Origin of the sequence: Nonomuraea rhodomycinica (genome assembly GCF_013363995.1) — a bacterium.
Classification (GTDB): domain Bacteria; phylum Actinomycetota; class Actinomycetes; order Streptosporangiales; family Streptosporangiaceae; genus Nonomuraea; species Nonomuraea rhodomycinica.
Genome location: NZ_JABWGO010000001.1, coordinates 1,755,563 through 1,811,183, shown reverse-complemented (window position 1 = coordinate 1,811,183; position 55,621 = coordinate 1,755,563). Strand labels below are relative to the sequence as shown.

At 74.2% G+C, this 55,621-nt stretch carries 54 protein-coding genes (2 of these 54 cut by a window edge); 25 read left to right on the top strand and 29 right to left on the bottom strand.

What is annotated here, in order from left to right; all coding sequences use genetic code 11:
• The 3 genes in view from HT134_RS08350 to HT134_RS08340 are tightly spaced (at most 40 nt apart) and all read right to left on the bottom strand, a layout consistent with a single transcriptional unit that may run on beyond the window.
• Nucleotides 1–331 carry the 5' portion of a DinB family protein gene (locus tag HT134_RS08350; RefSeq protein WP_175599570.1) on the bottom strand. It extends 167 nt beyond the left edge of the window, so only the first 331 of its 498 coding nucleotides appear in the window; it begins with the start codon at nucleotides 329–331; the stop codon falls past the left edge of the window.
• 9 nt (nucleotides 332–340) lie between these two features.
• Entirely contained in the window at nucleotides 341–1,780 is a 1,440-nt protein-coding gene (locus tag HT134_RS08345; protein ID WP_175599569.1) for a phytoene desaturase family protein, read from the bottom strand.
• 40 nt (nucleotides 1,781–1,820) lie between these two features.
• Nucleotides 1,821–2,516: a DUF305 domain-containing protein gene (locus HT134_RS08340; protein WP_175599568.1), complete on the bottom strand. Its 696-nt coding sequence runs from the start codon at nucleotides 2,514–2,516 to the stop codon at nucleotides 1,821–1,823.
• Between the two features lie 134 nt (nucleotides 2,517–2,650).
• Between HT134_RS08340 and HT134_RS08335 the strand changes: the two genes are divergently transcribed.
• Nucleotides 2,651–3,361 carry a thioredoxin-like domain-containing protein gene (locus HT134_RS08335; RefSeq protein WP_175599567.1) on the top strand — a complete coding sequence of 237 codons (711 nt, stop codon included), beginning with the start codon at nucleotides 2,651–2,653 and terminating at the stop codon, nucleotides 3,359–3,361.
• Between the two features lie 3 nt (nucleotides 3,362–3,364).
• On the opposite strand, the gene HT134_RS08330 is transcribed toward HT134_RS08335, so the two are convergent.
• Nucleotides 3,365–4,096: an aspartate/glutamate racemase family protein gene (locus HT134_RS08330; RefSeq protein ID WP_175599566.1), complete on the bottom strand. Its 732-nt coding sequence runs from the start codon at nucleotides 4,094–4,096 to the stop codon at nucleotides 3,365–3,367.
• Between the two features lie 105 nt (nucleotides 4,097–4,201).
• Between HT134_RS08330 and HT134_RS08325 the strand changes: the two genes are divergently transcribed.
• Nucleotides 4,202–4,771 carry a helix-turn-helix domain-containing protein gene (locus HT134_RS08325; RefSeq protein WP_246363584.1) on the top strand — a complete coding sequence of 190 codons (570 nt, stop codon included), beginning with the start codon at nucleotides 4,202–4,204 and terminating at the stop codon, nucleotides 4,769–4,771.
• A 94-nt stretch (nucleotides 4,772–4,865) separates the two neighbouring features.
• On the opposite strand, the gene ald is transcribed toward HT134_RS08325, so the two are convergent.
• A complete protein-coding gene (gene ald, locus HT134_RS08320; protein WP_175599564.1) occupies nucleotides 4,866–5,990 on the bottom strand; it encodes an alanine dehydrogenase in 1,125 nt (374 codons plus the stop codon).
• A 171-nt stretch (nucleotides 5,991–6,161) separates the two neighbouring features.
• On the opposite strand from ald, the gene HT134_RS08315 reads away from it, so the two are divergent.
• On the top strand, nucleotides 6,162–7,136 hold the full coding sequence (locus tag HT134_RS08315; protein ID WP_175599563.1) for an excalibur calcium-binding domain-containing protein: 975 nt from the start codon (nucleotides 6,162–6,164) through the stop codon (nucleotides 7,134–7,136).
• Here the strand turns inward: HT134_RS08315 and HT134_RS08310 are convergent.
• The 3 genes from HT134_RS08310 to HT134_RS08300 form a co-directional block, all read right to left on the bottom strand.
• Entirely contained in the window at nucleotides 7,133–8,518 is a 1,386-nt protein-coding gene (locus HT134_RS08310) for an NCS2 family permease (RefSeq protein WP_175599562.1), read from the bottom strand. The genes HT134_RS08315 and HT134_RS08310 overlap by 4 nt on opposite strands.
• Before the next feature lie 87 nt (nucleotides 8,519–8,605).
• Complete coding sequence (locus tag HT134_RS08305) at nucleotides 8,606–8,839, bottom strand: EF-hand domain-containing protein (protein WP_175588969.1); 234 nt, start codon at nucleotides 8,837–8,839, stop codon at nucleotides 8,606–8,608.
• Between the two features lie 63 nt (nucleotides 8,840–8,902).
• Nucleotides 8,903–11,098 (bottom strand): xanthine dehydrogenase family protein molybdopterin-binding subunit, encoded by a 2,196-nt coding sequence (locus tag HT134_RS08300; protein ID WP_175599561.1) that lies wholly within the window; start codon nucleotides 11,096–11,098, stop codon nucleotides 8,903–8,905.
• A 93-nt stretch (nucleotides 11,099–11,191) separates the two neighbouring features.
• On the opposite strand from HT134_RS08300, the gene HT134_RS08295 reads away from it, so the two are divergent.
• From HT134_RS08295 to HT134_RS08275, 5 genes are all read left to right on the top strand, one after another.
• Nucleotides 11,192–12,865, top strand: coding sequence for a helix-turn-helix domain-containing protein (locus tag HT134_RS08295; protein ID WP_175599560.1), 1,674 nt, complete (start codon nucleotides 11,192–11,194; stop codon nucleotides 12,863–12,865).
• Nucleotides 12,866–13,149: 284 nt separating this feature from the next.
• Nucleotides 13,150–14,433 carry a helix-turn-helix domain-containing protein gene (locus HT134_RS08290; protein ID WP_175599559.1) on the top strand — a complete coding sequence of 428 codons (1,284 nt, stop codon included), beginning with the start codon at nucleotides 13,150–13,152 and terminating at the stop codon, nucleotides 14,431–14,433.
• 44 nt (nucleotides 14,434–14,477) lie between these two features.
• Complete coding sequence (locus tag HT134_RS08285; RefSeq protein WP_175599558.1) at nucleotides 14,478–15,095, top strand: copper resistance CopC family protein; 618 nt, start codon at nucleotides 14,478–14,480, stop codon at nucleotides 15,093–15,095.
• Complete coding sequence (locus HT134_RS08280) at nucleotides 15,092–17,077, top strand: bifunctional copper resistance protein CopD/cytochrome c oxidase assembly protein (protein WP_175599557.1); 1,986 nt, start codon at nucleotides 15,092–15,094, stop codon at nucleotides 17,075–17,077. Before HT134_RS08285 ends, HT134_RS08280 begins: the two co-directional genes overlap by 4 nt.
• A gap of 227 nt (nucleotides 17,078–17,304) precedes the next feature.
• Nucleotides 17,305–17,694 carry a sensor histidine kinase gene (locus HT134_RS08275; RefSeq protein ID WP_175599556.1) on the top strand — a complete coding sequence of 130 codons (390 nt, stop codon included), beginning with the start codon at nucleotides 17,305–17,307 and terminating at the stop codon, nucleotides 17,692–17,694.
• A 27-nt stretch (nucleotides 17,695–17,721) separates the two neighbouring features.
• On the opposite strand, the gene map is transcribed toward HT134_RS08275, so the two are convergent.
• On the bottom strand, nucleotides 17,722–18,570 hold the full coding sequence (gene map, locus HT134_RS08270) for a type I methionyl aminopeptidase (RefSeq protein WP_175599555.1): 849 nt from the start codon (nucleotides 18,568–18,570) through the stop codon (nucleotides 17,722–17,724).
• A gap of 32 nt (nucleotides 18,571–18,602) precedes the next feature.
• Between map and HT134_RS08265 the strand changes: the two genes are divergently transcribed.
• Complete coding sequence (locus HT134_RS08265) at nucleotides 18,603–18,779, top strand: hypothetical protein (RefSeq protein WP_175599554.1); 177 nt, start codon at nucleotides 18,603–18,605, stop codon at nucleotides 18,777–18,779.
• A 52-nt stretch (nucleotides 18,780–18,831) separates the two neighbouring features.
• Here HT134_RS08265 and HT134_RS08260 read toward each other — a convergent pair whose 3' ends face one another.
• Nucleotides 18,832–19,482: a cyclase family protein gene (locus HT134_RS08260; RefSeq protein WP_175599553.1), complete on the bottom strand. Its 651-nt coding sequence runs from the start codon at nucleotides 19,480–19,482 to the stop codon at nucleotides 18,832–18,834.
• The gene (locus HT134_RS08255; protein ID WP_175599552.1) at nucleotides 19,479–19,730 is read right to left on the bottom strand and encodes a CBU_0592 family membrane protein; all 252 of its coding nucleotides are present in this window, start codon (nucleotides 19,728–19,730) and stop codon (nucleotides 19,479–19,481) included. The genes HT134_RS08260 and HT134_RS08255 overlap by 4 nt, the downstream gene beginning before the upstream one ends.
• A gap of 73 nt (nucleotides 19,731–19,803) precedes the next feature.
• Here HT134_RS08255 and HT134_RS08250 point away from each other — a divergent pair, with 73 nt between their 5' ends.
• Entirely contained in the window at nucleotides 19,804–20,745 is a 942-nt protein-coding gene (locus tag HT134_RS08250; RefSeq protein WP_175588958.1) for a LysR family transcriptional regulator, read from the top strand.
• A 110-nt stretch (nucleotides 20,746–20,855) separates the two neighbouring features.
• On the opposite strand, the gene HT134_RS08245 is transcribed toward HT134_RS08250, so the two are convergent.
• Nucleotides 20,856–21,434, bottom strand: coding sequence for a hypothetical protein (locus HT134_RS08245; RefSeq protein WP_175599551.1), 579 nt, complete (start codon nucleotides 21,432–21,434; stop codon nucleotides 20,856–20,858).
• 173 nt (nucleotides 21,435–21,607) lie between these two features.
• Between HT134_RS08245 and HT134_RS08240 the strand changes: the two genes are divergently transcribed.
• Both HT134_RS08240 and npdG read left to right on the top strand, forming a co-directional pair.
• Nucleotides 21,608–22,780: a lipase family protein gene (locus tag HT134_RS08240; protein WP_175599550.1), complete on the top strand. Its 1,173-nt coding sequence runs from the start codon at nucleotides 21,608–21,610 to the stop codon at nucleotides 22,778–22,780.
• A gap of 290 nt (nucleotides 22,781–23,070) precedes the next feature.
• Nucleotides 23,071–23,730: an NADPH-dependent F420 reductase gene (npdG, locus tag HT134_RS08235; RefSeq protein WP_175599549.1), complete on the top strand. Its 660-nt coding sequence runs from the start codon at nucleotides 23,071–23,073 to the stop codon at nucleotides 23,728–23,730.
• A 109-nt stretch (nucleotides 23,731–23,839) separates the two neighbouring features.
• Here npdG and HT134_RS08230 read toward each other — a convergent pair whose 3' ends face one another.
• The 6 genes from HT134_RS08230 to HT134_RS08205 form a co-directional block, all read right to left on the bottom strand.
• Nucleotides 23,840–24,445, bottom strand: a complete 606-nt coding sequence (locus HT134_RS08230) for a response regulator transcription factor (RefSeq protein ID WP_175599548.1) — start codon at nucleotides 24,443–24,445, stop codon at nucleotides 23,840–23,842.
• 68 nt (nucleotides 24,446–24,513) lie between these two features.
• Nucleotides 24,514–25,722: a sensor histidine kinase gene (locus HT134_RS08225; RefSeq protein ID WP_175599547.1), complete on the bottom strand. Its 1,209-nt coding sequence runs from the start codon at nucleotides 25,720–25,722 to the stop codon at nucleotides 24,514–24,516.
• A gap of 20 nt (nucleotides 25,723–25,742) precedes the next feature.
• Nucleotides 25,743–26,468 (bottom strand): ABC transporter permease, encoded by a 726-nt coding sequence (locus HT134_RS08220; protein ID WP_175599546.1) that lies wholly within the window; start codon nucleotides 26,466–26,468, stop codon nucleotides 25,743–25,745.
• 13 nt (nucleotides 26,469–26,481) lie between these two features.
• Complete coding sequence (locus HT134_RS08215) at nucleotides 26,482–27,315, bottom strand: ABC transporter ATP-binding protein (protein WP_312888038.1); 834 nt, start codon at nucleotides 27,313–27,315, stop codon at nucleotides 26,482–26,484.
• A 99-nt stretch (nucleotides 27,316–27,414) separates the two neighbouring features.
• Entirely contained in the window at nucleotides 27,415–28,101 is a 687-nt protein-coding gene (locus HT134_RS08210) for an alpha/beta hydrolase (RefSeq protein WP_175599544.1), read from the bottom strand.
• Between the two features lie 94 nt (nucleotides 28,102–28,195).
• Entirely contained in the window at nucleotides 28,196–29,752 is a 1,557-nt protein-coding gene (locus tag HT134_RS08205) for an aminotransferase-like domain-containing protein (protein ID WP_175599543.1), read from the bottom strand.
• Between the two features lie 60 nt (nucleotides 29,753–29,812).
• Here HT134_RS08205 and HT134_RS08200 point away from each other — a divergent pair, with 60 nt between their 5' ends.
• Entirely contained in the window at nucleotides 29,813–30,988 is a 1,176-nt protein-coding gene (locus tag HT134_RS08200; RefSeq protein WP_175599542.1) for a trans-sulfuration enzyme family protein, read from the top strand.
• Nucleotides 30,989–31,028: 40 nt separating this feature from the next.
• Complete coding sequence (locus tag HT134_RS08195; protein ID WP_175599541.1) at nucleotides 31,029–32,045, top strand: pyridoxal-phosphate dependent enzyme; 1,017 nt, start codon at nucleotides 31,029–31,031, stop codon at nucleotides 32,043–32,045.
• Between the two features lie 225 nt (nucleotides 32,046–32,270).
• Here HT134_RS08195 and panB read toward each other — a convergent pair whose 3' ends face one another.
• Nucleotides 32,271–33,122: a 3-methyl-2-oxobutanoate hydroxymethyltransferase gene (gene panB, locus HT134_RS08190; protein ID WP_175599540.1), complete on the bottom strand. Its 852-nt coding sequence runs from the start codon at nucleotides 33,120–33,122 to the stop codon at nucleotides 32,271–32,273.
• A gap of 132 nt (nucleotides 33,123–33,254) precedes the next feature.
• Here panB and HT134_RS08185 point away from each other — a divergent pair, with 132 nt between their 5' ends.
• From HT134_RS08185 to HT134_RS08155, 7 genes are all read left to right on the top strand, one after another.
• Nucleotides 33,255–34,472 (top strand): MFS transporter, encoded by a 1,218-nt coding sequence (locus HT134_RS08185; RefSeq protein ID WP_175599539.1) that lies wholly within the window; start codon nucleotides 33,255–33,257, stop codon nucleotides 34,470–34,472.
• 596 nt (nucleotides 34,473–35,068) lie between these two features.
• Nucleotides 35,069–36,619, top strand: coding sequence for an MFS transporter (locus HT134_RS08180; RefSeq protein WP_175599538.1), 1,551 nt, complete (start codon nucleotides 35,069–35,071; stop codon nucleotides 36,617–36,619).
• 7 nt (nucleotides 36,620–36,626) lie between these two features.
• The gene (locus tag HT134_RS08175; RefSeq protein WP_246363582.1) at nucleotides 36,627–37,259 is read left to right on the top strand and encodes a TetR/AcrR family transcriptional regulator; all 633 of its coding nucleotides are present in this window, start codon (nucleotides 36,627–36,629) and stop codon (nucleotides 37,257–37,259) included.
• 183 nt (nucleotides 37,260–37,442) lie between these two features.
• A complete protein-coding gene (locus HT134_RS08170) occupies nucleotides 37,443–39,545 on the top strand; it encodes a right-handed parallel beta-helix repeat-containing protein (RefSeq protein WP_312888037.1) in 2,103 nt (700 codons plus the stop codon).
• Complete coding sequence (locus tag HT134_RS08165) at nucleotides 39,542–39,940, top strand: cupredoxin domain-containing protein (RefSeq protein ID WP_175599536.1); 399 nt, start codon at nucleotides 39,542–39,544, stop codon at nucleotides 39,938–39,940. Before HT134_RS08170 ends, HT134_RS08165 begins: the two co-directional genes overlap by 4 nt.
• Entirely contained in the window at nucleotides 39,937–41,223 is a 1,287-nt protein-coding gene (locus HT134_RS08160) for a hypothetical protein (RefSeq protein WP_312888036.1), read from the top strand. Before HT134_RS08165 ends, HT134_RS08160 begins: the two co-directional genes overlap by 4 nt.
• A 123-nt stretch (nucleotides 41,224–41,346) precedes the next feature.
• Nucleotides 41,347–41,949 carry a superoxide dismutase gene (locus HT134_RS08155; RefSeq protein WP_175599535.1) on the top strand — a complete coding sequence of 201 codons (603 nt, stop codon included), beginning with the start codon at nucleotides 41,347–41,349 and terminating at the stop codon, nucleotides 41,947–41,949.
• A 109-nt stretch (nucleotides 41,950–42,058) separates the two neighbouring features.
• Here the strand turns inward: HT134_RS08155 and HT134_RS08150 are convergent, their stop codons facing one another.
• The 3 genes from HT134_RS08150 to HT134_RS08140 all read right to left on the bottom strand — a co-directional run bounded on the left by HT134_RS08150 (nucleotide 42,059) and on the right by HT134_RS08140 (nucleotide 43,702).
• Nucleotides 42,059–42,640: a helix-turn-helix domain-containing protein gene (locus HT134_RS08150; protein ID WP_217707239.1), complete on the bottom strand. Its 582-nt coding sequence runs from the start codon at nucleotides 42,638–42,640 to the stop codon at nucleotides 42,059–42,061.
• Entirely contained in the window at nucleotides 42,637–43,374 is a 738-nt protein-coding gene (locus HT134_RS08145; protein ID WP_175599534.1) for an alanyl-tRNA editing protein, read from the bottom strand. Before HT134_RS08145 ends, HT134_RS08150 begins: the two co-directional genes overlap by 4 nt.
• Nucleotides 43,375–43,549: 175 nt before the next feature.
• Entirely contained in the window at nucleotides 43,550–43,702 is a 153-nt protein-coding gene (locus HT134_RS08140) for a hypothetical protein (RefSeq protein ID WP_175599533.1), read from the bottom strand.
• 109 nt (nucleotides 43,703–43,811) lie between these two features.
• On the opposite strand from HT134_RS08140, the gene HT134_RS08135 reads away from it, so the two are divergent.
• Genes HT134_RS08135 through HT134_RS08125 form a run of 3 tightly spaced genes read left to right on the top strand, consistent with a single transcriptional unit; the run spans nucleotide 43,812 to nucleotide 45,859 of the window.
• Entirely contained in the window at nucleotides 43,812–44,207 is a 396-nt protein-coding gene (locus tag HT134_RS08135) for a hypothetical protein (RefSeq protein WP_175599532.1), read from the top strand.
• Nucleotides 44,158–44,826 carry a GntR family transcriptional regulator gene (locus HT134_RS08130; protein WP_175599531.1) on the top strand — a complete coding sequence of 223 codons (669 nt, stop codon included), beginning with the start codon at nucleotides 44,158–44,160 and terminating at the stop codon, nucleotides 44,824–44,826. The genes HT134_RS08135 and HT134_RS08130 overlap by 50 nt, the downstream gene beginning before the upstream one ends.
• Before the next feature lie 25 nt (nucleotides 44,827–44,851).
• A complete protein-coding gene (locus tag HT134_RS08125; RefSeq protein WP_175599530.1) occupies nucleotides 44,852–45,859 on the top strand; it encodes a 1-aminocyclopropane-1-carboxylate deaminase in 1,008 nt (335 codons plus the stop codon).
• Between the two features lie 171 nt (nucleotides 45,860–46,030).
• Here the strand turns inward: HT134_RS08125 and HT134_RS08120 are convergent, their stop codons facing one another.
• The 6 genes from HT134_RS08120 to HT134_RS08095 form a co-directional block, all read right to left on the bottom strand.
• A complete protein-coding gene (locus HT134_RS08120) occupies nucleotides 46,031–47,224 on the bottom strand; it encodes a TolB-like translocation protein (RefSeq protein WP_175599529.1) in 1,194 nt (397 codons plus the stop codon).
• Nucleotides 47,221–47,721 carry a SigE family RNA polymerase sigma factor gene (locus HT134_RS08115; protein ID WP_175599528.1) on the bottom strand — a complete coding sequence of 167 codons (501 nt, stop codon included), beginning with the start codon at nucleotides 47,719–47,721 and terminating at the stop codon, nucleotides 47,221–47,223. Before HT134_RS08115 ends, HT134_RS08120 begins: the two co-directional genes overlap by 4 nt.
• 135 nt (nucleotides 47,722–47,856) lie before the next feature.
• Nucleotides 47,857–49,626: an NAD+ synthase gene (locus HT134_RS08110; protein ID WP_175599527.1), complete on the bottom strand. Its 1,770-nt coding sequence runs from the start codon at nucleotides 49,624–49,626 to the stop codon at nucleotides 47,857–47,859.
• 52 nt (nucleotides 49,627–49,678) lie between these two features.
• The gene (locus HT134_RS47570; RefSeq protein ID WP_175599526.1) at nucleotides 49,679–51,148 is read right to left on the bottom strand and encodes a BTAD domain-containing putative transcriptional regulator; all 1,470 of its coding nucleotides are present in this window, start codon (nucleotides 51,146–51,148) and stop codon (nucleotides 49,679–49,681) included.
• 104 nt (nucleotides 51,149–51,252) lie between these two features.
• Entirely contained in the window at nucleotides 51,253–53,145 is a 1,893-nt protein-coding gene (locus HT134_RS08100; protein ID WP_175599525.1) for a sensor histidine kinase, read from the bottom strand.
• Between the two features lie 240 nt (nucleotides 53,146–53,385).
• Nucleotides 53,386–54,579: an MDR family MFS transporter gene (locus HT134_RS08095; RefSeq protein ID WP_175599524.1), complete on the bottom strand. Its 1,194-nt coding sequence runs from the start codon at nucleotides 54,577–54,579 to the stop codon at nucleotides 53,386–53,388.
• A 60-nt stretch (nucleotides 54,580–54,639) separates the two neighbouring features.
• On the opposite strand from HT134_RS08095, the gene HT134_RS08090 reads away from it, so the two are divergent.
• Entirely contained in the window at nucleotides 54,640–55,608 is a 969-nt protein-coding gene (locus HT134_RS08090; RefSeq protein ID WP_175599523.1) for a DUF5937 family protein, read from the top strand.
• 9 nt (nucleotides 55,609–55,617) lie between these two features.
• Here HT134_RS08090 and HT134_RS08085 read toward each other — a convergent pair whose 3' ends face one another.
• On the bottom strand, nucleotides 55,618–55,621 hold the final stretch of the coding sequence (locus tag HT134_RS08085; RefSeq protein WP_312888035.1) for a terpene synthase family protein. Its footprint extends 1,004 nt past the window's final position; the window shows 4 of its 1,008 coding nt (coding positions 1,005–1,008); its start codon lies off the right edge, out of view — the gene reads right to left on this strand; it ends in the stop codon at nucleotides 55,618–55,620.

The following is a 55,621-nucleotide window of genomic DNA, read 5'->3' as shown; positions in this document are numbered from 1 at the left end:
TGACCTCGTCCGAGGACGCGCGGGCGCGGGCGTAGAAGGCGAGGACGTCGGCCGTGGTCTCGCCGGGGTCGACGCGCAGGTCGGCGTCCTCGTCGTCGTCGTCGAACGGGAGCTCCTCGTGCTCCTGCCCGAACGTGTCGGCGAACCACCAGTACTCGACGGCCGCCAGATGTTTGACCAGGCCCAGGAGGTTCGTCCCGGACGGGGTCATGGGGCGTCGCAGCGCCTCGTCGTCCAGGCCCTCGACCTTCCACAGCACCGCGTCGCGATGCCGGTCCAGGCCGGCCTGGAGGCTTTCCTTCTCACCGCCGGTGAACGGGACTCTTCTCATGCCCGGAACCTAACAGCCGCCCCACCACTCGGGGCGCTGGCGAGCGCGCAAGGCGAGGCGGGCGGCCTGCCAGCCGCCCATGCCGTGGGTGCCGGCCCCGGGAGGCGTCGCCGCCGAGCACAGGAACACCCCCGGCAGCGGCGTGCGCCACGGCGCGGGCGACCAGACCGGCCGCCGCGCGAACTGCACCAGGCTCGCCAGCCCGCCGCCGATGTCGCCGCCCACCAGGTTGGCGTCGAACGCCTCCAGCGCCGCCGGCCCCATCGCGTGCCGGGCCAGCACCCGGTCGCGGAAGCCGGGGGCGTACCGCTCGATCTGCGCCTCGATCGCGGCCGTCATGTCCACCGGCGACCCGTGGGGCACGTGGCAGTAGGCCCACAGCGTGTGCCCGCCGCGCGTGGGGTCGGCCGCGTACGGCTGGACGAGCAGCACGTACGGGCGCGGCGAGTGACGTCCGCGCGCCATCTCCGCCTCGCTGAGCGCGATCTCCTCCAGCGTGCCGCCCAGGTGGACGGTGCCGGCCGCGGCGACGGCCGGGTCGCGCCACGGCACCGGCCCGTCGAGCGCCCAGTCCATCTTGAACACCGCCGGCCCGTAGCGGTAGCGCCGCAGCCGCCGCCGGTAGGCCGGGGGGAGGTCGGCCATCGCCAGGAACTGCCGGGGCGTCACGTCCAGCACGACGACCCCGGCGCCGAACTCCGCGAGCTCTCCCAGGCGGCGCACCCGGTGCCCGGTGACCGCCTCCCCGCCCAGCTCGCGCAGCCGCCCCACCAGCGCGTCGGCCAGCACCTGGGACCCGCCCCTGACCAGCGGCCAGCCCACCAGGTGCGCCAGCGTGCCGAGCATGAGGCCGTACGCGCCGCTGAGCGGGGCGCGCAGGTCCAGCATCGAGTGCGCGGCGAGCCCCGCGAACGCCGCCCGCGCCTCGGGGGTGCGGAACACCCGCCGGGCGAACGTCGTGGCCGGCGCCAGGCCCGCCAGCCCGAACGCCGCCGCGGACGCGAACGCCCGGGGGCTCCCGCTCCACGGCCCGAGCGGTTTCAGCAGCAGGTCGGTGAGGGGCAGCCCGGCGCGGGCCGCCGCCCCCACGCATGCCCGCCACGCCGCGCCGTCGGCGCCCAGCCCCTCGGCGGTGCGGCGGGCGTCGCGGTGGATCAGCACCGCCGGCCGGTCGTCCAGGGGGTGGGCGGCGGCCACGGGCGGGTGCGCGAACTCCACCAGGCGCTCCACGCCCAGCTCCCGGAACGCGGGCGAGGCCAGGGCCAGCGCCATGACCGTCGCCCCCACGTCGTGGACGCGGCCCGGCAGCGTCAGCTCCTCCGAGCGCAGCCCGCCGCCGAACCGCTCGGCGGCCTCCAGCAGCACCACCTCGCGGCCGGCCGCGGCCAGCGCGACGGCCGCGACGAGCCCGTTCGGGCCCGACCCGACGACCACCGCCCGGCCGCTCACCGCGAGCCGCTCACCGGGGGACGCGCGCCGGCCCGCGACGTCATTTGAGGATCGTGGGCAGGGGCTGCGCGCCGCGCGCCTTGAGCAGGTCGGTCATGAGCTTGATCTCGCCCGACTGACCCTTGACGATCTTGTCGGCCATGTCGGCGACCTCCTCGCGGTCGGACAGCCGCAGCAGCCCCTCGGCCATCTGCACGCCGCCCTCGTGGTGGCGGATCATGAGCTGGAGGAACAGCACCTCGGCCTGCTCGCCCTTGAGCGTCTTGAGCCTGGCCAGCTCCTCGGGGGTCGCCATGCCCGGCATCACGCCCGGCTTCGCGGCGGTGCCGCCGCCGTGGCCGTGACCGTTCATCCAGGCCATGGGCCGCAGGTCGGTGGCCTGGCTCAGCCCCCACTGCTGGAGCCAGCCGATGAACATGCCGCGCTGGTTGGACTGGGTGGTGATGATGTCGTAGGCCAGGTTGCGGATCTCCCGCGACTGGCTCTCGTCCCTGATGGTGAAGGCCATGTCGACGGCCTGCGCGTGGTGGGCGGCCATGTCGCGGGCGAACCCGGCCTCGGGGGAGGCGTCGGCGGGCGTGCCGCCCCGGCCGAGGAGGAGGAAGAGCGCCGCCGCGGCGACGATCAGGACGGCGAGGCCGGCGAGCAGCGTGCCGCGCGCGGACCTGGCGGGCCTCGCCGGGGACGCGGGCGCCTCCGGGAGCTCGGGCCCTGCTGGGGTTTCGGGGTTGTCCATGGCGTGTCCAGCGTACCCACCCGGGGCACCGGAACCTCGCCTTCGCCGGTGCTGGACGGCATGGAGAGCCCTTATTCTCCCCATACGATTTCAGGGCATAGGGTGACCCGAGTTGGCACGCCGATGGAGGACGGATGAAGGAGAAGGCGCAGGCGCGGCGCGAGCATCTGCAGAAGATGCGCGCCGAGCAGAAGCGCAAGGAGCGGCGCGCGGCGTTCCTCATGTGGGGCGCGGGTGGCCTCGTCGTCGTGCTGCTGGTCGGCGTGGTGGGTTTCTACCTGGTCAAGCAGACCCGCGAGACCTCGCTCGACGCGGTCTCCAACTACTCCTACGAGGCGGGCCAGCACGTGTGGACCGCGGTGTCGTACAAGGAGACCCCGCCCGTCGGCGGCCAGCACAACAACTACTGGCAGGCGTGCGACGTCTACTCCAAGCCCATCCACAACGAGCACGCCGTCCACTCGATGGAGCACGGCGCCGTGTGGATCACCTACCGGCCGGACCTGCCCAAGCAGCAGGTGGACGCGCTGCGCAACGTGGCCACCAGCACCGGCCAGCAGGACTTCATGCTGATGAGCCCGTACCCCAACCTGCCCTCGCCGATCGTGGTCTCCTCCTGGGGGCACCAGCTCAAGCTCGACAAGCCGGACGATCCGAAGCTGACGGCCTTCATCAAGAAGTTCCAGAACGGCAAGGACACCCCCGAGCCGGGCGCCATCTGCGGCGGCCCTGACGCGATCACCACGACCGCCGACCAGGCGCCGCTGCCGCCGGAGCCGAAGGGCGACCAGCAGCAGCCGATGGAGACCCTGGCCCCGACGGCCAGCCCCGCCCAGAGCAAGTAGCGCTCACGTCGCCGTGAGCGGGCCGCCGCGCCATGTCGGCAGCGGCCGCTCGCCCACGGCGACCTCGTAGGCGGCCCGCGCCAGCAGCCGGGTCGAGTCCAGCGTCGGCAGCGGCGCGACGTCCGGGGTCACGAGCAGCGGGATCTCCGTGCACACCAGCGCCACGGCGTCGCAGCCGCGCGCGGCCAGCCGCTCGATGACGCGGACGTACTCCCGCCGGGAGGCGTCCGTGAAGACGCCGTTGACCAGTTCCTCGAAGATGACCCGGTTCACCGTCTCCCGGTCGGCGGGCTCGGGGACCTCGGCGGCGATGCCCCGCGCGGCCAGCGCCCGCGGGTAGACGGGCCCGTCCATGGTGTAGCGCGTGCCGAGCACGCCGACGCGCCGCCGTCCCTCGGCCGCCGCCCGGTCCGCGACCACCTCGGCGATGTGCAGGCCGGGCAGCGCCAGGTCGGCGCCCGGGTGTTCGAGGGCGAGGTGCGCGGTGTTGTCCGGGCAGGCGAAGAAGGCGGCTCCCGCCCGCTCCAGCCGGTCCACGCTCACGGCCAGGGTGCGCCGCACGGCCGCGTGGTCGCCGGAGTCCCAGGCCGGCATGCTGCGGCCCAGGGCGATGTAGTCGAGCGTCACGTCGGGGTGCTCATTGCGGCCGGTGCGGCGGAAGCCCTCCTGGCAGTAGTCCAGGAAGCAGAGCGCCGCGCCCTCCGTGCTGTGCGCGAGGATGCCGAGGTGGGGCATGGGATTTCCCTTCCGGTGTTCGGTGTACCGAACGGCTGTATCGTCAGGGTGGACCAGCACAGCAGTGTTCGTCAAACCGAACGACTGTCCAGGATGGTGAACGCCTTGGGAACCAGCCCCGCCGGCGAGCCCGGTCTCATCGCGGTGATCGCCGCCTCCCTGCGCCGCGAGCGCGAGCGCGCCGGCATGTCCCTGAGCGAGCTGGCCAAGCGGGCCGGCGTCGCCAAGTCCACCCTGTCGCAGATCGAGTCGGGCGCGGGCAACCCCGGCGTCGAGACGCTCTGGGCGCTGGCCACCGCGCTCGGCGTGCCGTTCAGCCGGCTCGTCGACCCGCCGCGGCCCGCCACGCGCGTCCTGCGGGCGGGGGAGGGGCCGGCCGCCCACTCGGAGGTCGCCGGCTACACGGCCGCCCTGCTGGCCTCGTGCCCGCCGAACGCCCGCCGCGACCTGTACCGGGTCACGGCCCGGCCCGGCGAGCCCCGCCTGTCCGCGCCGCACGCGCCGGGCACGGTCGAGCACGTCGTCCTCGCCTCCGGCCGGGCACTGGCCGGCCCGGCGGAGGAGCCGGTCGAGCTGCGGCCGGGCGACTACGTGAGCTATCCCGGCGACGTGCCGCACATCTTCGACGCCCTCGCCCCCGGCACCAGCGCGGTCTTCGTCATGGAGCACGTCTGACGGCCGCGCCTCCGCCCGGACGCCAGGCCGCGCCTCCGCCCGGACGCCAGGCCGCGCCTTCGCCCGGACGCGAGGCCGCACCCCTGCCTGGTCGCTAGGCCGCGCGGCCCAGGACGTCCTCGGGAGCCGTCCACTCCAGGCCGTGCGCCTCGGCCACCGGGCGGCTCACCAGGTGCCCCTCGTGGGTGCTCAGGCCGCGCCCCAGCACCGGGTCCAGGTGCATGGCGCGCCGCCAGCCCAGATCGGCGATCGCCAGCGCGTACGGCAGCGTGACGTTCGTCAGCGCGTACGTCGAGGTGTGCGGCACGGCCCCGGGCATGTTGGCCACGCAGTAGAACACCGAGTCGTGGACCTGGTAGGTCGGCTCGGCGTGCGTGGTCGGCCGGGAGTCCTCGAAGCAGCCGCCCTGGTCGATGGAGACGTCCACCAGCACCGAGCCGGGCTTCATGCGGCTGACCAGGTCGTTGGTCACCAGCTTGGGCGCCCGCGCGCCCGGCACCAGCACGGCGCCGATGACCAGGTCCGCCTCCAGGACCGCGCGCTCGATCTCCAGCGTGTTGGAGGCGATCGTCTGGCAGTGGCCCTGGTAGATGAGGTCCGCCTGGCGCAGCTTGTCGATGTTGCGGTCGAGCAGCACGACCTCGGCCTGCATGCCGAGGGCGATGGCCGCCGCGTTCATGCCGGACACCCCCGCGCCGATGACCACGACGTTCGCCGCGCGCACGCCGGAGACACCGCCCATGAGCACGCCGCGCCCGCCGCCGGAGCGCATCAGGTGATAGGCGCCCACCTGCGGCGCGAGCCGGCCCGCCACCTCCGACATGGGCGCGAGCAGCGGCAGCGCGCCGTTGTCGGCCTGCACGGTCTCGTACGCGACCCCGGTGACCCCGGAGTCGAGCATCGCCGTGGTGCAGGGGCGGGAGGCCGCCAGGTGCAGGTACGTGAACAGGACCTGCCCCTTGCGCATCCGGTGATACTCCTCGGCCACCGGCTCCTTCACCTTCAGCACCAGGTCGCCCTCGGCCCACACCTCGTCCGCCGTGTCCAGGATCACGGCCCCCGCCGACTCGAAGTAGACGTCCGGGATGGACGAGCCGACGCCCGCATCCTTCTCGACGAAGACCTGGTGCCCGTTGCGCACCAGTTCGTGGACGCCCGCCGGAGTGAGCGCGACGCGGTACTCGTTGTCCTTGACCTCGCGGGGAACGCCGACCTTCATGACTCGCCCTCGTTTCGTCAGCCGGACGGAATCGCCGCCATCTCCTCCTTATTCCTCGAAAACCCGTCTTATCCCAGGACAAGTCACGGAATCTCCGTCTGATTACCTGGGTGCCGCTCCTCCTCGCTAAGCTCACCGGCAGCCCGTACGCCAGGGATGGGGTCGCCAAGGATGGACAAGCCGGAGGAACCGCCACCAGCGGTCCCGGAGGAGCCGCAGGCCAGCCGGCTCACCACCATCGTGTTGATCGTCTCGCTCGTCCTCGTCGTGGTGATCGCGGGCGTGCTCGGCACCGTGGCCGTCCTCATGACGCGCAGTCCCGACGCGCCGCTGCTCGGCGGCGCGCCGCCCCAGCGGCTGCCCACGCCCATCCACTTCGCCCCCATCCGCGAGCAGAAGCCCGCGCCGTGCCCCGGCGCCGAGGCCGCCCTCGACGACCGGCAGACCACCTGCTACCTGCTGGAGGACGGCGTCACGGTCGAGGCCGTCCAGCGGATCGAGCCCGTGCGCGAGAAGGACGGCACCTACTCCGTGCGCGTGGCGATCGCGCCGAAGTACAAGGACAAGGTCGTCGAGCTCATCGACGAGATGGCCGCCACCGAGCGGCAGATCGCCGTCGTGCTGGTGCCCCGCACCGTGATCGCCGCGCCCGTCGTCACGCAGACCATGAACGGCGACAGCCTGAGCATCGCGGGCTACACGCGGCAGGAGGCCGAGGCCCTGGTCGCCCGCCTGCTCGGCAGCCCGCCCGCGACCGGCCAGCCCGGCACCGGCCAGCCCGGCACGGATCAGCCGGGAGCGGGCCAGCCGTCGCCCGGCGCCACGAACCCGGGCGCCACGAACCCCGGCGCCACCGACCCGGGAGCCACCGACCCCGGCGCCACGAACCCGGGCACCCAGAGCACTCCGGGGACCGGCGTCACCGACCCGTCCGCGACGAGCCCGGCCACCGGCCCCGCCGTCACCCCCGGCGGCACGAACACCACGACCGGCGGCCGGCGCACCCCCGACCGCAAGTTCGCCAGCTGCAAGGAGGCCGTGGCCGCCGGCTTCGGCCCCTACACAAGGGGCCTGCACGAGGAGTACGCCTGGTACACCGACGTGGACGGCAACGGCGTGGCCTGCAACAGCGCCGACCTCCGCTAGGTGGCCCACCCCTCCAGGGCGTCGATCGCGTAGTACGCCAGGAAGATCACCGACACCACCCACAGCAGCCACGGGATCTGCGCGAACTTCCCCCGCGCCGCCTTGATGAGCGTGTACGAGACCACGCCCGCGCCCACCCCGTTCGTGATCGAGTACGTGAACGGCATCATCGCGATCGTCAGGAACGCCGGGATGGCCAGCTCCAGGTCCTCCCACGGCACGTTCCGGCTCTGCGTCATCATCAGCGCACCGACCAGCACCAGCGCCGGGGCCGCCGCCGCGGCGGGCACCACTCCCGCGAGCGGCGTGAACAGCAGCGTGAGCCCCATCAGGCCACCGGTCACGACGGCGGCCAGACCGGTCCGCGCGCCGTCGCCCACGCCGGCCGCCGACTCGACGAACACCGTGTTGGCCGACGAACTGGTAGCACCGCCGATCACGCCGGCGACCCCGTCGACCGTGAGGATCCGCCCCAGCCTCGGCACGCGGCCCTGCTCGTCCACCAGCCCCGCCTCGTCGGCGACCCCGATGATCGTGCCCATCGCGTCGAAGAACCCGGACAGCACCAGCGTGAACAGGACCACGGAGGCCGTCAGCACCCCCGCCCGGGCGAACCCGCCGAACACGTCGACCCGGCCCACCAGCCCGAAGTCGGGCGGCGCGATCAGCCGCTCGGGCACCCGCGGCTGCACCACGCCCCACGAGCGGGGGTCCACGCGGGCCGTCGCGTCCACGATGACCGCAAGGACCGCGGTGACGACGATGCTGATGAGGATCGCCCCGGGCAGCCGCCGGACGTACAGGACGATCATCAGCAGCAGACCCAGGGAGAACAGCGTGACCGGCCAGCCCGTCAGGTGGCCGGTCGCCCCGAGCTGCACCGGCGTCCCCGACCCGCGGGTCACGAACCCCGCGTCGACCAGCCCGATCAGCGCGATGAACATGCCGATCCCCACGCTGATCGCGTGCTTGAGCGCGAGCGGGATGGCGTTCATGATGACCGTGCGCAGGCCCGTGACGGCCAGCACGATGATGACCACGCCTTCGAGCACGACCAGCCCCATGGCCTGCGCCCACGTCATGGACGGGGCGGCCTGGTAGGCCACGACCGCGTTCAGCCCGAGACCGGCCGCCAGCCCGAACGGCGCGTTGCCCACGAACGCCATGAGCAGGGTGCTCACCGCCGCCGCCAGCGCGGTGGCGGTGGTGAGCTGGGCGATCGTGAGCCGCGCGCCGGTCACGTCATGGGCGCCGGCCAGGATGATGGGGTTGAGCAGGACGATGTAGGCCATCGCCATGAAGGTCGTGATCCCGCCGCGCACCTCGCGCGCGACGGTCGTCTGCCGCGCCTTCAGCTCGAAGACCCTGTCGAGCACGGACATCCCCCCTCGCGGTCAGGGGGACTGCCGATGCCCTACCCGGCGAGAGAGGCGATCATGCCTGCTCCCGGTGGCCGCCGCCCGCGGCGATCACGCCTTCTCGTGACGGCCGCCGCCCACCAGGGCGACGAACTCCTCCAGCCCGATCCGGCCGTCGCCGTCGCTGTCGGCCGCCGCGATGAACGCCTCGACCTCCTCGTCCGTGACGCCCTGGCCGCCCAGCGCCTGGTTGACCTGCCGGATCTCGGCCGCCGTCAGCAGGCCGTCGCCGTCGGCGTCGAACCGCTCGAACTCCGCCTTGGCCGCTTCGCGCGCGTCAGCCATCGGTATACCTCCCCGTCGCGGGCCCGGACGGCACCGCGAGTGACCGCCGCTGGTCCGGGCCCTTCAGCGGACCGCGTCATCGGACCGGTCCCAGAACAAGGCGATATCTTCGGGTCTGATGGGAACACGCGTCAACTCGCGTCCCGTCGCCGCCCGCACCGCCGCCGCGACGGCGGGCGTGGACGACAGCGTCGGCGGCTCGCCCGCGCCACGCAGCCCGTACGGCGCCGCCGGGTCCGGGTTCTCCAGGATCCGCAGCCGCATGGGCGGCATGTCGAGGATCGTGGGGATCAGGTAGTCGGTGAACGACGGGTTCAGCACCCGGCCGTCACGCACCTGGATCTCCTCCATCAGCGCCAGCCCCAGGCCCTGCGCCGAGCCGCCGTGGATCTGCCCCTCCAGCGCCGCGGGGTTGAGGATCCGGCCGACGTCCTGCACGGCCGCCAGCTCCACCACCTTGACCAGGCCCAGCTCCACGTCCACGTCCACCACGGCCCGGTGGACGCACAGCGCGAGCTGCGTGTGCGAGTCGCCCTGCCCGGTCTCCGGGTGCATCGGGTACGTCGGGCGGTGCCGGTACTCGCGCGTCTCCTCGATCGGCCCGAACTTCTCCAGCGCCTCCCGCGCCGGGAGTCCCTCGAAGCGGGCCCGGACGGCCTCGCAGGCGGCCTTGACCGCGCCGCCGGTCACGTACGACTGCCGCGAGGCCGACGACGACCCGGCCGAGCCCACGGTGGTGTCGGCCGTCGCCACGGTCACCTGCTCGACGCCCAGCTCGGTGCGCGCGATCTGCGCCTGGATCGTTACCAGGCCCTGGCCGACCTCGGCCGCCGCGGTGTGCACGGTCACGTGCGGCTCGCCGCCGACCAGCTCGGCCCGCACCCGGGCCGTCGAGTAGTCGTCGAAGCCCTCGGAGAAGCAGATGTTCTTGATGCCGACGCCGTAGCCGACGCCCCGCCGTACCGACTCGCCGTGGGTGGTCTGGGACACTCCGCCCGGCAGCGCCCGCAGGTCGGCGCCGGAACGCTCCACGGGCATCGGCATCGCTTCGAGCTCGCGCAGCATCGCGGCCAGCGGGGCCGGCGAGTCGATCACCTGCCCGGTGATGAGCGACGACCCCTGGGAGACCGCGTTGCGCACGCGGATCTCCACCGGCGACAGCCCGCACGCCTCGGCCAGCCGGTCCATCTGCGACTCGTACGCGTAGCACGCCTGCACGGCGCCGAACCCGCGCATCGCCCCGCACGGCGGGTTGTTGGTGTAGACGCCGGTCGCGTCCACCCGCACGTTGGGCACCTCGTACGGCCCGACCCCCAGCGAGGCGGCGTTGCCCACGACGGCGGGGGAGGAGGAGCAGTAGGCGCCGCCGTCGAGCAGGATGTCGGCCTTGACGTAGACGAGCCGGCCGTCGCGGGTGGCGCCGTGCTCGTAGCGCATGCGGGCCGGGTGCCGGTGGACGTGGCCGAAGAACGACTCCTCCCGCCCGTACACGATCTTGACGGGCCGGTCCAGCCGCAGCGCCAGCATGCAGGCGTGGACCTGCATGGACAGGTCCTCGCGGGCCCCGAACGCGCCGCCCACGCCCGACAGCGTCAGCCGCACCTTCTCCGGCGGCAGCCCGAGGCAGGGCGCGAGCTGGTCGCGGTCCACGTGCAGCCACTGCGTGGCGACGTACAGGTCGACGCCGCCGTCCTCGGCCGGCACCGCCAGCCCCGACTCCGGGCCGAGGAACGCCTGGTCCTGCATGCCCACCTCGTACTCGCCGGTGACGACGACCTCCGCCTCGAAGGTGTCGCCCACCCGCACCGGCTGGTGGCGCACCACGTCCCGCGACTCGCGCGGGTCCGTCACCGCCGGCCGCACCTCGTAGTCCACGACGATCGCCGCCGCGGCCCGCCGCGCCGTCTCCGGGTGGTCGGCGGCCACCAGCGCCACCGGCTCGCCCTGGTAGCGCACCTGGTCGACGGCCAGCACCGGCTGGTCCTTGACGTCGAGGCCGTAGAACTTCTCGCCGGGCACGTCCTCGTGGGTGAGCACGGCGAGCACCCCCGGCATCGCCAGGGCGGGACCGAGGTCGATCGAGCGGATCCACGCCGACGGGTGCGGGCTGCGCAGCGTCACGCCCCACACCATGCCGTCGAGCCACAGGTCGGAGGCGTAGGCGAACTCGCCCGTCACCTTGAGCGTCGCGTCGGGGCGCGGGGCGCTCGCGCCGACCCCCCACACCGGGGCGCGGGTGCCGGTCCTGGTCTCGGTCATCCTTCGAGTAGAGCACCGCCGCCGCGCCCCTCCAATGCGCGGCGAGTGAAATCCGGGTCCGCACTCGACCTGCGGACTTGTATATTCCTCCAAGTGCGCATCAGTGAGCTGCTGGCGGTGGGGAGGCTGCGGCTCGGGCTGCTCACGGGCGACCCGGACACCGAGTTCCGCGGCGTCCACATCACCGACCTGCCCGACCCCGGGCGCTACCTGTCGGGCGGCGAGCTGGTGCTGACCGGGCTCATGTGGCGGCACGGGCCCGCCGACTCGGCGCCCTTCGTCGCGGCGCTCGCGCGGGCCGGGGTGGCGGCGCTCGGCGCCGGCCTGGCCCGGCTCGGCCACGTCCCCGGCGACCTGGTGGAGGCCTGCGCGCAGGCGGGCCTGCCGCTGCTGGAGGTGCCCACGGAGGTGTCGTTCGGCGCGCTCGCCGAGCTGGCGGCGCCCGGCCCGGCCGGCGAGGCCCGCGACGCGCTCGGCCGCCACCGCAGGCTGGTGGCCGCCGTCGCCGAGGGCGCCGGGCTGACCGAGCTGTTCGCGCTCACCGCCGCCGAGCTGGGCGTCACCGGCGCCGTCGTCTCCGCCTGCGGCCAGGTGGTCGCCGGGCACGCGGACGACCCGGTCGGGATCGCCCGCGCCTACCTCACCGCGCCGGCCCTGCCCTGCCGCTCCGGCGCCCACACGCTGTTCGCTGTGGGCCCGGGCGGCACCGGGCACGGCCGGCGGGCGGCGGGCTGGGTCCTGGCCTGCGACGGCGACTTGATGGACCGCACCGACCTGGGCCACGAGCTGGCCGCCTGCGTCACGCTCGAACGCAACCGGATGGAGGAGGGCCGCCGGGTCGAGCGGCGGCTGGCCGAGCAGCTCGTCACGGCCGCCCTCACCGAGCCGGACCCGGCCGTGGTCGCGGCCCGGCTGCGCACCTGCGGCATCGGCGACGGCGAGCCGTACGCGGTGGTGAGCGCCACCCTGCCCCGGCGGACCCCGGACGGGAACGCCCCGGAGCGCGGCCCCGGCCCCGCGACGCTCGGCGGGCGGGCGCTGGAGGAGCTGCTCGGCCGCGAGGTCGTCGCCGCGGTGGGCGCCGGCCCCGCGCCCGAGGCGACGCGCCCGCACCGCGCGGCGGCGATGACGGGGCCCGAGCACGCGGCAGGGATGACGAGGCCGGAGCACGCGGCGGGGGTGACGAGGCCGGAGCGCGCGTCAGGGGTGGCGGGGCCGGAGCGCGCGTCAGGGGTGGCGGGGCTGGACGGCGCGGTCGCGGTGGTGCCGCTGGGCGGCGCGAGCGCCGGCGAGCTGGCAGAGCGGCTGCGGCGCGGGGCGGAGGTGCTGGCCGCGCTGCCCGACGGGCGGCTGCGCGCCGGGCTCAGCGGCGAGCTGACCGGGGCAGCGGCGCTGCAGGGCGGCATCGAGGAGGCCGGTCACGCCAGGCGGCTGGCGGAGGCCCGCTCGGGCGGCGTCGTGACCAGCGACGAGATCTACACGCATGCGCTGCTGCTGGCCACGGTCCCCGGGGACGTGCGGCGCTCGTTCGCCGCCCGGCTGCTGGGGCCGCTCGTCGACTACGACCGCCGGCACCAGTCGGAGCTGGTGCGGACGCTGGCCACGTTCCTCGACTGCGCCGGCTCGTGGAACGCCTGCGGGGAGCGGCTGCACGTGCACGTCAACACCGTGCGCTACCGCATCGGGCGGGTGGAGGAGCTCACCGGCCGCGACCTGTCGTCGATGGCCGACCGGGTCGACCTCTTCCTGGCTCTGCGTGCGGGCTGAGCCAGGAAGGCCGGTGAGCGAGCCCTGTGTCCGGCGGGACGCCGGACACAGGATCAACAGCCGGAGCCGCCGAGGGTCAGCAGCAGATGGGGGTCCCGAAGTTCGCCGAGACCGCGCTCGAATCCGATGGAGACGAAACGGCCGCATCGGCCGTAGCATTGCCTCCGACCACTACAAAAGCCGTGACCAAAGCGGAAAGTACGGACAGGGCAATGCGCGCGCGCATGGGGGTTCTCCCTCGCCTCTAGGTTGTTCGGACGTCATCATCTCAGGGAGCGATAGCAGTGACCACATCTGACCTGGTCGGACTTCGCATCAAGACGGTGAGGCGGCAGCGTGGCCTGTCTCAGGCGCAGCTGGCCCATCCGGAGTTGTCGGATAGCTACGTCTCCTTGATCGAGAGTGGCAAGCGTACCCCGACCCCGGCCGTGCTCGAACTGCTGGCCCAGAAGCTGGACTGCTCGCTCTCCTATCTGCTCAACGGCGTGACCGCCGAGCAGATGGAGGACATCGAACTCTCCCTCGGCTACGCGCGGCTCGCTCTCGAGAACGGCGAAGTGATCGAGGCCCGCACCAGGTTCGCCGAGCTCATGGCGAACCACAACCTGGCCGGCCTGACGTCGCTGCGTCTGGACGCCGAGTACGGGCTGGCGCTGGCCCTGGAGGCGTGCGGGGAGCTGGCCGAGGCGATCGCCGTGCTGCGCCGCCTGCAGACCGAGGAGCTCGACGCCGAGCGGCGGATCAGCATAGCCATCGCCCTGTGCCGCTGCTACCGGCTGAGCGACCGCCTCAGCGAGGCGATCAAGGTGGGCGAGGCGATCCTCGGCGTCTCGCCGCGTCCCACCTGGACCGACGGGCTGGTCGAGCTGGGCGCGACCCTGCTCGGCGCCTACCTCTACAGCGGCGACCTGCTGCGCGCCCGCCAGTTCTCCGCGGAGCTGCTCAACGCCGCCGACATGCTGGGCTCGCCCAGGGCGATCGTCGCGGCGTGCTGGAACGCCGCCGTCGTGGCACAGAACACCGGCCACGGCGAGGAGGGCCTGGCCTTCCTCGAACGGGCCCTGGCGATCCAGTCGGAGAACGGACAGCCGCGCAACCTCGCCCGGGCCCGAGTGGCCTACGCCGTCGAGAAGCTGCGCCTCCACCCCGAAGCCGTCGACGAGGTGCGCGCCATGCTGGCACGGGCCGAGGAGGAGCTGACGCAGACCTCGGCGAGCACGCTCGACCGCGCCAACGCCCAGACCGAGCTGGCCCGCACCGAGATCGTGGCGGGCAACTTCGAGCTGGCCGTCCAGCACGGCCGCGCCGGGGTCGAGCTGATGCCGAAGACCGCCCGGGCGCAGGAGGCGGAGACCCACCTGCTGCTCAGCCGCGCGTACGGCGGCCTGGGCCTGCTGCCCGAGGCGCAGGAGGAGCTGCGCGCCGTCAGCGACTGGCTCCTGCCGCTTCCCGACTCGCGCCAGGTCGCCGGCATGTGGTACGCCGCCGCCGAGAGCATGGAGCAGCTCGGCGACACCGAGGGAAGCGTCGCGGCCTACCACCGCGCCCTCGCCTGCGCGGGTCTGTGACCGAAGTAGGGACCGGGCGGCGGCGTCGGTAGCCTGGGGTTGCCATGAAAAGAACCCCGATCGCGGCAATCACCGCGTTCCTCGCCGCCCTGTTCCTGATCGGCGCAGCCGCCGGGCCCGCGCTGGCGCACGACTCGCTCAAGAGCAGCGATCCGGCCAAGGGCTCCACGGTCAAGACCGTCGAGAAGGTGAAGCTGGAGTTCACCGCCAGGGTGCGCATGCCGTTCGTGATCGTCCGGGGGACCGACGGCGTCCAGCACCAGGCCGGCTCCGCCGAGACCGACGGGCCGGTGGTGCGCCAGGCGCTCAAGGAGACCCTGCCCGACGGCGAGTACACGATCGCCTACCGCGTCGTCTCCTCCGACGGCCACCCGATCGAGGGCGAGATCCCCTTCACCGTCAAGGGCGCCCCCAAGCCCGAGACGCGGAGCCCCGCCACCGAGACGCCCGCCGCGCAGACCTCCGAGACGGCCGCCGCCCAGCCGGCCGCCACGCAGTCGCAGGCGCCCGCCGCCCCGGCCTCCTCCGCCCCCGCGGCGGCCGCCACCCAGCAGGCCGGCGCCTCCTCGGCCGGCTTCCCCGTCTGGCTGGTGGTCGTCGTCGGCGCGCTGGTGGGCATCGGCGTCGGCTTCCTCATCAGCATGCGCAAGAAGCGGCCGTGACCAGGGCCGCGCGTCTCGCGCTCGCGGCGGCGGCAGCGGCGGTCGCCGCCCTGGTGATCGCCATGATCGCCGGAGGCGCGGCCTTCCCGCGGATCATCGCCGGCCTTCCCGACGCCGGGGCGGTCACCCGCTGGGGGCTGCCGCTGGCCAAGCTGGCGATGGACGTCGCCGGCGTGCTCACCGTGGGCCTGCTCCTCGCGGGCGCCGCGCTGCTGCCCAACGACAAGGGCCTGCTCGGCGCGAGCGCCACCGGCTACGTCCGGGCCGCCTCCTGGGCCGCCCTCGCATGGGCCGGCAGCGCGTTCCTCCGCCTCGTCTTCGAGGTGTCCGACACGTGGGGGCAGCCCGTCCTGCAGGCCGTCACCAGCGGCAACTACCTCAGCTCCTACGCCACCCAGACCAGCCAGGGCATCGCGCTGACCCTGGTCATCCTGTTCTCGATGGCGATAGCGCTGTTCTCCCGCGGGGCCGTCACGGCCGGCGCGGCGGCGGGACTGCTGGTCTTCGCGCTGGTCACCATGTTGCCGCCGGCGCTCACCGGGCACGCCTCCTCCTCGCCCAACCACGACCTGGCCACCTCCGCCCTGTCGCTGCACCTGCTGGCGCTGGCCCTGTGGGTGGGCGGCCTCGTCGTGCTGGCCGTCCACGCCGTCCGCAGCCGGCCGCGGCTCGACGTCGCCGCCGCCCGCTTCTCGCGGATGGCGCTGTGGTGCTACGTCGGCGTCGGCGTGTCCGGGGTGTTCAGCGTCGTGGCCCGGCTCTCCGCCGTGTCCGACCTGTGGACGTCGTCGTACGGCGTGCTCGTGGTGGCCAAGGTGGTCGCGTTCGTGCTGCTGGGCTACGTCGGCTGGTGGCACCGGCAGCGCACGCTCGACGCGCTCGCCGCGGACCGCCCGCGCGCCTTCACCCGGCTCGCGGCCGGCGAGGCGCTGCTCATGGCCGCCACCGTCGGCCTGGCCGTCGGCCTGTCGCGCACCCGCCCGCCCGAGGTCAGCCTGCCCGCCGACCGGGCCTTCGAGCTGCTCGGCTACCCGGTGCCGCCGCCGATCTCGATGGCCAACCTGGCGACGCTGTGGTGGCTGGACCTGTTCTTCGCCCTCGTGGCCGCGCTCCTGGCCGGCCTGTACGCCGCCGGCGTCGTCAGGCTGCTGCGGCGGGGCGACGCCTGGCCGTGGGGCCGCACCGCCGCCTGGTTCCTGGGCGTGGCGATCCTCGTCATCGCCACGCAGAGCGGCCTGGCCCGCTACGCCAAGGTCATGTTCGACGTGCACATGATCGAGCACATGACCCTGTCCATGATCGTGCCGATCTTCCTGGTGCTCGGCGCGCCGGTCACGCTCGCCCTGCGCGCGCTCAAGCCGGCCGTCCGGCGCGGCGACCGGGGGCCGCGCGAGTGGCTGACCACGATCCTGCACAGCCGCTTCGTGCGGGTCGTCAGCCACCCGGGCATCGCCACCGCCCTGTTCATCGCCTCGACCTACGCGCTGTACTTCACGCCGCTGTTCGCCTCGGCCATGGAGGAGCACCTCGGGCACATCTGGATGACCCTGCACTTCCTGATCACCGGGTCGCTGTTCTTCTGGGTCATCATCGGCGTCGACCCGGCCCCGCACCGGCTGCCGTACGTGGGCCGGCTGCTGATGCTGTTCGTCACGATGCCGTTCCACGCGTTCTTCGGCGTCGCGATGATGATGACCGGCGCGGTCATCGCGTCCGACTGGTACGAGCAGCTCGGCCGCACCTGGGGCGGGCCGCTCATCGACGAGCAGCGCGACGGCGGCGCGATCGCGTGGGGCTTCGGCGAGATCCCGACGCTCATCGTGCTGCTGGCCATCGCCATGCAGTGGTACCGGGACGAGGACCGCAAGGGGCGCCGCGCCGACCGGCGGGCCGACCGCGGCGGCGGCGACCCCGAGCTCGACGCCTACAACGCCTACCTGGCACGGCTCAACAAGACGGGCAAGGCCGACCAGGCCGACTGACCTCGGGCGGGTGCGCGTAGCCGGACCGGCAGGGCAATCTATCCTCAAGCCGTACGTCTCCCACCCGCCAGGTAGCCTTGCCCTACGGGGAGGTGGGCATCACCTTCCCGCAGGGGTGCGCGGGGCCTTGAGGGGGGCCGCGGTCACCCGGTGCGCGACGCCGGTGTGGGGTCCGGCCAGGAGTCCGGGATGCCCCGGGAAGGCGAGCAGAGGTGGAAGATACGCGCATGCGTGGGGGGCGGAGCCTCGCCGAGACGCTTGAGAGCCGGCTGGCGCAGTGGTCCGAGCGCACCGGTGTCCGCGTGGAGGTCTGGGCCCTTCCCGCCACCGACGTGCCCGCCCCGGTCGGCCAGGCGGTCCTGGAGGCGATGGACGAGGCGCTGGCCAACGTCGAGCGGCACAGCGGCGCCCAGGTCGTCTCGGTGGCCGTCACCGCGGGCCGCGACGGGCTGCGCATGACGGTCAGCGACCACGGCCGCGGCTTCCCGCCGGAGAAGGCGGGGCGCGGCATCGCCCGGATGCGGGCCGCCGTCGCCGAGGTCGGCGGCACCCTGTCGGTCAGCAGCGTGAAGGGCGAGGGCACCACCGTCACCGCGGCGGTGCCCAGGCGCCGCTGACCCCGGACGCCGCTGACCGGCCGGCGGCTACGGGGCGGTGAGGATCTCGCTGCCCGTCTCGGTCACCACGATCGTGTGCTCGAACTGGGCCGTGCGCTTGCGGTCCTTGGTCACCGCGGTCCAGCCGTCGGGCCAGATGTCGTACTCGATCGTGCCCAGCGTCAGCATCGGCTCGATGGTGAACGTCATGCCGGGCACCAGCTCCACGCGCAGCGACGGGTCGTCGTAGTGGGGCACCATCAGCCCGGAGTGGAACGTCGTGCCGATGCCGTGACCGGTGAAGTCGCGGACCACGCCGTAGCCGAACCGCTTGGCGTACGCCTCGATGACCCGGCCCACCACGTTGAGCTGCCGGCCGGGAGCGACCGCCTTGATGGCGCGCATCATCGCCTCGCGGGTGCGCTCCACCAGCAGCCGCGACTCCTCGTCCACCTCGCCCACCAGGTAGGTGGCGTCGGTGTCGCCGTGGACGCCGCCGATGTAGGCGGTGATGTCGACGTTGACGATGTCGCCCTCGCGCAGGACGGTGTCGTCGGGGATGCCGTGGCAGATGACCTCGTTGATCGAGGTGCACAGCGACTTGGGGTAGCCCTTGTAGCCGAGCGTGCTCGGGTAGGCGCCGTGGTCGAGCAGGAACTCGTGGCCGATCCGGTCGAGCTCGTCGGTGGTGACGCCCGGCCGGACGTTCCTGCCGACCTCTTCGAGCGCCTGCGCGGCGATCCGGCCCGCCACCCGCATCCGCTCGATGGTCTCCGGGGTCTTGACGTCGGCCTCGCCGGTCTTCGGGCGCTTCTTTCCGACGTACTCCGGCCGCTCGATGTGCGCGGGGACCTTTCGCATGGGCGAAACTCGCCCGGGCTGGAGCAGTGTCGTCATGAAAGACGAGTCTACGGGGCAGAATAGGCCCCGTGAGCGATGGCCAGTGGTGGTTCTGTCTCAAGCACATGCGGGTCGAGCCCGAGCAGGGCTGCCCCAACAAGGACCGGTTGGGTCCGTACGCGACCGAGCAGGAGGCCGCCGGCGCCCTGCAGCGCGCGGCGGAGCGCAACAAGGCGTGGGACGAGGCCGACGCCGACGAGGACTGATCGGCGGACGAGCCCGTGCGGCGGTCGTCCTCTGGTCGGCCGGTGAGACCGATCAGAGGACGACGGCGTAGGCCCGTACGGGGAAGGTGCCCAAGCCCGCCACCATCGGCGGCGCGGCGTGGAACCGGAAGCCCTCGTCGGGCAGCGCCTCCAGCCCCGTGAGGTGCTCGACCAGCGGGATCCCGGCCGCCAGCAGCACCGTGTGCGCCGGGCGCTCGCCGCGCGGCGGGGTGTCGTCGATGTTGAGCGAGTCGATGCCGACCAGCGCCGCGCCCTGTTCGGCGAGCCGCCGCGCCGACTCGGGCGCGAGGTAGGGATGCCCGTGGACGTAGGCGTCCGTGCCGAAGTGCCGGTCCCAGCCGGTGTGCACGAGCACGGCCTTGCCGCGCACGTCCAGGCCCGGGTCCAGGCTGATCGCGCGGGCCTTCGCGCCGGTGGCCCGGACCACGATCCCGGGCAGGTCGGCCAGGCTGCTGAGCGGCACCGCCGACAGGTCCGGCCCGCCGGCGTAGCGGTGGTGGGGCGTGTCCAGGTAGGTGCCGGTGTTGGCGGCCAGCGTGATCGTCCCCATGTGGAACTCGGTGCCCGGCGCGTACAGGTCGCGCGAATCCTCCCGGCTGAGGTGGGTGCCGAGGACCGGGACGGGCACGCCCGGGTAGGTGACCATGCCCTCGACGATGCGGTGGCTCAGCTCGACGATCACGTGGACACTCCGATCCGTACCAGCCTGACCAGCGCGACCGCGCCGATCACGGCCCACACGAGGTTGAGGCCGGCCGAGGGCCACGCGTCGTTGCGCGCGCTGTTGGCCATGAGGGCGAGGGAGCCGGCGAGGTTGACGACCTGGTAGGCGGCGCCCCCCGCGGGCAGCCGACCGGCGGAGACGAGGCCGTAGCCGAGCAGGAGCAGGCCGGCGCCCAGCCAGCCCGCCACCTCGAAGAGCAGGTCCATGCCCCCCATTGTCGGAATTACTAGTCATAAAGTGCAATTAAAGGTTGCTACAGCCGCAAGTAAGCTCTCCTGTATGGACATCGACCCCCGGCGCCTCCGTGTCCTGCACGAGGTGGCCCGCCGCGGCGGGGTCATGCGCGCCGCCGAGGCCCTGTACCTGACGCCCTCCGCGGTCTCCCAGCAGCTCGCCCAGCTCGAACGCGAGGTGGGCCTGGCCCTCATCGACCGCTCCCAGCGGCGCGTCTCCCTCACCCCGGCGGGCCGGGTGCTCGCGGGGTACGCCGAGCGCGTCGAGGAGGAGCTGGCCGAGGCCCGCCGGGAGCTCACCCGCTTCACCGAGCGGCTGGCGGGGCCCGTGCGCATCGCCGCGTTCCCCACCGTGATCAAGCACATGCTGGTGCCCGCCCTGCGCGACCTGGCGGCCCGCCATCCCCGCATCACGCCGATCATCCACGAGGTGTACGGCCAGCCCGCCCTCCAGGAGCTGCGGCTGGGGGCCGTGGACGTGCTGATCACCGAGCAGGACATGAGCCTGCCCGTGCTGTCGCAGCCGTCGCTGGCCACCCGCGCCCTCTACGTCGACGAGTACCGCATCGTCGTGCCGCCCGACTGGCCCAACCCGCCGCGCTCCATGGCGGACCTGGCCGACGTGCCCTGGGTGGCGGGCGAGCCCGACCAGGCGTGCGGCCAGGCGCTGGACCGGCTGGCCGGGCTGCACGGCTTCGAGCCGCGCAAGGTCCACGTCATCACGGAGTTCGGCCCGGCGCTCGCGCTGGTCGCGGCCGGGCACGGGGTGGCGATCGTGCCCACGCTGGCGCTGCTCGACGTGCCGGAGGGCGAGGTGCGGGTGAGCGAGCTGCGGGACGTGGGCGCGCGCCGGCTCGACGCGGTGACCCGGGTCAGCCGTACCCGGTCGGGGGAGCCGGACCCCGTGCAGGCGGTCGTGATCGGCGCGATCGAGGACGCCACGGCCGCCCTCGAAGGCAGCCTGAAGGGCCACCTCCAGCCCGCCTGAGGCCGCCGTGCTCCGTGCTCCAGCCGGCCTGAGGCCGCCGTGCTCCGTGCTCCGGCCCGCCTTAGCCGCCGTGCTCCGGGCCCCGGCTTCGTCCCGCGACGCCGGGGGCGTCAGTCGGTGACCTGCGGGCCGGTGACCTTCTCCAGCAGGCGGGCCAGCCGCTCGCGCAGCCCCACGTTGCGGGGGATCTCGCCCGCGGCGGCGCTCACCAGGTGCTGGGCGCCGTCGAACGAGACCGGCCCGCCCCGCGGCACGGCGATCGCGTCGTGCGCGAGCCCCGCCACCTCGGGGTGCGCGCCCTCCAGGGCGAGGATGGTCGCCCCGACGCGGCGGGCGTCGTCCACCCGCTCCAGCAGCGGCACCGGGGCCTGCCCCTCGGCCACCACGAACAGCGTCTCGCCCCGGCCCGCCCGGCGCACGCGGTCGAGGCCGACCCGCAGGTGCGCGGGCGCCCCGGGCGGCGGCGACCAGCGGACGAGGGTGGGGGCGAGCTGCGCCAGGCCCGACAGCCGCGCCTCGTCGGCGAGGTGGGCGGTCAGATGCCACGGCTCCTCCTCGGGCGTGCCCACGAGGAGCAGCCCGCCGGGGGAGCGGGTCGCCCGCAGCGCGAGCCCGAACTCGCGGGTGCGCTCGACCCATCCGGTCTCGGCGAGGATCTCGCGGAGGAAGTCCACCGAACCAGAGTCCATCGCCCCATAGTGCATGACCGCCGCCGCTTCGTCGGCCTGTTTCGCCGCCATGCCCATCTGACATCAGCGGAGTGTCCATGTCATTTCGGGCCTTGACAGCTGGTTACTGCCGGGTAACGATCGGCTCGCGGCGCCGCCGTCCCCAACCGATCCCCCAACGGAGAGGGCGGCACATGACCCTACGTGTCCGCGTCAGCATGTCCATCGTCCTGTTAGTGATCGCGTCACTGCTGGCCGCGTCGCCGGCGCGCGCGGCCTCGTCCGCGGCCCTCGCCGCGCAGGCGCCCGGCGACGTGGTCTCCGCCGAGCCCACGACCGTCTACCTCCTGCCGGGCAAGCTGCTGGAGGTCCCGGTCGACGCCTGGCACCTGCTCTACCGCTCCACCTCCGCCACCGGGCAGCCCACCACCGTGTCCGGCACCCTGCTCGTGCCCAAGGCGGCCTACCCCCTAGGCAGGCGGCCCGTCATCGGCTACGCCACCGGCACGCACGGCCTCGGCGACCAGTGCGCCCCCTCCGCCAGCATGAGCCGGGGCGGCGAGGCCGAGCTGGCGCTGGTGAGCCTGTTCCTGCTCAAGGGGTTCGCGGTCGCGATCACCGACTACGAGGGCCTGGGCACCCCTGGTCAGCACACGTACATGGTGGGCGTCTCCCAGGGCCACGCCGTGCTCGACTCGATCAGGGCCGCGACCCGGGTCCCCGGCGCGAACCTGTCGGACCGCGCCCCCGTCGCCGTCATGGGCTACTCGCAGGGCGGCGCGTCCGCCGGATGGGCGGGGCAGCTCCAGCCGTCGTACGCCCCGGAGCTGCGGCTCAAGGGCGTGGCGGCCGGCGGCGTGCCGGCCGACCTGCGGGCCGTGGCCGCCCACCTGGACGGCGACCAGAACTTCGGCCTGGCCGCGGCGGCCGGTGTCGGCCTCGACGCCGCCTACCCTGAGCTCGACCTGCAGGCCGACCTCAACGACCGGGGCAAGGCCCTGCTGACCGACGCGGCCGACGACTGCGTGGGCGAGCTGGAGGACAAGCTGGCCGGGCTGCGCTTCTCCGACCTGAGCCCGGTGGACCTGCTCGACCTGCCCAAGTGGCGGGTCCGCCTGGCCGAGAACCGGCTCGGCGCCACGCCGCCCAAGGTGCCGGTGTTCCTCTACCACGCCCAGGGCGACGAGATCATCCCGCAGGCCGTGGGCGCGACGCTGCGCTCGGAGTACTGCCGGGCCGGCGCCAACGTCCGCTGGACCTCGCTGCCCGCGAACTCGCACGTCCTCGGGGCGGTCGAAGGAGGGCCGCTGGCGATCGAGTGGCTGGCGCTGCGGGTGATCGGCCTGCCCGCGATCGGCAACTGCTGACCGGTCCGCCCTGCCGGCAGGTCCGCGCGGTCGGCACCTGCTGACCGGTCCGCCCTGCCGGCAGGTCCGCGCGGTCGGCACCTGCTGACCGGCCCGCCCTGCCGGCCGGTCCACCCGTGGTCGGCACCTGCTGACCGGCCGTCCGGCGTGTCCGGCGCGTCCGGGCCCGGCCGCTCCCCGGCGGCCGGGCCCGTCCCTGTCCCCGGCCTTCCGCTCACCGGTTCCGAGGGCTTCCGGGTCCGGGCGGGGCCGCGCGGGACCGTCGCCGGCGAGCTGGCATGATCGGGGGTATGACTGACGTGAGCGGATTGTCCATCGGCATCCTCGGTGGCACGGGCGACCAGGGCAAGGGGCTGGCGCGGCGGTTCGCGCTGGCGGGGCACGAGGTGCTGATCGGCTCCCGGAGCGCCGAGCGCGCCCAGGAGGCCGCCGCCTCCCTCGGCGAGGGCGTGCCCGTGCGGGGCGCGGCGAACGCCGCCGTCGCCGCCGAGGCGGACATCGTGATCGTGGCCGTGCCGTACGAGGGGCACCGGGCGCTGCTGGAGTCGTTGCGCGACGAGCTGGCGGGCAAGATCGTGGTCGACTGCGTCAACCCGCTCGGCTTCGACAAGCAGGGCGCCTACGCGCTGCCCGTGGAGGAGGGCAGCGCCGCGCAGCAGGCCGCCGCCGTGCTGCCCGGGAGCCGCGTCGTGGCGGCGTTCCACCACGTCTCGGCCGTCGTGCTGCTGGACCCGGCCGTGGAGAAGGTCGATCTGGACGTGCTCGTCCTCGGCGACGACAGGGAGGCCACCGACCTGGTCCAGGCGCTCGCCGGGGTGATCCCGGGGGTGCGCGGGGTGTACGGCGGGCGGCTGCGCAACGCCCACCAGGTCGAGGCGCTGACCGCCAACATCATCTCGGTCAACCGCCGCTACAAGGCCCACGCCGGGATCCGCATCACCGACGTGTGACGGGGCACCGGCGCCGTCCCGTTCCGGCGGGACCGGCCTGTGACCGGCGTCGTCCTGTCCCGGTCGGACCGGCCTGTGACCGGCGCCGTCCCGTCCCGGCGGGGTCCGGTCACAGCCAGCCGGCGTCCTCCGCGATGCGGATGGCGTCGATCTTGTTGCGGGCGCCCGTCTTGGTGATGGCGCTGGTCAGGTAGTTGCGTACGGTGCCGGCCGACAGGTGGAGGCGGGCCGAGATGTCCTCGGCCGAGGACCCTCGGGCCGCCTCCCGCAGGACGGTCGTCTCCCGGGGCGTCAGAGGGCTCTCGCCGTACTGCAGGGCCGAGGCCACCAGCTCCGGGTCCAGCACCCGCAGGCCCGCGGCGGTCCTGCGCACCGCGTCGGCCAGCCGTTCGCCCGGGGCGTCCTTCACCAGGAACGCCTGGATGCCCGCCTCCAGCGCCCGCCGCACCTGGCCCGGCCGGCCGAGCGCCGTCAGCACGAGGATCCGGCACGAGGGCAGCTCGCTGCGCAGGGACGCGGCCGCGGTGATGCCGTCGAGGACGGGCAGGTCGATGTCCACGATCGCCACGTCGGGACGGAGCCGCAGCGCCGCCGGGACGATCTCGTCGCCCCTCGTCACCTCGCCCGCCACCTCGATGTCCGGCTCCAGGCGCAGCAGGGCCGTGAGGGCGGCGCGGATCATGTGCATGTCCTCCGCCAGCAGGACCCGGATCACGCCGTGTCCCTCATCGCCGGCCCCTCCCACTCCGCAACCCTCTCGCCCCTCCCGACCCGTTCGCCCGGTCACGCCGGGACCTCCATCGTCAGGCGGAAGCCTCCCGCGGGGGTGCGCCCGGCGTCCACCGTGCCGCCGGCGTGCGCCGCGCGCTCCGCCAGCCCGGTCAGCCCGCCACCGGGCACGGCCTTCCCGTCCCCGCTCGGCCGGCTTCCGGTGGAACCGTTCCCGTCCCCGCTCGGCCGGCTTCCGGTGGAGCCGTTCCCGCCCGCGCTCGGCCCGCTTGCGCTGGGGCTCTTCCCGTTCGCACGCGGCTCGCCCCCGGCCGGGACGCCGTCGTTGGTGACCTCCAGCCGGACACAGCCCGCGTGCCGTGACGTGGCGATCGTGCAGGTGGTCGCCGCGCTGTGGCGCAGGACGTTCGTGACGGCCTCCCGCACGCCCCAGGCGAGGGCCTCCTCCGCGGCCCGGGGCAAGGGGACGTCGGCCAGGTGGACCTGGCAGCCCACCCCCGCCGACTCCAGCAGCGCCGCCCCTCGGTCCGCCTCGCCCGCCAGCGACATCTCCCGGTACCCGCGCGCCACGTGCCGCACGTCCTGCGCCGCCTCCCGCGCCACCCGCACCAGCTCGCCGACCTCGTCCCGGGCGGCGGCCGGGTCCCGCTCCATGAGGCGCCCCGCCAGGTCGCCCTTGAGCGCGATCGCCGTGAGGCTGCGGCCCAGGCCGTCGTGCAGGTCGCGCGAGATGCGCAGCCGCTCCCGGAGCACCGCCGCCTCGGCCAGCTCGGCCCTGGCCTGTTCGAGGTCGGAGGTCACCCGGACCAGCCGTACCAGGGCGTAGACCATGCCGCTGGTGAGGGCCACGGTCAGCCCGTAGTACAGCGCGACCACCGGGTTGTAGGGGAAGATCACCGCGCCGGCGTACACGGTCATCAGGCCGACCAGCGGCCCGCCGACGCGCGGCGGCAGCGTCACCAGCACCGCGCCGCCCAGCATCGGCGCCGCGACGCCCGACCAGCCGTTCGGCAGGAACAGGTCCGGCGCGTACGTGGCGACGGCCTGGAGCGCCAGAACGAGCGCGAAGAGCGGCGGGCGCTCGTCCCGCAGGGCGGCGCGCATGTTGAGGAAGTGCAGCGCCGCCACGGCCACGATCAACAGGGTGGCGAGGAGGCCGTACGCGGGGCTGACCGCGTAGTACCACAGGCCGATCAGGACGTAGACGGCGCCGACGGAGGCGATCAGGACGCGGGCGAGCCGCTGGGCGGAGGAGGAGGTCATGGCCCGGCCATTATGACCGGCTACGACCGGCGCGGTTCCCAGCGGAACCAGAACCGGATCGCCACGACCCCGGCGACGCCCCACACCGCCAGCAAGAGCGCGGGCCGGGCCGCCGCGCCGGTCCTGACGGCGTCCACGACGGCCGTGGTCGGCAGCAGGTCCAGCACGGAGCCCAGCCAGGACGGCAGCACCTCGCGGATCGGCCCCATCGCGCCGGCGGCGATCCCCGACAGCAGGAACACCGGCATGCAGGCGGCCCCGGCCAGCTCGGCGCGCGGGATCGCGGCCGTGTACGCCGCCCCGAGCGTCGCCAGCACCACCGATCCGGCGATCACCATGGCGGCGTACAGCAGGGGGTTCGCGGGGTACGGCACCCCGGCCGCCAGGTGCACCGCCACTGTGCAGACGGCCGCCACCGCGACCGTCTGCGTGGCCGTGGCGGCGATCTGGCCGGCCAGGATCCGGCCGTCGGTGAGCGTGGTGGCGCGCAGCCGCTTCAGCACGAGCTGGTCGCGGCGGGCGGACAGGGCCACGGCGACGTTCATGAACGCGGTGATGGACAGGATGATGGACAGCGTGCCCTGGAACTGGGCGGTGGCCACGGCGGTGCTGTCCGCCCGCAGGTGCCGCATGAGCAGCGGCAGCCCGATGGCGATCATGACAGGGGTGAGGACGGAGCTGAGCAGCAGCGCGCGGTCCTGCCAGAACAGCCGCGTGCCGAGCCGGTAGGTGGCGGTCATGGTCATCGGTGCCTCCAGGTCATCGGGCCGACTTCGGCAGGTCGAGGAAGAGGTCCTCCAGGGTGGCGGCGCGGACCTCCAGGCCGGGCAGGCGCAGCCCGCGCTCGGCGGCCCAGCTCAGCAGGGTCTGCGCCGCCAGGTCCGGGTCCTCGGCGCGGCAGACCGCCTCGTCGCCGTCCACGGTCACGGGCAGCGGCAGGGCGGCGGGCGCCACCCCGGCGGGCAGCCGGAAGGACACCCGGCCGCCCCGCGCGGCGAGCGTCTCGGCCATCCCGCCGGAGGCGACGATCTCGCCGCCGTCCATGATCGCCATCGCGGACGCCAGCCGCTGGGCCTCCTCCAGGTAGTGCGTGGTCAGCAGCACCGCGGTGCCGCGCCGGGCCAGCTCGCGCACCAGCTCCCAGGTCGCGGCGCGGCCCTCGGGGTCCATGCCGGTCGTCGGCTCGTCCAGGAACAGCACGTCGGGGCGGCCGAGCAGGGCCAGCGCGAGGTCGAGGCGGCGCTTCTCCCCGCCCGAGAGCTGGCGCACGCGCACCCCGGCGCGGCCGGCCAGCCCGGCCAGCTCCAGCGCCTCGTCACGGGGCCGGGGCGCGGCGGTGAAGCCGCGCCACGCGTCGACCGTGGCCGCGACCGTCAGGTCGGGGAAGAACCCCGCCTCCTGCAGCATGATCCCGGTGCGCCGCCGGACCTCCGCCCGCTCGGCGGACGGGTCGTGCCCCAGCACCCGCACCGACCCGCCGTCCGGCCGCAGGAACCCGGCCAGCACCTCCACGGTCGTCGTCTTGCCGGCCCCGTTGCGGCCCAGCAGCGCGAAGACCTCACCGGCGGCCACCTCGAAGGAGATCCCCTTCACCGCCTCGAACCGTCCATGACTTTTCCGGAGCGCTTCCACGCGTATCGCCGTCATGAACCCGACTATTCCTGGGCGTTCCGGGCGGCGGCAGTGAAGAATTCACGAGACGCGCGACAGCTTCAGCAGCGCGCCGGCGACGGCCTCCGGATCCACCATCTGGTGCAGGTGGCCGCCCGGCACCCGGGTCACGGGCCAGCCGCGCCGCTCCGCCTCCTCGGCCATCACGTCGTACGGCGGGCCGTACCACAGGCAGGAGCACCTGACCCGGTCCCACCCGGCGGGCACCGGGATCCGTTCGGTGAAGAAGGCGAGCGGCAGCCGGGGCTGCTCGGCCACCACCCTGGCCCGCGCGGCCGGGTCGGGCAGCATCGCCGCGACGACCTCCTCCTTCCACCAGTCGGTCCAGCGCGGCAGCAGCCCGTCGTCGCCCGTCCGGGCGCGCAGGAACTCCAGCCGCCGCTCCTCGGCGGCCCGCACCAGCCCCTGGGGCGGCGGGACGTGGGCGTCGGCGAACACGCACGCCACCACCCGGTCACCGAGGCCCTCCTTGACCACGGGCGCGAACAGGCCCGCGCTGCTGTGGGCGACCAGCACCAGCGGCGTCTCGGGGGCGGCGGCCCGCACGACGTCGACCACCCGCGGCCAGGTCGGCGGCCCCCCGGCGGTGACGCCGGTCAGGTCGGGGATCACGGCGGGTCGGCCGCGCCGTTCCAGCGCCGCGGCGACGGGCTCCCACGTCGAGGGGCCGACGGCGGGGCTGTGCAGGAACACGAAAGTGGTCGTCATGCCTCCAGGGTCGCGCGGCGGGGAAGCGCGGGAGACCGCTGTCAGCTCACAGCGGATCGCGCACGGTCACCGCCGCGCCGGTGGTCCGCGTCGCTCACACGACGAGCGGCCGTCGGGCGGCCGGGCCGCGGGTGCCGTCGTAGGCGTCCCAGGCCGCCGCCAGGCCGGCGACCGCCCGCGACTGCTCCTCCCGCGGGAACAGGAAGTGCAGCCGCATGTACTCGGCATGGCCGCCGAGCGGGTCGAACGAGCGTCCCGGCGGCACCGCCACCCCGTGCCGGAGCGCCACCTGCGCGAACGCGTCGACGTCGCCGCGCGGGATCCGCACCCAGATCGTCTGCCCGCCCGTCGCCCGCTCGAACGACCATGACGGCAGGCGCGCGGCCAGCTCGGCGCACAGGTGGTCGTGGCCGTCGCGCAGCTCGCGCACCCGCGCCGGCCGGATCTCCGGCAGCCGCCGCAGCAGCGCCGCCGCCGCGACCTGGCCGAGCACCTCGCCGCCGAGGTCGTGCACGGCGCGCAGCCGCGCCAGCCGCGACACCAGCGGCGCCGGCGCCCGCACCCAGCCCACCCGCAGCCCGCCCCAGACCACCTTGCTGAGGGAGGCGATGGTGATGACCTGCTCGCCTCGGGCGTAGGAGGCGACGGGCGGCGGTGTCTCGCCCGAGAAGCACAGCTCGGCGCAGACCTCGTCGTCGATGATCGGCACGTCGTGCTCCTCGGCCAGCCGCGCCAGCCGCCTGCGCTCGCCCGCCGACAGGGTGGCGCCGGTGGGGTTGCTCGCCGTCGGGACGGTGTAGACGAGCGACGGCCGCTCGCGGATGGCCGCCGCCAGATCCGGCACGGGCTCCGGCCCCGGACCCGAGAACGCGGCGGAGGGCGAGAGCGCCGGCCCCGGATCCGAGAACGCGGCGGAGAGCGAGTGCGCCGGCTCCGAACCGGAGAACGCGGGGGAGGGCGCGAGCGCCACCGGCCGCACCACCGCGGCGGCGTGCCGGAACACCTCCAGCGCCCCCGGGTACGTGGGCGACTGGGTCAGCACCGTGTCGCCGGGCGCCAGCAGCAGCCCCGCCAGCAGTGTCAGCGCCTGCTGCGCCCCCGTCGTGACCAGGATCTCCTCCGCCGTCGTGGGCAGCCCGCGGCCGCGGTAGTAGGCGGCCACGGCCTCGCGCAGCTCCGGGTTGCCCGCCGGCTGGTACCCCAGGTCGCGGAGGCCGGCCAGCCGGCCGACCGCCTCCTCGTACGCCTCCGCCAGCACCGCCGGCGGCCGGTCCGGCGACGCGCAGGTGAGCAGGCTCACGCCGTCCGGCGGATGGAGGATGTGCAGGAGGAGGGGGTTGGCGCGCACGCTGTCGGCCGAGCGGGAGGCGGGCAGCTCCAGCGGCGCGACCCGGGTGCCGCTGCCCTGCCGGCGCGTCACGCGTCCCTCCTGCTGGAGCAGGTCGTACGCGGCGACGACGGTGCCCCGCCCGACGGCCAGCCGGCGCGCGAGCGTCCGGTCGGGCGGCAGCGGCGTGCCGGGCGGCAGCACCCCGTCGTCGACCAGGGCCCGGAACCGGGCGGCCAGCAGCAGGTAGAGCGGCCCGCGCCCGGACGCCCACCGGCCGAGCAGGTCCACCAGATCATCGATGCCGACATTGGCCCCATTCATGGACCAATTCTGCCGCATTGGATCTGACAACAGCCACCTCGAACGGACATCCTGGACAGCATGAGCGAACTCCGACCTGAGACCCGCGTCGTCCACCCGCCGCAGCCGCCCGTCGAGCACAGCCGGCCGATCACGATGCCGATCTACCAGACGTCCGGATTCGTCTTCGACGACCCGGCCGCGATGGCCGACGCGATGGGACGCCCCGACGGCCCGTTCGTGTACGGCCGCTACAGCAACCCCACCGTGCGCGCCCTGGAGAGCGCCGTGTCCGGTCTGGAGGGCGGCGTCGCGGCGTTCGCCACCGGCTCCGGCATGGGCGCCATCAACACGGTCCTGCTCGGCCTGCTCAAGCCGGGCGACCACGTCATCGCGCAGAACTCCCTGTACGGCGGGACCGCCGCGACCCTCAACGACCTCGCCGCCCGCTTCGGCGTCACCGTCACCCACGTGAACGAGGCCGACCCCGGCGCGGTGCGCGAGGCCGCCCGTCCCGAGACGCGGATGCTGTACCTGGAGACCATCTCCAACCCGATGACGCTCGTCGCCGACCTGCCCGGGATGTGCGCGGCGGCCCGCGAGCTGGGCCTGGTCTCGGTGGTGGACAACACCTTCGCCTCTCCGGTGCTGTGCCGCCCGATCGAGCACGGCGCGGACGTCGTCGTCCACTCCACCACCAAGTACCTGTCCGGGCACACCGACGTGGTCGGCGGCCTGGCCGTCTTCCGCGACCACGAGCTGTACGAGAAGGTCTGGCACCACTCCACCGTGCTCGGCGCCTCGGCCGACCCGTTCCCCGCCTGGCTCACGCTGCGCGGCATGCAGACGCTGGCCCTGCGCATGGAGCGCCACTGCTCCAACGCCCGGCTGCTGGCCACCCGGCTGGCCGAGCACCCCGCCGTGTCCGCGGTCCACTGGCCGGGGCTGCCGTCGCACCCGTCGTACGAGATCGCCGGCAAGCTGCTGCCGGACTTCGGCGGCGTGTTCTCGTTCGACCTCGCGGGCGGGCGCGCGGCGGGGGAGAGGTTCATGAAGGCGGTACGGCTCGCCCTGCTGGCGCCGTCGCTGGGCGGCGTCGAGACGCTCACCCTGCACCCGGCCACCACCTCGCACCGCTCGCTCGACGCCGAGGCGCTGGCCCGGTTCGGCATCGGTGAGGGCACGGTCCGCATCGCGGTCGGGATCGAGCACCCGGAGGACCTGTGGGCCGACATCGAGCAGGCGCTGGCAGACTAGTCCTCACGCTTGCGCCGGAGCCCGACCGAGAGGGAGCCCCATGACGGTGACGTACGAGGACGTGACGGGCGCCGCCCGGCGGATCGCGGGCCACGTGCTGCGCACACCGGTCCTCGAGGTGTCACCGGGGCTGTTCCTGAAGCTGGAGCAGCTCCAGCACGCCGGGTCGTTCAAGACGCGCGGCGCCTTCAACCGGATCCTGTCCGCGGGCGAGCTGCCGCCGGCCGGCGTGATCGCGGCCAGCGGCGGCAACCACGGCCTGGCCGTCGCCCACGCGGCCCGCGCGCTCGGCATCCGGGCCGAGATCTTCGTGCCCGAGGTCACCAGCCCCGTCAAGGTGGCGGGGCTGCGGGCGCTGGGCGCGCAGATCCGGCAGACCGGGGCCCTCTACGCGCAGGCCGCCGAGGCCGCCGCCAAGCGCGCCGCCGAGACGGGCGCGCTCGCGGTCCACGCCTACGACCAGCCCGAGGTGGTCGCCGGCCAGGGCACGCTCGGGCTGGAGCTGACCGGTCAGGTGCCGGGGGTGGACACGATCCTCGTGGCGGTGGGCGGCGGCGGGCTCGTCGCCGGCGTCACGGTCGGCAGCGGCGCGCTCGGAGGCGGGACGCCCGGTGAGGGGATCGGTGAGAGGGCGCCCGATGAGGGCACCGGTGAGAGGACGTCCGGTGAGGGGACGCGCGGGCCGAGGATCGTCGCCGTGGAGCCGGAGCTGTCCCGCGCCCTGCACGAGGCGCTGCGCGCGGGCGAGCCGGTCCAGGTGCCGGTCAGCGGGGTGGCGGCCGACGCCCTCGGCGCGAGCCGCGCCGGCGGGCTGGCGTACGCGATCTGCTCCCAGGCCGCCGCGGAGGGAAGCCTGGTCAGCGTGCTCGTGCCGGACGAGGCCATCGTCGCGGCGCGGCGCGCGCTGTGGGAGCGCCACCGGGTGGCGGCCGAGCACGCCGGCGCCGCGGCGTACGCGGCGCTGCTGTCGGGCGCGTACACGCCGGCGCCGGGGGAGCGGGTCGCGGTCGTGATCTGCGGCGCCAACACCGACCCGTCCACCCTGACCGCGGAGTGAGGCCCGGCCCGGGGCGCGGTCCCGGGCAGCCTCCGCGGGGAGTGAGATTCGTCGCACCGCACCGCACCGCACCGCATCCCACCGCACCGCACCGCAGCGCATCGCCCGGCCGCACTCCGGTCACCGGAAGCGGCGCCGGCCGGCCGCACTCCGTTCACCGGGAAGCGGCGCCGCCCGGCAGCCGGAGGACGGCCGGGCGGCGGTGTGGCAGGCGATCGGGGCGGGTCAGCGGTAGGTGTGCTCCTGGGCGGGGAAGGCGCCCGAGACGACGTCCGCCGCGAAGGCGCGGGCCGCGCGGTCGAGGTCGGCGGCCAGGTCGCCGTACCGCTTGACGAACCTCGCCGGACGCGGCGTCAGCCCCATGAGGTCCTGCCAGACGAGCACCTGCGCGTCCGTGGCCGGGCCCGCGCCGATGCCGATCGTCGGGATCGACAGGGACGTCGTCACCCGCTCGGCCAGCTCGGCCGGCACGCACTCCAGCACCAGCGCGAACGCGCCCGCCCGCTCCAGGTCCTTGGCGTCCTTCATCAGCTCCTCGCCCGACTCGCCGCGCCCCTGGACGCGGTATCCGCCGAAGACGTTGACGGACTGCGGGGTGAGGCCGAGGTGGCCCATGACCGGGACACCGGCCGACACCAGCGCCTCGACCTGCGGCAGCACGCGGCGGCCGCCCTCCAGCTTGACCGCGTGGGCCCCGGCCTCCTTCAGGAAGCGGGCCGCCGACTCCAGGGCCTGCGCCGGCGACGCCTGGTAGGAGCCGAACGGCAGGTCGGCCACCACGAGCGCCCGTGAGGAGCCGCGCACGACGCCGGCCGTCAGGGGCAGCAGGTCGTCCACGGTGACGGGGACCGTGGAGTCGTAGCCGTACACGACCATGGCCGCCGAGTCGCCGACGAGCAGCACCGGCACGCCCGCCTCGTCGAACACCCGCGCCGTCATGGCGTCGTAGGCCGTCAGCATCGGCCACTTCTCGCGGCGCTCCTTGGCCGCCGCGAGGTCGCGGACGGTGACGCGCCGCCCGGCGGCGCCGCCGTACAGGGAGGTGGGGGTGGGCGGGGGCATGGTGGAAGAAGGCATGTCGAACGCTCCAGAAAGGTCTCGAGGCGCCCCAGTGGCGTACCCGGACCCTTCGATGATGCCACCCGCGAAAACCGGTGGCGAGACTGTCGGTGCCGCTTGCCACAATGGGTGCGGAGGTAAGCAATCACCATGGCTCTCGAACCTTACCGGCGTCTGCTCGGGCTGCCCGGCGTCCGCACCCTGCTCCTCGTGGGCCTGCTGGCCCGCGTCCCGTCGACCGCGACGGGCATGGCGCTGACGCTGCACGTCGTCGAAGGCATGCGGCTCGGCTTCGGGCAGGCGGGGCTGGTCACCATGGCCAGCACGGTCGGCATGGCCGTCGGCTCGCCGTTATCCGGAAGGTTCGTCGACCGGCACGGGCTGCGGCCGGTGCTGGCCGTCACGACCGGGGCGCAGGCGGCGTTCTGGGCGTGCGCGTGGGCGCTGCCGTTCCCGGCGCTGGTGGCCGCGGCGGCCCTCGCGGGCCTGCTGGCGCTGCCGGTGTTCAGCGTGATCAGGCAGTGCCTGACCGCCATGGTGCCGCCGGAGCAGCGCCGCATGGGCTTCTCGCTCGACTCGATGATCGTCGAGCTGTCCTACATGACGGGGCCCGCGCTGGCCGTGGCCGGCGTCACCACCCTGGGCAGCGGCCCCACCATGGCCGTCATCGCCTGCGGCATGACGGCCGCCGGGCTGGGGCTGATCGCGCTCGACCCGCCGACCCGCTCGGCCGAGGAGCTCGCCGCCGGGCAGGTGCGGGTGCCGAGGCGGCGCTGGCTCACCCCCGGCCTGGCCGCGCTGCTCGGCACGGCCGCCGCGGCCACGTTCGTGCTCACCGCGAGCGAGCTGGCCCTCGTCGGCACCATGAAGAACGCCGGTCAGACCGCGTGGGTGGGGCTGGCCGTCGCCCTGTGGTGCGTGTACTCCCTGCTGGGCGGGTTCGTGTACGGCGGGCTGAGCCGGGGCTTCTCGCCGCTGGGGCTCATCGCGGGGATGGGGCTGCTCACCGCGCCCGTGGGCCTGGCCGCCGGAGACTGGCGGTGGCTGGTCCTGGCGATGCTGCCCGCGGGCCTGCTGTGCGCGCCGGCGCTGTCGGCCACGGTCGAGGCCGTGAGCGGGCGGGTGCCGGCGGCGGCGCGGGGCGAGGCGATGGGCCTGCACGGCACGGCCCTGCTGGTCGGCGGCGCCCTGTCCGCGCCGATCGCGGGCGCCCTCATCGACGCGCACGGACCGGCCTGGGCGTTCGCCGTGGCGGGCGCGGTGGGGGTCGTCATGGTGGGGGTGGCGGTGCCGTTCTGGCGCGGCCGCTCCGCGGAGGCCACCCGGACGACGACGGAGGAACCGGCCCCGGCCACCGCGACCCCCTGACGCTGGGGTCCCTTGACGCCGTGACCCCTGACGCCCGTGACCCCCTGACGTCGGGCCCCTGACGCTGGGGCGGCGGCGCCTGTCGGGTGCGACACGGGGGTCCCCTGTGCCGGCGCCTGCGCTCTGTGCGGCGCCTACGCTCTGCGCGGCGCCTACGCCCTGTGCGGCGCCTACGCCCTGTGCGGCGCCCACGCTCTGCGCGGTGGTCGCCTCTATGCGAGAGCCCGCCCCTGCGCGGTGTCGCCCGGCGGGGCGTCTGCCTCCGCGTGGGTCCGGGCCTCACGTGTGCCGGACACCCACGTGTGCCGGACACCCACGTGTGCCGGACACCCACGTGTGCCGGACACCCACGTGTGCCGGACACCCACGTGCGGGACGCCCAGGTGAGCCGGACGCTCCACACAGGGTCGGCCCTCACGCGGAGCGGCTGTGCCGCGATCTCCGGAGGAGACGGCCCCCGAGCAGGGGCGTTCCGCGCCCGGGAGGGTGTGATCGGCAGCTGGAGGCCAGCTTTCGAAACGACACCGTTGCGTATCGGAATATTCTTACGATACGCTCGCGTTGCGAAACATTGACGTATCGAAATTGGAGTTCGCATGGAAACCCACGCTGGCCATCCGCGCCGGTGGACGATCCTCGGCGTGCTGGTCTTCAGCCTGCTGGCGGTCGTGCTCGACAACACGATCCTCAACGTGGCGATGAAGACCATCGCCGACCCCACCCACGGGCTGGGCGCGACCCAGAGCGAGCTGGAGTGGGCGATCAACTCCTACACGCTGGTGTTCGCCGGGCTGCTGTTCACCTTCGGTGTGATCGGTGACCGCACCGGCCGCAAGCGGATGCTCTTCATCGGCATGGCGCTGTTCGGCCTGGCCTCACTGGCCAGCGCCTACTCCCAGGATCCGACCCAGCTGATCCTGGCCCGGGCGGCGATGGGCATCGGCGGTGCGGCGATCATGCCGGCCACCCTGGCCATCATCTCGAACGTGTTCCCCCCGGCCGAGCGTGGGAAGGCCATCGGCATCTGGGCGGGCGGCGTCGGCCTGGCCGTGGCCATCGGCCCCATCACCGGCGGCCTGCTGATCGAGCGGTTCTGGTGGGGTTCGGTCTTCCTCGTCAACGTGCCGATCGTGATCATCAGCATGTTCCTGATCGGGTTCGTCGTGCCCGAGTCGCGTGACCCGAAGCCGTCCAAGCTCGACCCGGTCGGCGTGCTGCTGTCGATCATCGGTCTCGTCGCGGTCGTCTACGGCATCATCCGCGGCGGCGAGCTGGCCACCGTCACCGACCCGGAGGTCTACGTCCCGGCGCTGGCCGGCATCGCGGTGCTGGCGCTGTTCGCCTGGTGGGAGCGGCGCATCGACCACCCCGTCTTCGACGTGCGCAACTTCGGCAACGTCCGCTTCAGCTCGGCCATCGGCATGATGGGCATGGTCTTCTTCGCGATGATGGGCGGGATGTTCTTCCTGACCTTCTACCTGCAGATCGTGCTCGGTTTCAGCCCGGTCCAGGCGGGAGCGCTGATGATCCCCTTCGCCGCGGCCCAGCTCATCTTCGCGCCGCTCAGCCAGCGCGTGAACCAGCGCTTCGGCGCCAAGCTCGCCTCCGGTGTCAGCATGGCCGTGATCACCCTGGTCCTCGCCAGCTACGCGCTCCTCGACCAGGACACCCCGGTCCTGCTCATCGAGGTGATCTTCTTCATCCAGGGCGCCGCGATGGCCAACATCATGCCGCCCGCCACCACAGCGATCATGGAGTCGCTGCCCCGCGAGAAGGCCGGCGTCGGCTCGGCCATGAGCAACACCGTCCGCCAGGTCGCCGGCGCGCTCGGCGTGGCCGTGCTCGGCTCGGTGCTGTCCTCCAGCTACCGCGGTGAGATCGCCCCGCACCTGACCAGCCTGCCCGAGGCCGTGCGGCACGCCGCCGGCGAGTCGCTCATGGCCACGGACGCCGTCGCCAAGGCGCTCGGCGCGCGCGGCCAGGGCCTGATGGAGCCCGCCTACGACGCGTTCATCCACGGCATGCACATCACCGCCCTGGTGTCCGCGGTGATCGCGCTGGCCGGCGTGGCCGTGGTCTTCCGGTGGATGCCGGGCAAGCCGGCCCCTGTTCAGGAGGCCGAAACGAGGGAACCAGCGGTAGTGTGAGGCCGCGATGACGACGCAGGAGATGACGCACGGGACGGCCGGGCAGGCGGCGGCGGGAGCCGGCCGCCCGGCGGGCCGCCCCCGCAGCGAGAAGGCCGAGAAGGCGATCATCGAGGCCACCCTCGACCTGATCGCGGAGGGCATGGGCGTGGCCGAGCTGTCCATCGAGGCGATCGCCTCGAGGGCCGGGGTCGGCAAGACGACCATCTACCGGCGCTGGTCCAACAAGGAAGACCTGGTCGCCGACTCGCTCGCCACCCTCAAGGCCCCGCTGCCGCCCGTCGGCGGCGTCTCGGTGCGCGACGACCTGATCACGCTCCTGGCGGCCATGCAGACCGAGGCGGGCCAGGACCGCACCCGGTGCCTCATGAACATCGCCATGAGCGACGCCGACCGCTACCCCCGCCTCATGGGCCGGTTCGTGAAGGTCGCCGTCGAGCCGCGCAGGAAGGCCGTGCGCGACGTGGTCCAGCGCGGCGTCGACACCGGTGAGCTGCGGCCCGACATCGACGTGGAGGTGGCGCTCGCCTCGCTGTCGGGCGCCATGCTGTGGCACACCAAGTGGGGCGGCGTCGAGCTCACCGACGGCCTCGCCGAACGGATCGTCGACCAGGTCCTGTCGGGCATCGGCCCGCGCTGACCGCCTCTCCCGCACGTTCACGGCCGCCCCGGGGCTCTCCGGGGCGGCCGTCGTCGTTCCCGGGGCCGCGCGACAGAGAAGATCATCTGCCTCTAGGCAGAACGTGAGCCCTGTTCTAGTGTCGCGGCCATGCCCCCCTTACGCCCCTTGCCCAGGCCCCCCTTACGCGGCCTCCTCCGCCGCGTGGGATCCGTCGCCGCCCTGACCGTGGCCCTGCTGCTGCCCGCGGGCGTCGCCCTCGCCCACGAGGAACGGCCGGTCACCCTGCCGGACGGATCGGGCAGCGTGCCGGCGCTGCGCACCGGCGAGCCCGACATCCTGGTGTGCAAGACCGACGCCGCCGACTTCGCCCGCCGCGTCGCCGGATTCCCGGCCGAGCTGCGCGCACGCAACCTCACGCTGTTCCGGCGGTGCCTCAAGGACGGCGTCAGGCACCTCCAGGAGGCCGTCGACAAGGTGAACCGGCCCGGGATGACGATCGCGATGCTCCCCGGCCTCTACCGCGAGGAGCCCAGCCAGGCCGCCCCGACCGGCGCCTGCGCCCGGCTGCCCGCCCGCTGGTCGACCTGGGGCTACCAGATCCTGTCGTTCGAACAGCAGCAGCAGTGCCCCCACAACCAGAACCTCGTCGCCATCCTCGGCAAGCAGGACCTCCAGATCGAGGGCACGGGCGCCGGGCCGCTCGACGTGATCGTGGACGCGGAGTACCGCAAGCTGAACGCCATCCGCGCCGACCGCACCGACGGCGTCTACTTCCGCAACCTCACCGCCCAGCGCACCACGTTCAACTCGCTGTACGTGCTGGAGACCGACGGGTTCGTCATCGACCGCGTCCTCACCCGCTGGAACGACGAGTACGGCTTCCTGACCTTCGCCAGCGACCACGGCCTGTACACCGACTGCGAGGCGTACGGCAACGGCGACGGCGGCCTGTACCCGGGCAGCGCCTCCAACCTCAACGACGGCCGCGGCCACGACGTCCCCCGCTACGCGATCGAGATCCGCCGCTGCCGCAGCCACGACAACGCGCTCGGCTACTCCGGCACCGCGGGCGACTCGATGTGGGTCCACGACAACGAGTTCTACGACAACATGGTCGGCGCCACGATGGACAGCCTCTGGCCGAGCCATCCCGGACTCCCGCAGAACCACGCCAAGTTCGAGAACAACAAGATCTACGACAACAACCGCGACTACTACCGCTACACCCGCGACGGCACGTGCGCCAAGCCGCCGGCCGAGCGCGGCTACGAGCGCGGCGTGGTCTGCTCCCAGGTCGGGGTCCCGCCCGGCACCGGCGTGATCGTCGCGGGCGGCAACTACAACATCTTCAGGGGCAACCAGGTGTGGGGCCACCGCGGGGCGGCGTTCCACCTGTTCGGGGTGCCCGCGTTCATCCGCGGCGAGAGCCGGCTGGACCGGCAGACCGACACCTCCGACTACAACCGGTACGAGGGCAACGTGCTCGGCGTCGCCCCGGACGGCCGGCGGCGGCCCAACGGCCGCGACGTGTGGTGGGACGGCCAGGGCACCGGCAACTGCTGGCAGGCGGGGACCGCGCGCACCACCCCGGCGGCGCTGCCGCTCTGCGCGGCCAGGGCGCCCGAGCTGTCCGGAGGGTCCGGCAGGTGGCTGGCCGAACCGGTCAAGCTCACCAAGCTGTACCTGTGCGCGGACTTCAGCGCCCAGGCGGCGCGGCTGCCCGCGGGCTGCGACTGGTTCGGCGCGGCGGGGCTCGGCAAGGTGGAGACGCAGCTCGCGCTGGGCGGCTCGCTCGTGCTCGGGCTGCTGGCCGTGCTGTTCTGGGCGCGGGCGGGCCGTACGACGCCGCCGGGCCGCGCGGCGCGGCGGCGTCCGGGCGAGCCGCCGGCCGACGGGGCCGCGCCGGCCCACCGGGAAGGCGCCCGGCGCGGACGCCGGCTCGTCGTCGCGGGCACCGTCCTCGGGCTGGCCGGACTGGCGCTGGACGTGGTGGCGGCGGCCGTGGACGACACGCTGCTGGCGGGGGTGGCGCTGCTGCTCATGGCCGGGTGGTGGCTGTGCCTGGGCGCGGCGGTGCTGAGGGACCGGCGGGCGTTCGGCTGGCTCACGCTCGCGCTGGGCGTGCTGGCGCTGGCCGACGCCTACGACCGGCTGGTCCGGCTCATTCCGCTCATCCCGCTCGGGCCGGGCTGGATCCGGGGGCTCCTCGTCGGGGTGTGGGTGCTGTGGGCGGTCGTGGTGCTCGCGCCGCGCCGCGCCCGGACCGGCGGGAAGGCCGCCGCGGAGGCGGAGGTCCCGGTATGAGGCGGCGGCTGCTCGGGTGGGCCGCGGTCGCGCTCCTGGCCGCCGGGTGCGGGCCGCTGTCGCAGACGCACCACAACCCGGGCAACAGCCACGAGGTGGCCACCGCCCCGCCAGGCGCGGGCGGCCAGGGCGGTGAGGCGCGGGCGGAGATCACCGTACGGGCCGGGCGGGTGAGCCCCCCGTCCGGCTGGCTGGAGGCGCGGCGCGGTCAGACGGTCGCCATCACGGTCACCAGCGACGTCGCCGACGAGCTGCACGTGCACGGCTACGACCGCACGGCCGAGCTGCGGCCCGGGCAGGCCGTGACGGTGCGCTTCCGGGCGGACATGACCGGCGTGTTCGAGGTGGAGACGCACGAGAGCGGCCTCGTCCTCACCCAGGTGGCCGTGCGGTGATCGCCGCCGCGACCGCGGCGGCGGTCCTCGCCCAAGGAGCCGTCGGGCGGGGCGACCTGCCGGTCCTGGCGCACGGGGTGGGGGAGCGCAGCGACCTGCCCATTCCGCTCTTCTACGCCTACGCCGGGGCGTTCGCCGCGCTGGTCGTGTCGTTCCTGGCGCTCGGCCTGCTGTGGGCGGACTCCCGCTTCAGCGGCGACCGGGCCGGACGGGCGATCCGCGTGCGGTTTCCCGCCCGCCCGGCCCGCGTGGCGGCCCTGCTCGCCGCCCTCTACGCCGCCGGCTGGCTGCTGCTGGGCCCGGCCGAGGGCAACGCCGGCCCGTACCTCGTGTACGTGCTGTTCTGGGTCGGCCTCGTCCCGGCGTCGCTGCTGTTCGGGCCGGTGTGGCGCTCAGTCAGCCCGTTCCGGCTGCTGCCCGACCGGCCGCGCCGCCCGCTGCCCGCCCGCCTCGGGTACTGGCCGGCCGCCGCCGGGCTGCTCGCGTTCACCTGGACGGAGCTCGTCGCGCCCGAGCCCGCCGCGCCGCCCACGCTGCTCGCCTTCTGCGCCGTGTACGCGGCGGCGCAGGTCGCGGGCACGCTCACCTACGGCCACGCCTGGCTGGACCGGGGCGACCCGTTCGAGGTGTACTCGACGCTGATCGGCCACCTGTCCCCGCTCGGCCGGCGCGAGGACGGCACGCGGGTGCTGCGCGGCCCGTTCGACGGCCTGGACGCCGTGCGGCCCGCGCCCGGCCTGGTCGCGACCGTGTGCGTGCTGCTCGGCGGCACCGGCTACGACGGCTTCTCCGGCGCGCCCGTCTGGGTGAACGCCCTGCAGACGAGCCCGCTCGGCCGCGCCGGGCTGGGCACGGCCGGTCTGCTCGCGGCGGTGGCCGGGGTGGCGCTGCTGTACGCGGCGTGCCTGGGCGTGGCCGGCCTGGTCGGCGGGGCGCGCGGCCTGGCCCCCCGCTTCGCCCACTCGCTGGTGCCGATCGCGCTCGGCTACCTGGTGGCCCACTACTTCTCGCTGCTCGTCTTCGAGGGCCAGCGGGCCGTCATCCTCGCCCTCGGCCTGGACCGGCTCGGCGTGGAGGTGAACCGGGACGTCGTCGGGCCGGGCACGATCGCCACGGTCCAGGTGGTGGCCATCGTCGCGGGCCATGTCGCGGGAGTCGTCGCGGCGCACGACCGCTCCGTCCGGCTGCTGCCGCCGGAGCGCGCGGTGGCGGGGCAGATCCCGCTGTTCGTCCTCATGCTCTGCTACACCCTCGGCGGCCTCACGCTCCTGTTCGCCGCGTGAGGCCGCCCCGGCCCCCCGGATCCGCCCGTGAGCGCGCTGGCACCGGACCCCGGCTTTCTGCTTTGATGTCGCTATTGCAAATAACTCGCATTAAGCGACGGATCGTTGGAGGAGAGCGCGCCGATGGGCCAGTACACCCTGCCGGACATGCCGTACGACTACGCAGCGCTGGAGCCCGCCATCACCGGCGAGATCCTGGAGCTGCACCACGCCAAGCACCACGCCGCGTACGTCAAGGGCGCCAACGACACGCTGGAGCGGCTGGCCGAGGCCCGTGACAAGGGCGAGTTCGGCGGCCTGGTCGGGCTGGAGAAGACGTACGCGTTCAACCTGTCGGGACACGTGCTGCACACCATCTTCTGGCAGAACCTGTCGCCCGACGGCGGCGACCGCCCCGACGGCGACCTCGGCGCGGCGATCGACGAGCACTTCGGCTCCTTCGACGCCTTCCGGAAGCAGCTCACCACCGCCACCGCCACCGTGCAGGGCTCCGGGTGGGGCGTGCTGGCCTGGGAGCCGCTGGGCCGCCGCCTGGTGGTCGAGCAGGTCTACGACCACCACGGCAACGTCGGCATGAACACCACCCCGCTGCTCGTCTTCGACGCCTGGGAGCACGCGTACTACCTGCAGTACCGCAACGTCCGCCCGGACTACGTCGAGAAGCTGTGGGGCCTGATCAACTGGAACGACGTCATCGCCCGGTTCGACGCCGCCCGCGGCGCCTGACCCTCCTGCCGGCGGCGCCCGCCCGGCCCGAGCTTGGTCCGCGGGGCCGGGCGGGCGCCGCTCCTCCTCGGCACCCATCCTGCGCCCGGCGCCCGTCCTGGCCCGGCGCTCACCCGGCGGCGGGGGAGGCGATGACGACGGTGACGTCGGCGGGCTCCTCGTCGCTGGTGCGGTAGCGATGCGGCGCGTCGCCGGCGAAGGCCAGCATGTCGCCGGGCCCCAGGTCGCGCGGGTCGTCGGACGGGCCGGCGAGCAGGCGGCCACGGGCCACGAGCAGGTGCTCGGTGGTGCCGGGCGCGTGGGGCACGCCGTCGACCGCGGTGCCCGCCGGCAGCCGCAGCCGCCAGATCTCCAGGCTGTGACCGCCGCTGATGCGCCGCAGCAGCTCGCGCGTGGGCTCGCCGGGCGTGGCGGCCGTCGAGGGCAGGTGGACGGTGCCGGGGCCGGCGTGGCGGGCCAGCAGGTCGGTGAGGGGGACGGCCAGGGCGACGGCGATGGCGTCCAGGGTGTCGACGGTGGGGTTGCCCAGACCGGCCTCCAGCTGCGACAGCGTCGCCTTGCTCAGCCCGGTGCGCCGGGCCAGTTCGGCCTGGCTCATCCCGCGTTGCAGGCGGCGGCGCTGGATCTGCGCGCCGGCCGCGGCGGCGGCCCCGCTGGCGGGCCGCCGGTCACGCCCCGGGGCCGCGCTCACCGGACCGCCCCGGCGGTGACCGGGCGGTGCGAGGCGGAGTAGGAGACGCGGACGCGGCCCTTCTTCACCTTCACCCCCGAGATCACCACCTCCGCCAGGTCGCCGAGCGAGCGCACGTGGGTGCCGCCGCACGGAGCGGCGTGCAGGTCGCCCAGCCGGATGACGCGGCGCCCCTCGGGATCGCGGCCGGCGATGACCGGCAGGTCGGCGGCCACGGCGGCGGACACGAACGCGCGCAGCCGGTCGGCGGCCTCCTCCCGCTCCCCGGGCCCGGCCAGGGAGCCGCCGGCCTCGGGCGCGGTGAGCTCGATGCGCGCCTGCCCGGGGAAGTGGTTGTTGCCGGTCATGTTCCAGCCCTCGGCCCGCGCCGCCGCCTCCACCAGGTGGCCGGCGGTGTGCAGCGCGGCGTGCAGCAGGCGCAGATCCGCGTCGACGCGGGCCTCCACGAGGTCGCCCTCCGCCAGGTCGCCGAGCCCGTCGCCGGCGCCGTCCCCGGCCCGCAGCACCACCAGGCCGGTCGCGGCGTGGCGCGCGGGTGTCACCTCGTACGCGCCGACCCGGCCCTGGTCGGCGGGCTGCCCGCCGCCCTGGGGGTGGAAGATGTTGCGCCGCAGCGCGACCCACGCCCCGCCGTCCTCGTCACGCCCGGTCGCGGCCACGGGGCTGCTGATCCCGGTCAGGTACGTGTCCTCCAGGTAGAGGGATTCCTGCAGGGGGCTGTTCAGATGAACCATGCGTTCACTTTAACAAACGCACGGGCGGCATGGAGCGCGAACGTCTTGATGCGGCAGGCCCGCGCGCGCAGGTGGCGTAAGCGGGCGGTGGGGGCCAGGGACCGTGCGTCACCCTCGGCCGCCCCCGGCCCGCGACCGGGCCGGGCGGCGGGTCGGGCGGCCGCCCTCCGGCGCGTCACTTGCGCAGCGGACGGTGACGCTCGGCGCGGGCGCCCACGTTCCAGCTCTCGTCGCGCACCATCTTGAGGACCGTCTCGACGAGCAGGAAACCCATGCTGAAGACGATCGCCACGGCGATCAGGACAATGAGAAAGAAGCCGATGTTCATGAGATCCCCCAGTTATCCAGCGTAATCCTTATTTCGGTCACCGGCGGGGATCGGTTGCCTTCGGTTTTCGGCCTGGCCGGCGCCGATGGGCGGGGAGGGGACGAGGGAGATGGGCGGGCGCGACGCGGCACCGGAAGACGAGGCGGGGCGGCTGGTGGAGGCGCTGGCGACGGTCCTCGGCGACCTCGATCCCGAGTTGCGCGCCCGGTACGGGTTCCGGGTGGTCGAGGTGCCCGGCGGCGGGCCGTACGTGGGCCTGCGGGACGGAAAGTACTTAGACGTCCTCTGGTCGGCGGCGGAGGGCTTGCAGGAGTGCCTCATGGAGGTCTGCCGGGTGGTCTGGCCGGAATGTCCGCGGCACCGGCTGGGACTGCACGCTCAAGGCGGCTCCGCCTGCGCCTTCGGTCATGTGGTCGGCATTGACAAGCTCGGCCCCGCAACATGCAATATATTGCATGCCGGTTCCGAAGAGACGCGGGTTCGTCTCCCGATCCCTCCTGCGTGACGACGCCTACCGGGCGATCCGCGACGCCATCGTCGACGGCACCCTCGCGCCCGGCGAGCGCCTCAGCGACGGCGACCTCGTGGAGTGGCTCGGCGTCAGCCGCACCCCCGTACGCGAGGCGCTGGCGCGGCTGGAGCAGGCCGGTCTCGTGCGCACCAAGCCCGGCCGCTACACGATCGTCAGCCCGCTCGACGTGCGGGCCGCCCGCGCGGCCCGGTCCGTGACCGCCGCCATGCACGAGCTCGCCGTACGCGAGGCGCTGCCCGGCCTGTCGGCCGCCGAGCTGGACGCCATGCGCGCCGCCAACGAGCGCTTCGCCGACGCGCTGCGCCGCGACGACGTCGAGGCGGCGATCGCCGCCGACGACGACTTCCACGGCGTCCTGGTGACGGCCAGCGCCAACGCGGCCATCCGCTCCGTCCTGGAGCAGTTCACACCGATGCTGCGGCGGCTGGAACGGCTGCGCTTCTCCTCGCTGAGCGGCCGGCGCTCGGTGGCGCAGCACGAGCGGATCATCGCGCTGTGCGCGGCGGGCGACGCCGAGGGCGCGGCGGCCGCCACCCGCGCCAACTGGGAGACCCTCGAACCCCTCCTCGACGCCCTCCCCGACGAGCCGTGAGACACCACCAGGCAAGGAGTGACCGATGTCCCTCGACGACTTCCCGCGCTACCCGCTGCTGTTCGGGCCCAGCCCCGTCCACCCGCTGGACCGGCTGAGCGACCACCTCGGCGGCGCCCGCGTCTGGGCCAAGCGCGAGGACTGCAACAGCGGCCTGGCGTTCGGCGGCAACAAGACCCGCAAGCTGGAGTACCTCGTCGCCGACGCGCTGGCCCGCGGCGCCGACACGCTCGTCACCATCGGCGGCGTGCAGTCCAACCACACCCGCCAGGTCGCCGCGGCCGCCGCCAAGGCCGGGCTGAAGGCCGTCCTGGTGCAGGAGAGCTGGGTGGACTGGCCCGACCCGGTCAACGACAAGGTCGGCAACATCCTGCTGTCCCGGATCATGGGCGCGGACGTGCGGCTGGTCCAGGCGGGCTTCGGCATCGGGTTCAAGGAGAGCTGGCAGCAGGCCCTGGACGACGTCCGGGCGGCCGGCGGCACCCCCTACGCGATCCCCGCCGGGGCCTCCGACCACCCCCTCGGCGGGCTGGGCTTCGCCGGCTGGGCGGAGGAGGTGCGGCGGCAGGAGGAGGAGCTGGGCGTCTTCTTCGACACGATCGTGGTGTGCAGCGTGACCGGCAGCACCCAGGCGGGCATGATCGCCGGCTTCGCCGGTCAGGACCGTCCCCGCCGCGTCGTCGGCATCGACGCCTCGGCCAAGCCCGCCGAGACCCGCGCCCAGGTCGAGAAGATCGCCCGTGCCACGGCCGAGCTCATCGGCCTCGGCCGCGACCTGCGCGACGACGAGATCACCCTGCTGGAGGGCTGGGCCGGCGACCTGTACGGCGTCCCCGTCCGCTCCACCGTGGACGCCATCCGGCTCACCGGCCGCCTCGAGGGCGTGATCCTCGACCCGGTCTACGAGGGCAAGTCCATGGCCGGCCTGGTCGACCTCGTGCGCGGCGGGGAGATCCCGCGCGACTCCACGGTGCTGTACGCCCACCTCGGCGGCCAGCCCGCCCTCAACGCCTACAGCGGCGTCTTCCGCTGAGCCCCTGCGACCGCCCTGCGACCGCCCCGCGACCGCCCCGCGACCGCCCCGCGACCGCCCTCCGACCGCCCCCCGGCCGCCCCCCGGCCGCCCCTCGGCGCACCGGCGGGCGGGGGGCCGCACCCGCCCGGGGTGCGGAACCGGCCGACCCGTCTCCCGCCGGCGCCGGCGTCATCGGATCCTGGACAGGTCGATCAGGTGGAGCCGGTCACCCCGCTTGTAGCTGAGGAGCCGGCCGGTCGGTTCGCCGAACGGCAGGCGCATCATCTGGCCCTCGGCCCGGAAGCCGAGGTCGCCCGACGCGCCGGTGTCCACGTCGTAGAGCCCCACACCCTCCGGGCGGCCGTCGCCGTAGATGGAGACGAAGAAGCGGTCCTGCGTCGGCGGTTCCATGAGCGCCACCTGCCCCGGCAGGGACTTGGACGCGGAGCCGTCCCGGTGCCGGACGATGCTCCGGCCCTCGGCGCTCCGGCCGACGCAGAGCGTCACGCCGCAGATCTGGATCTGCTCGCCGGGCTCCGTGACGGCCGTCCTGGTCTCGCCGGTCTCGACGTTCACGATGCGGGCGTACACGGTGCCGTGGGGCTCGCCGCCCGGCCCGGGCGTGCCGATCCACGGCCAGGAGAGCAGGTGCATCCCGGCGCCTCCCCCGACCGGCTCGACCGTGCCGCCCGCGAGGGGGACGGAGAAGACCCCGCCGGTGTAGAGCGAGAAGACGAGCCTGTCGCCGGCGACGGCCATCCTGTCGATCCCGCTGCCGTCGCCCTCCTTGATGCTCCGGGTGCCGAGGAGCCGCGGCTTCCCGCCGTCCACGGGGACGGTCCACAGGCTGGCGACGCGGTCCTTGCTGCCGGTCCACCAGACGACGTGCCCGCCGCCCACGGCGAACCCGTGGGCGTAGCCGTTCTCGTCCCCGGGCCGCGGGAAGGTGACGATCTCGCGTGACGCGCCGCTGTCCAGGTCGTACGCGTACAGGGCGGCCGCCCACCCGGCGTCCGCGGCCGCGGTCACCATCAGCGCCGTACGGTCGTCGATGAGCGTGTCCGCCCGCCACTCCAGGCCGCCGGGTCCCTTCGCCGGAGCCTCCAGCACGGCCTGCGGCCAGACCTGCTCCACGGGCGCGTCCGGCTTCGGGGAGAGCGGCTGCGCGGCGGTCACGGCGGTGATGGTGTCGCCGCCGCGCGTCACGGCGAACGTCGCGCCCACGGCCAGCACGACCGCCGCGGCGGCCAGCGCCGTCCTGGCCCGCCGCCTCCTGCGCCGGTGAACCACCACCAGCCGCTCGGCCAGCGTCGCGGGCAGCCGGGGCGCGTGGTCCTCCGCCTGCCCGAACGTGCTGCGCAGCGTGTCCTCGACGTCGGTCATCGGGCGTTCCCCCTCGTCATCGGCTCGGACGGGATGGCGGCGCGGAGTTTGTCCAGGGCGCGTGCGGCCTGACTGCGCACGGTCCCGCGCGAGATCCCCAGCACGGCGGCGATCTCGGCGTCGTCGAGCTGCTCGTAGTAGCGCAGCACCAGCACCGCGCGCTGCTTGCGCGGCAGGCCGGCCAGCGCCTGCCACATCCTGCGCTCGTCGCCGCCGGGCAACCGGTCGTGGTGTTCGAGCTCCGGCAGCTCCCAGGCGAGCAGCTCGCGCCGGCGCAGCCGCCAGGTGGCGATGTGCAGCCGGGCCATCGTGGTGCGGGCGTAGCTCTCGGGGCTGTCCTTGTGCCGCAGCCGGGGCCAGGCGCCGCGCAGCTTCAGCAGCGCCTCCTGCGTGAGGTCGGCCGCGTCGTGCGGATTGCCGGCCAGCATGTAGCCGTAGCGCAGCAGCGCGTCGCCACGTTCAGCGACGAACTCCGCGAAACGGGTGTCTGCCTCCAAAACTCGCCGCCCTTCGTCGGTCCTTTACCGCTGAGAGGGACGAGGCGGCGGAACTGTTGCATGGGTGACCTTCGGCCGGCGGCCGCGTTCGGCAGGTGACGGAACGCGGCCGAGGCCACGGAGGGGTCGGAGGGGTCAGGTGGTCTCGCGCCAGCGGTTGGTGATGGGCAGGCGGCGGTCGCGGCCGAAGTTCTTCGGGGTGATCTTCGGCCCCGGCGGGTACTGGCGCCGCTTGTACTCGGCCAGGTCCACCAGCCGGATCACCCGCGCCACCAGCTCGGGGTCGTGCCCCGCCGCGATGAGCTCCCGCGAGCCCATGTCCTTCTCGACGTAGTCGTCGAGGAGCCGGTCCAGCACCTCGTACGGCGGCAGCGAGTCGGTGTCGCGCTGGTCGGGACGCAGCTCGGCGCTGGGCTCCTTGGTGATGGAGTTCTCCGGCACGGGCCGTTCGGCGCGCAGCAGGAACGACGGGTCGCTGTGCTCGTTGCGCCACCGCGACAGCTCCCACACCATCGTCTTCGGCACGTCCTTGATCGGGGCGAAGCCGCCCGCCGAGTCGCCGTAGAGGGTGGAGTAGCCGGTGGCCAGCTCGCTCTTGTTCCCGGTGGTGAGCACCAGGTGGCCGTGCTCGTTGGACAGGCCCATGAGGATCATGCCGCGGACGCGCGCCTGGAGGTTCTCGGCGGCCAGGCCGGACAGCTCGATCTCCTTCTCGAACGCGTCCACGATGTCGGCGATGGGGACGACGCGGGCGTTGACGCCCTGGCGGCGCACCAGCTCCTCGGCGTCGGCGAGCGAGTGGTCGGAGGAGTAGCGGGACGGCATGAGCACCACGTGGACCCGGTCGGGGCCGACGGCGTCGGAGGCGATGGTCGCGGTCAGCGCCGAGTCGATGCCGCCGGACAGGCCGAGGATGACCGACTGGAAGCCGTTCTTGGCCACGTAGTCGCGCACGGCGAGCACCAGCGCCGAGTAGACCTCGGCGTGCAGGTCGAGCCGGTCCGCGACGACCGGGGGCTCCGGCTCGTACGGCGGGACGGGCTCGGACGACAGCACCAGCCGCTCCACGGTGATCGTGGACCCGTCGCCCGCGTCGAACGGGTACCGGCCGGGCTCGGCGTCCGACACCGGCAGGTCGAGGTCCACGGTGAGCAGCTCCTCGCGGAACTGCCCGGCCCGCGCGACCAGCTCGCCCGAGGCGTCCACCACCAGCGAGTCGCCGTCGAAGACCAGCTCGTCCTGGCCGCCGACCTGGTTGGCGTACACGAGGGCGCACCCGGCCTCGCGCGCCCGCCGCGCGCACAGCTCCAGCCGGACGTCGTCCTTCTCCTTCTCGTACGGCGAGGCGTTCGGCACGACGAGCAGCCCGGCGCCGGCCCGGCCGACGACGGACACGGGGCCGCCCTCCTGCCAGAGGTCCTCGCAGACGGCGACGGCCACGTCCACGCCGTGCAGCCGGAAGACGGGCAGCCGGTCGCCGCGGACGAAGTAGCGGTACTCGTCGAAGACGCCGTAGTTGGGCAGGTGGTGCTTGGCCGTGCAGGTCACCACCTCGCCGCGGTGGAGGAGCGCGGCGGCGTCGAGCGGCGCGCCCTTGGGCTGGCCGACGCGCGGCGCCAGCCCGGCCCGGTCGACGTAGCCGACGACCACAGGCAGCTCGCCGAGCCCCTCGTCGCGCAGCCGGGCGGCCGTCTCCCGGAGCGCCCCGATGCTGGCGTCCACGAACGACGTGCGCAGCACCAGGTCCTCGACCGGGTACCCGGTGAGGAACATCTCGGTGAACACCACGAGGTGGGCGCCGCGGTCGGCGGCGTCGCGGGTCCAGGCGACGAGCTTGCCGGCGTTGCCGCTGAGGTCTCCTACGGTGGGGTTGGTCTGTGCCAGGGCGATGCGCAGTTGAGCCACACGACCAGCCTAATACGCCATGATTTTCGGCATCCAAGCGGCGAAGACCGGGTCATTTCGTGATCGCGGTCCCCGGGGTGACCAGGCCGGACTCGTAGGCGGCGACGACGAGCTGCGCCCGGTCGATCAGCCCGAGGTGGTCGAGCAGCGCCGTCACCTCCGCGGCCACGGCCGGCTCGGGCAGCGCGAGGGTCTGCGCGATCTGCTGGTTGGTCAGGCCGCGGGCCACGAGCTTGAGCACGTCGATCCGGTCGTCGGGCAGCCCGGCCAGGGCCGGGGGAGAGGCCGGGTCGGTACGGCCCGCGAACCCGGCGATGACCCGCGTCGTGACGGCCGGGTCGATCAGCGCGTCACCGGCCGCGGCGGCCCGGATCGCGGCCACGAGCTGCTCCGGAGGGGACGTCTTCAGCACGAAGCCGCTCACGCCCGCCCGCAGCGCCGCGTACAGGTTCTCGTCGCTGCCGAACGTGGTCATCACGATCACCTTGGGCGGCCGCTCGTCGGCCAGGATGCGGCGCGCCGCGGCCAGGCCGTCCAGGCGCGGCATCTGGATGTCGAGCAGCACCACGTCGGGGCGGGTCCGGCGGACGAGCGCGATCGCCTCCTCGCCGTCGGCCGCCTCACCGGCCGGCTCCAGCCCGGCCTCGTCGCTCAGCACGGTCCGCATCCCGGCCCGCACCAGAGCCTGGTCGTCGGCCACGAGCACCCGCAGCGCCGGCCCCCCGGCCGAGGCGGGTGAGGAGGACCCGGCCGGGGCCGGGGCCGCCGGGGCGGCGGGCTCCTCCAGGCGCTGGGCGAGCATGTCGCCCTCCAGCCGCTGCAGCCCGCTCGTCAGGTCCAGCCCCAGCTCGTCGCGCCAGATCGCGCGGGCCCGCCGCAGCGCGCCGAGCGCGTCGCCCTGCCGGCCCGTCCGGTACAGGGCCAGTGCCAGCAGCCGCCACGCCTCCTCGCGCAGCGGGTACGCCGAGGCGTGCGCCTCCAGGTCGGCGACCAGCGCCGTCGCCCGGCCGAGCGCGAGGCCCGCGCCGGCGCGCCGCTCCACGGCGACGAGCCGCAGCTCCTCCAGCCGGCCCGACTCCGTGACCGCCCAGGTCAGGTCCGTGAACTCGGCGAGCGCGGGCCCCCGCCACAGCGCGAGCGCCGCGTCCATGGTCTCCCACAGGCGCGCCGGGTCGCCGTCGGACTGGACGAGGTCCTCGAACCTCCAGGCGTCCACCTGGTCGGCCGTGGCGCGCAGCGCGTAGCCCCGGGCGGCCGACACGAGCACCCCGGCCTCCTCGCGGGGCGCGCGGCCGGGTTCGAGCGCGCGGCGCAGGCGGGAGACGTACCCCTGGATGGTCGACAGCGCCTGCGCGGGCGGGTCGCCGGGCCACAGCTCGTCGATGAGCGTGGTCACGGGCACGGCGCGGCCGCCGGCCACGAGCAGGCGGGCGAGCACCGCCCGCTGCCGCTGGCCGCCGAGGTCGAGGGGGACGCCGTCGGACCAGGCATGGAACGGTCCCAGCGCGGTGAAAGTCAGCATGGCAGAGGTAAGCGTAGAGCCCTTTGACATCGGGGGATATGGCGATTTTCTACAGTGCTTCGTCAGCGGGCGGAGAACGGCTTCATGGCCCGGCTCCGGCGGCCTCACAGCGGGAGGTCCGCGCGGACCTCGGTGCCGCCGCCCTCGCGCGGCCCGACCACGCAGGTGCCGCCCAGCTCGGCGGCCCGCTCGCGCATGGACGACAGCCCCACGCCCGCCCGCGCGTCCGGCGGGATGCCGCACCCGTCGTCGGTGACGGTCACCCGCAGCACGCCGCCCCGCGTGGGCCCGTCCCCGGCGGAGTCGCCCGTGACGGCGCCGCGCCGCAGCGCGACCTCGATCCGGCCGGCGCCGGAGTGCTTGCGGGCGTTCGTCAGCGCCTCCTGCACGATGCGGTACGCGGCCACCTCGACGGCCGCCGGCAGGCCGGTGAGGTCACCGGACGCCTCGACCGGCGCGCCGGTCAGCTCCTCGACGGCCCCGGCCAGCCCCAGCTCGTCCAGCGCGGGCGGGCGCAGCCCGTAGACGAGCTGCCTGATGTCGCCGGTGACGGCGTCCATGCCGTCGCGCAGGGTGGTGAGCAGCCGCGCGGCGCGCTCGGGGGAGGAGCGCAGGGTCACGCGCGCCGCGTTGATCGACATGGCCATCCCGCTGAGCGACTGCCCCAGCCCGTCGTGCAGGTCGCGGCGCAGCCGCCGCCGCTCCTCCTCGCGGGCCGTGATGATGCGCTCGCGCGAGCGCTGGAGCGCGGCCGTCAGCCGTACGGCGTGCGCGGCGTCGGCGATGAACGGCGTGAGCGTGCCGAGCACCCGCTCGTCGTGCGCGGCGGGGAAGCGGCGCCGGTCCGTCGGGCCGACCAGCAGCAGGCCGACCGGCTCGCCGTGCCACACGAGCGGCACCGTACGGGCCGGGACGCCCAGCGTGCCCGTCACCGTCACGGCGCCGTCCACCTCGACGGCCACGCCCGTCACCGACAGCCCGTCGCGCAGCACCTCCAGCGTGGCCAGCAGCCCGTGGCCGGGGTCGGCGAGCTGGAGGCGCAGCTTGAGCCGGTCGGCCAGCGCGTCCGGGTCGCCGGTGCTGCCGTAGAGCAGGCGGTCCACGCCGCGCAGGAACAGCCGGCGCATCGGGTGGAAGAACGCCCCGGCGAACAGCGCCGCGGCCAGCCCCGCCACCCGGTCCACCCCTGACAGGAACAGGCTGGAGGCCGCCCCGGCCGCCAGGTACACGCCGCCGATCACCACCGCCAGGCCGGTGCCGACCAGCGCCCGGCTGATGAGCGTGTCGATGCCGAACAGCCGGTACCGCAGCACCGCGACCGCGATCGCCGCCGGGATCAGCGGGATCCCCAGCGACGCCAGCCACCAGAACGGGTCGCCGAGCATCCACGGCAGGAGCAGGCCGGGCAGCGTCACCAGCAGCCACAGCAGCTGCCGCCGCTCGACCGCGTCGCCCCGGGCGAAGCGCACGGCCAGCGACACGAACGCCAGCCCCATGGCCGCCGCGACCGTCCAGTGGGCCGCGTCCCGCAGGGGATGGCTGCGGACGGACACGGCGGCCCAGTCCAGCGCGACGCCGGCCAGGGCCAGCCCGGCGACCCAGCCCCACCTCCTGGACGGCAGCCTGCCGTTCGGGTAGAGGAGCGGCAGGAGCACGCCCAGGGTCAGCTCGCCGACCTGCCAGGTGACGTTCACGATCGGCCAGTCCAGCCGCGGGCCGTCGAGGAGCAGGTTGAGGTTGGCGGACAGGATGTTGGCCGCCGAGGCCAGCCCGCCCGCCACCAACAGCCACCCGATGACCAGGCGCGGCCTGCTGTGCACGAGGATCGCCCCGAACACCGGGAACGCCGTGCCCGCGATGTCCTCGGGGGCGAACGGCAACGGCGTGTACGACGGCTGCGGAAGCTGGGCGGTCACCCAGATGTTGGTCAGCTCGAAGACGACGGCGAGCGAGGCCAGGCCGATCGCCACCCCGCGCGCCCGTCCAGCGTGGCGCATCCCACCCGTCCTCTCACCCCGGTGACCCTGCTGCTCGGGGAGGAAGGTATCGGACGGGTGCCACCATCCAATCAATAGCCGTTCAACATCCCCTGAACGTCGTTCGGTGCGTACGACGACGGCGGGGCCGGGGAAGTTCGGGCGCGTCGCCCGGGCCGGGCCCGCGGGGGGTCAGGCGGGCCCGCGGGAGATCGAGCGGGCCCGCGAGGGATCGGGCCGGCCCGTGGGGGATCGGGCGGGTCAGCGGCGGCGGATGGCGGGGCCGAGGGCGAGCATGCCGGCCGCCGACGCGAGGCCCAGTCCGCCGACCGTGAACCACAGGGCCTCCGGCCCCACCCCCAGCAGCAGCCCGCCGAACAGCGGCCCCAGCACCGCGGACACCGACCAGGGGAACCCCTCCAGCCCCGCGTACCGGCCGCGAAGGTGAGGGGGCGCGAGCCGGGCCACCACGGTCCCCGCGATGCCGGCCGTCACGATCTCGCCGGTCGTCCACACCACGATCGTCGCCACCAGCCCCGCCACCGAGGTGACGAACGCGGTGAGCCCGAACCCGACCGCCATGATCATCAACCCCAGCGCCAGCATCCGCGTGGGGTCGCGCCGCCCGATCCGTCCGGACACCAACGGCTGCGCGAGCACGATGATCACGCCGTTCAACGCCATGGCCAGCCCGAAGTCGCCGGACGGTATTCCCACGGTCTGGGTCATCGCGACCGGCAGCATCGTCATCGTCTGCGAGTACATGAGCGCGTTGCCCAGCATGACCAGGGTGAAGGCGACCATGACGCGGTCGCGCAGCACCACGCCGAACCCGCCGGCCGTCTCGCGCCCGGCCGGCCGGGTCTCCGGCACGGCCCGCCACACCAGCGCCGCGAACGCCACGCAGGTGGCCGCGTCGATCCAGAACAGCCAGGAGAACCCCATGCCGGCCAGCCGCCCGCCGGCGGTCATGCCGAACGCGTACCCCAGGTTGATCGCCCAGAACAGCAGCCCGTACGCGCGGGGCCGCTCCGTGGGGGAGACCAGGTCGGCGACCAGCGCGTTCGTCGCGGGGCGGTAGGCGTCGATCACCATGCCCAGCACGAACATCGCCGTCGTGATCATGGCGAGCGACGAGCTCGCGCCCAGCCACAGCATCGTGGCGGCGGTGGCCAGCATGCCGCCCGCCAGCGTGGCCCGGCGGCCGATCCGGTCGGCCAGGACGCCCGCGCCGAGCTGCGACACCAGCGACCCGGCGCCGAACACGGCCATCACCACCCCGGCCGCCGCCACGGGAAGGCCCCGCTCCTGCGTGAGGTAGACGCCGGTGAACGGCAGGACCATGGTGCCCAGGCGGTTCACCAGCGTGCCGCCCCAGAGCGCCCAGAACGGGCGCGGCAGCCCGCCGAACGCGGACCGCAGGAAACCGGGCTTGTCAAGAACGGGGGTGCTCACGGGACCAAGCGTGATGACTCCTGCGACGGCGGGCGAACGATTTAGGGCACACTAAAACGTATGGCGATGACCTGGGTGCTGAGGCCGGAGGACGTGGCGCGGATCCGGTTCGCGTTCTCGCCGCTGTGGGAGCTGGTGGCCAGCCTGCGGACGCTCCGCGACCCGGCCCGGCAGTCCGTCCACCTGCCGTGGGTCAAGTGCGTGCGGCCCCGCCTGGCCCGGCTCGACATGGAGGAGCTGTTCGCGCTCGTGCCCCCGGACGGCTACCTGGCCGACTTCATCACCCCGCCGCCGGACACCCCGCTGCCCGACTTCGCGAGCGAGATCGAGGCCGTGCGGCGGACCCCGCCCGAACGGGCCGCGGTCGAGGCCTCCTGGGTCGTCGGCTCGGAACCGGCGGTGATCGAGCGGTTCCGCGCCGACCCGGCGGCCGGGGTGGCCCGGGTCGCCGACGCGCTGGAGGCGTACTGGGAGGCGTGCCTGGCGGAGTTCTGGCCGCGCGTGTACGCGCTGCTGGAGCGCGACGTGCTGCGCAGGTCGCGGCTGCTGACGACGGGCGGCGCGCGGGAGCTGTTCGCCGGGCTCGACCCGGCCGTGTCGTGGACGGGGGAGCGGCTCGTCGTCGAACGGCCCTGCGTCCGCACGACCGAGTCGATCCACGGCGACGGGCTGCTGCTGGTGCCCAGCGCGTTCTACTGGCCGGCCACGGCCATCATGTCCGAGCCGTACCAGTCGATGCTCGTCTACCCGGTGTCCGGCGTCGGCACGCTGTGGGAGCAGGGACCGCCGCCCTCCCCCGGCGCGCTCGCCGCGCTCATCGGCCGCAGCCGGGCGCGGATCCTGCTCGCGCTGGCCGAGCCGGCCACCACCACGGCGCTGGCCGACCGGATGACGATCTCCCGCGGCGCCGTCAGCCAGCACCTCGGCGTGCTCAGCGACAGCGGGCTGGCCGTGGGGCTGCGCGTCGGCAAGGAGGTCGTCTACCGGCGCACCCCCACGGGCGACGCCCTCGCCCTGCACGCCTCCTGACCCCGGGCCCTAC

Coding starts and splice junctions, on each gene's coding strand:
- HT134_RS08340 (WP_175599568.1), bottom strand. CDS start 2,516: ATGGACAACCCCGAAACCCCAGCAGGGCCCGAGCTCCCGGAGGCGCCC.
- HT134_RS08335 (WP_175599567.1), top strand. CDS start 2,651: ATGAAGGAGAAGGCGCAGGCGCGGCGCGAGCATCTGCAGAAGATGCGC.
- HT134_RS08330 (WP_175599566.1), bottom strand. CDS start 4,096: ATGCCCCACCTCGGCATCCTCGCGCACAGCACGGAGGGCGCGGCGCTC.
- ald (WP_175599564.1), bottom strand. CDS start 5,990: ATGAAGGTCGGCGTTCCCCGCGAGGTCAAGGACAACGAGTACCGCGTC.
- HT134_RS08315 (WP_175599563.1), top strand. CDS start 6,162: ATGGACAAGCCGGAGGAACCGCCACCAGCGGTCCCGGAGGAGCCGCAG.
- HT134_RS08310 (WP_175599562.1), bottom strand. CDS start 8,518: ATGTCCGTGCTCGACAGGGTCTTCGAGCTGAAGGCGCGGCAGACGACC.
- HT134_RS08305 (WP_175588969.1), bottom strand. CDS start 8,839: ATGGCTGACGCGCGCGAAGCGGCCAAGGCGGAGTTCGAGCGGTTCGAC.
- HT134_RS08300 (WP_175599561.1), bottom strand. CDS start 11,098: ATGACCGAGACCAGGACCGGCACCCGCGCCCCGGTGTGGGGGGTCGGC.
- HT134_RS08285 (WP_175599558.1), top strand. CDS start 14,478: ATGAAAAGAACCCCGATCGCGGCAATCACCGCGTTCCTCGCCGCCCTG.
- HT134_RS08275 (WP_175599556.1), top strand. CDS start 17,305: ATGCGTGGGGGGCGGAGCCTCGCCGAGACGCTTGAGAGCCGGCTGGCG.
- map (WP_175599555.1), bottom strand. CDS start 18,570: ATGACGACACTGCTCCAGCCCGGGCGAGTTTCGCCCATGCGAAAGGTC.
- HT134_RS08255 (WP_175599552.1), bottom strand. CDS start 19,730: ATGGACCTGCTCTTCGAGGTGGCGGGCTGGCTGGGCGCCGGCCTGCTC.
- HT134_RS08250 (WP_175588958.1), top strand. CDS start 19,804: ATGGACATCGACCCCCGGCGCCTCCGTGTCCTGCACGAGGTGGCCCGC.
- HT134_RS08245 (WP_175599551.1), bottom strand. CDS start 21,434: ATGGACTCTGGTTCGGTGGACTTCCTCCGCGAGATCCTCGCCGAGACC.
- HT134_RS08240 (WP_175599550.1), top strand. CDS start 21,608: ATGACCCTACGTGTCCGCGTCAGCATGTCCATCGTCCTGTTAGTGATC.
- npdG (WP_175599549.1), top strand. CDS start 23,071: ATGACTGACGTGAGCGGATTGTCCATCGGCATCCTCGGTGGCACGGGC.
- HT134_RS08225 (WP_175599547.1), bottom strand. CDS start 25,722: ATGACCTCCTCCTCCGCCCAGCGGCTCGCCCGCGTCCTGATCGCCTCC.
- HT134_RS08220 (WP_175599546.1), bottom strand. CDS start 26,468: ATGACCATGACCGCCACCTACCGGCTCGGCACGCGGCTGTTCTGGCAG.
- HT134_RS08210 (WP_175599544.1), bottom strand. CDS start 28,101: ATGACGACCACTTTCGTGTTCCTGCACAGCCCCGCCGTCGGCCCCTCG.
- HT134_RS08205 (WP_175599543.1), bottom strand. CDS start 29,752: ATGAATGGGGCCAATGTCGGCATCGATGATCTGGTGGACCTGCTCGGC.
- HT134_RS08200 (WP_175599542.1), top strand. CDS start 29,813: ATGAGCGAACTCCGACCTGAGACCCGCGTCGTCCACCCGCCGCAGCCG.
- HT134_RS08195 (WP_175599541.1), top strand. CDS start 31,029: ATGACGGTGACGTACGAGGACGTGACGGGCGCCGCCCGGCGGATCGCG.
- panB (WP_175599540.1), bottom strand. CDS start 33,122: ATGCCTTCTTCCACCATGCCCCCGCCCACCCCCACCTCCCTGTACGGC.
- HT134_RS08185 (WP_175599539.1), top strand. CDS start 33,255: ATGGCTCTCGAACCTTACCGGCGTCTGCTCGGGCTGCCCGGCGTCCGC.
- HT134_RS08180 (WP_175599538.1), top strand. CDS start 35,069: ATGGAAACCCACGCTGGCCATCCGCGCCGGTGGACGATCCTCGGCGTG.
- HT134_RS08175 (WP_246363582.1), top strand. CDS start 36,627: ATGACGACGCAGGAGATGACGCACGGGACGGCCGGGCAGGCGGCGGCG.
- HT134_RS08165 (WP_175599536.1), top strand. CDS start 39,542: ATGAGGCGGCGGCTGCTCGGGTGGGCCGCGGTCGCGCTCCTGGCCGCC.
- HT134_RS08155 (WP_175599535.1), top strand. CDS start 41,347: ATGGGCCAGTACACCCTGCCGGACATGCCGTACGACTACGCAGCGCTG.
- HT134_RS08145 (WP_175599534.1), bottom strand. CDS start 43,374: ATGGTTCATCTGAACAGCCCCCTGCAGGAATCCCTCTACCTGGAGGAC.
- HT134_RS08140 (WP_175599533.1), bottom strand. CDS start 43,702: ATGAACATCGGCTTCTTTCTCATTGTCCTGATCGCCGTGGCGATCGTC.
- HT134_RS08135 (WP_175599532.1), top strand. CDS start 43,812: ATGGGCGGGCGCGACGCGGCACCGGAAGACGAGGCGGGGCGGCTGGTG.
- HT134_RS08130 (WP_175599531.1), top strand. CDS start 44,158: ATGCCGGTTCCGAAGAGACGCGGGTTCGTCTCCCGATCCCTCCTGCGT.
- HT134_RS08125 (WP_175599530.1), top strand. CDS start 44,852: ATGTCCCTCGACGACTTCCCGCGCTACCCGCTGCTGTTCGGGCCCAGC.
- HT134_RS08120 (WP_175599529.1), bottom strand. CDS start 47,224: ATGACCGACGTCGAGGACACGCTGCGCAGCACGTTCGGGCAGGCGGAG.
- HT134_RS47570 (WP_175599526.1), bottom strand. CDS start 51,148: ATGCTGACTTTCACCGCGCTGGGACCGTTCCATGCCTGGTCCGACGGC.
- HT134_RS08100 (WP_175599525.1), bottom strand. CDS start 53,145: ATGCGCCACGCTGGACGGGCGCGCGGGGTGGCGATCGGCCTGGCCTCG.
- HT134_RS08090 (WP_175599523.1), top strand. CDS start 54,640: ATGGCGATGACCTGGGTGCTGAGGCCGGAGGACGTGGCGCGGATCCGG.